At 63.8% G+C, this 40,758-nt stretch carries 36 protein-coding genes and 3 pseudogenes; 18 read left to right on the top strand and 21 right to left on the bottom strand.

Annotated features, from left to right (window positions below; genetic code table 11):
- The first annotated feature begins 72 nt into the window (after positions 1-72).
- From thiC to EOA33_RS00885, 9 genes and pseudogenes are all read left to right on the top strand, one after another.
- Complete coding sequence (gene thiC, locus EOA33_RS00930; protein ID WP_126063809.1) at positions 73-1,908, top strand: phosphomethylpyrimidine synthase ThiC; 1,836 nt, start codon at positions 73-75, stop codon at positions 1,906-1,908.
- On the top strand, positions 1,905-2,906 hold the full coding sequence (gene thiO, locus EOA33_RS00925) for a glycine oxidase ThiO (RefSeq protein ID WP_126057621.1): 1,002 nt from the start codon (positions 1,905-1,907) through the stop codon (positions 2,904-2,906). The genes thiC and thiO overlap by 4 nt, the downstream gene beginning before the upstream one ends.
- A complete protein-coding gene (gene thiS / locus EOA33_RS00920) occupies positions 2,875-3,072 on the top strand; it encodes a sulfur carrier protein ThiS (protein WP_126057620.1) in 198 nt (65 codons plus the stop codon). The genes thiO and thiS overlap by 32 nt, the downstream gene beginning before the upstream one ends.
- Position 3,073: 1 nt before the next feature.
- Complete coding sequence (locus tag EOA33_RS00915) at positions 3,074-3,847, top strand: thiazole synthase (protein WP_126057619.1); 774 nt, start codon at positions 3,074-3,076, stop codon at positions 3,845-3,847.
- Complete coding sequence (locus tag EOA33_RS00910) at positions 3,844-4,449, top strand: thiamine phosphate synthase (RefSeq protein ID WP_126057618.1); 606 nt, start codon at positions 3,844-3,846, stop codon at positions 4,447-4,449. Before EOA33_RS00915 ends, EOA33_RS00910 begins: the two co-directional genes overlap by 4 nt.
- On the top strand, positions 4,440-5,255 hold the full coding sequence (locus EOA33_RS00905) for a hydroxymethylpyrimidine/phosphomethylpyrimidine kinase (RefSeq protein ID WP_126057617.1): 816 nt from the start codon (positions 4,440-4,442) through the stop codon (positions 5,253-5,255). Before EOA33_RS00910 ends, EOA33_RS00905 begins: the two co-directional genes overlap by 10 nt.
- A 627-nt stretch (positions 5,256-5,882) precedes the next feature.
- On the top strand, positions 5,883-6,107 hold the full coding sequence (locus EOA33_RS00895) for a DUF982 domain-containing protein (protein ID WP_245454712.1): 225 nt from the start codon (positions 5,883-5,885) through the stop codon (positions 6,105-6,107).
- A 531-nt stretch (positions 6,108-6,638) separates the two neighbouring features.
- Positions 6,639-7,271 (top strand): Hsp20/alpha crystallin family protein, encoded by a 633-nt coding sequence (locus EOA33_RS00890; protein WP_126057616.1) that lies wholly within the window; start codon positions 6,639-6,641, stop codon positions 7,269-7,271.
- Positions 7,272-7,300: 29 nt separating this feature from the next.
- A pseudogene (locus EOA33_RS00885) lies at positions 7,301-8,083 on the top strand (sensor histidine kinase); the annotation flags it as partial.
- Between the two features lie 298 nt (positions 8,084-8,381).
- Here the strand turns inward: EOA33_RS00885 and EOA33_RS00880 are convergent.
- Positions 8,382-8,664: pseudogene (locus tag EOA33_RS00880) on the bottom strand (transposase); the annotation flags it as partial.
- Positions 8,564-8,776, bottom strand: a complete 213-nt coding sequence (locus EOA33_RS00875; RefSeq protein WP_126057615.1) for a hypothetical protein — start codon at positions 8,774-8,776, stop codon at positions 8,564-8,566. The pseudogene EOA33_RS00880 and the gene EOA33_RS00875, both read right to left, overlap by 101 nt.
- Before the next feature lie 122 nt (positions 8,777-8,898).
- Here EOA33_RS00875 and EOA33_RS38805 point away from each other — a divergent pair.
- A pseudogene (locus tag EOA33_RS38805) lies at positions 8,899-9,412 on the top strand (transposase); the annotation flags it as partial.
- A 314-nt stretch (positions 9,413-9,726) separates the two neighbouring features.
- Here the strand turns inward: EOA33_RS38805 and EOA33_RS00865 are convergent.
- Positions 9,727-12,309 carry an EAL domain-containing protein gene (locus tag EOA33_RS00865; protein ID WP_126057614.1) on the bottom strand — a complete coding sequence of 861 codons (2,583 nt, stop codon included), beginning with the start codon at positions 12,307-12,309 and terminating at the stop codon, positions 9,727-9,729.
- Between the two features lie 422 nt (positions 12,310-12,731).
- Here EOA33_RS00865 and EOA33_RS00860 point away from each other — a divergent pair, with 422 nt between their 5' ends.
- From EOA33_RS00860 to EOA33_RS40150, 3 genes are read left to right on the top strand one after another with little or no spacing between them, the layout of a single operon-like run.
- A complete protein-coding gene (locus EOA33_RS00860; protein WP_245455307.1) occupies positions 12,732-15,203 on the top strand; it encodes a hypothetical protein in 2,472 nt (823 codons plus the stop codon).
- Positions 15,163-16,095 carry a shikimate kinase gene (locus EOA33_RS40155; protein ID WP_245455306.1) on the top strand — a complete coding sequence of 311 codons (933 nt, stop codon included), beginning with the start codon at positions 15,163-15,165 and terminating at the stop codon, positions 16,093-16,095. The genes EOA33_RS00860 and EOA33_RS40155 overlap by 41 nt, the downstream gene beginning before the upstream one ends.
- Positions 15,983-16,525, top strand: coding sequence for a shikimate kinase (locus tag EOA33_RS40150; protein ID WP_306462658.1), 543 nt, complete (start codon positions 15,983-15,985; stop codon positions 16,523-16,525). The genes EOA33_RS40155 and EOA33_RS40150 overlap by 113 nt, the downstream gene beginning before the upstream one ends.
- Before the next feature lie 539 nt (positions 16,526-17,064).
- Here the strand turns inward: EOA33_RS40150 and hutH are convergent.
- From hutH to EOA33_RS40145, 4 genes are all read right to left on the bottom strand, one after another.
- Positions 17,065-18,552, bottom strand: coding sequence for a histidine ammonia-lyase (gene hutH, locus EOA33_RS00855; RefSeq protein ID WP_127404734.1), 1,488 nt, complete (start codon positions 18,550-18,552; stop codon positions 17,065-17,067).
- Between the two features lie 261 nt (positions 18,553-18,813).
- Complete coding sequence (gene recQ / locus EOA33_RS00850) at positions 18,814-20,655, bottom strand: DNA helicase RecQ (protein WP_127404737.1); 1,842 nt, start codon at positions 20,653-20,655, stop codon at positions 18,814-18,816.
- Positions 20,655-20,801, bottom strand: coding sequence for a hypothetical protein (locus EOA33_RS38800; protein ID WP_189347473.1), 147 nt, complete (start codon positions 20,799-20,801; stop codon positions 20,655-20,657). Before EOA33_RS38800 ends, recQ begins: the two co-directional genes overlap by 1 nt.
- Positions 20,798-22,378 (bottom strand): hypothetical protein, encoded by a 1,581-nt coding sequence (locus EOA33_RS40145; protein ID WP_245482189.1) that lies wholly within the window; start codon positions 22,376-22,378, stop codon positions 20,798-20,800. The genes EOA33_RS38800 and EOA33_RS40145 overlap by 4 nt, the downstream gene beginning before the upstream one ends.
- Before the next feature lie 441 nt (positions 22,379-22,819).
- Between EOA33_RS40145 and EOA33_RS00840 the strand changes: the two genes are divergently transcribed.
- Complete coding sequence (locus EOA33_RS00840; protein ID WP_127404733.1) at positions 22,820-23,833, top strand: glycosyltransferase family 9 protein; 1,014 nt, start codon at positions 22,820-22,822, stop codon at positions 23,831-23,833.
- 16 nt (positions 23,834-23,849) lie between these two features.
- Here the strand turns inward: EOA33_RS00840 and EOA33_RS00835 are convergent, their stop codons facing one another.
- The 3 genes from EOA33_RS00835 to EOA33_RS00825 are packed head-to-tail and all read right to left on the bottom strand — an operon-like array spanning position 23,850 to position 25,280.
- Positions 23,850-24,188: a cupin domain-containing protein gene (locus EOA33_RS00835; RefSeq protein WP_126057611.1), complete on the bottom strand. Its 339-nt coding sequence runs from the start codon at positions 24,186-24,188 to the stop codon at positions 23,850-23,852.
- A gap of 10 nt (positions 24,189-24,198) precedes the next feature.
- Positions 24,199-24,978 carry a 2-dehydro-3-deoxy-D-gluconate 5-dehydrogenase KduD gene (gene kduD / locus EOA33_RS00830; protein WP_127404732.1) on the bottom strand — a complete coding sequence of 260 codons (780 nt, stop codon included), beginning with the start codon at positions 24,976-24,978 and terminating at the stop codon, positions 24,199-24,201.
- Positions 24,975-25,280 carry a hypothetical protein gene (locus EOA33_RS00825; protein WP_127404731.1) on the bottom strand — a complete coding sequence of 102 codons (306 nt, stop codon included), beginning with the start codon at positions 25,278-25,280 and terminating at the stop codon, positions 24,975-24,977. Before EOA33_RS00825 ends, kduD begins: the two co-directional genes overlap by 4 nt.
- A 172-nt stretch (positions 25,281-25,452) precedes the next feature.
- On the opposite strand from EOA33_RS00825, the gene EOA33_RS00820 reads away from it, so the two are divergent.
- Positions 25,453-27,012, top strand: a complete 1,560-nt coding sequence (locus tag EOA33_RS00820) for a mannitol dehydrogenase family protein (RefSeq protein ID WP_127404730.1) — start codon at positions 25,453-25,455, stop codon at positions 27,010-27,012.
- Between the two features lie 29 nt (positions 27,013-27,041).
- Here EOA33_RS00820 and lepB read toward each other — a convergent pair whose 3' ends face one another.
- From lepB to EOA33_RS00780, 8 genes are all read right to left on the bottom strand, one after another.
- Positions 27,042-27,788 carry a signal peptidase I gene (gene lepB / locus EOA33_RS00815; protein ID WP_348628205.1) on the bottom strand — a complete coding sequence of 249 codons (747 nt, stop codon included), beginning with the start codon at positions 27,786-27,788 and terminating at the stop codon, positions 27,042-27,044.
- A 325-nt stretch (positions 27,789-28,113) separates the two neighbouring features.
- The gene (locus EOA33_RS00810; protein ID WP_127404729.1) at positions 28,114-28,521 is read right to left on the bottom strand and encodes a F0F1 ATP synthase subunit epsilon; all 408 of its coding nucleotides are present in this window, start codon (positions 28,519-28,521) and stop codon (positions 28,114-28,116) included.
- Between the two features lie 99 nt (positions 28,522-28,620).
- On the bottom strand, positions 28,621-30,201 hold the full coding sequence (gene atpD, locus EOA33_RS00805) for a F0F1 ATP synthase subunit beta (protein ID WP_127404728.1): 1,581 nt from the start codon (positions 30,199-30,201) through the stop codon (positions 28,621-28,623).
- 76 nt (positions 30,202-30,277) lie between these two features.
- Positions 30,278-31,162, bottom strand: a complete 885-nt coding sequence (locus tag EOA33_RS00800) for a F0F1 ATP synthase subunit gamma (protein WP_127404727.1) — start codon at positions 31,160-31,162, stop codon at positions 30,278-30,280.
- Positions 31,163-31,196: 34 nt separating this feature from the next.
- Positions 31,197-32,726 (bottom strand): F0F1 ATP synthase subunit alpha, encoded by a 1,530-nt coding sequence (atpA, locus tag EOA33_RS00795; RefSeq protein ID WP_127404726.1) that lies wholly within the window; start codon positions 32,724-32,726, stop codon positions 31,197-31,199.
- Positions 32,726-33,286: a F0F1 ATP synthase subunit delta gene (locus EOA33_RS00790; RefSeq protein WP_126057604.1), complete on the bottom strand. Its 561-nt coding sequence runs from the start codon at positions 33,284-33,286 to the stop codon at positions 32,726-32,728. Before EOA33_RS00790 ends, atpA begins: the two co-directional genes overlap by 1 nt.
- 246 nt (positions 33,287-33,532) lie before the next feature.
- Positions 33,533-33,928, bottom strand: a complete 396-nt coding sequence (locus tag EOA33_RS00785) for a DUF4345 family protein (RefSeq protein ID WP_126057603.1) — start codon at positions 33,926-33,928, stop codon at positions 33,533-33,535.
- A gap of 93 nt (positions 33,929-34,021) precedes the next feature.
- The gene (locus EOA33_RS00780) at positions 34,022-34,717 is read right to left on the bottom strand and encodes an aspartate/glutamate racemase family protein (protein WP_127404725.1); all 696 of its coding nucleotides are present in this window, start codon (positions 34,715-34,717) and stop codon (positions 34,022-34,024) included.
- 62 nt (positions 34,718-34,779) lie between these two features.
- Between EOA33_RS00780 and EOA33_RS00775 the strand changes: the two genes are divergently transcribed.
- Positions 34,780-35,025: a type II toxin-antitoxin system Phd/YefM family antitoxin gene (locus EOA33_RS00775; protein WP_126057601.1), complete on the top strand. Its 246-nt coding sequence runs from the start codon at positions 34,780-34,782 to the stop codon at positions 35,023-35,025.
- A complete protein-coding gene (locus EOA33_RS00770; protein ID WP_126057600.1) occupies positions 35,022-35,477 on the top strand; it encodes a type II toxin-antitoxin system VapC family toxin in 456 nt (151 codons plus the stop codon). Before EOA33_RS00775 ends, EOA33_RS00770 begins: the two co-directional genes overlap by 4 nt.
- Positions 35,478-35,487: 10 nt before the next feature.
- On the opposite strand, the gene EOA33_RS00765 is transcribed toward EOA33_RS00770, so the two are convergent.
- The gene (locus EOA33_RS00765) at positions 35,488-37,671 is read right to left on the bottom strand and encodes a primosomal protein N' (protein ID WP_126057599.1); all 2,184 of its coding nucleotides are present in this window, start codon (positions 37,669-37,671) and stop codon (positions 35,488-35,490) included.
- An 89-nt stretch (positions 37,672-37,760) separates the two neighbouring features.
- Between EOA33_RS00765 and fsa the strand changes: the two genes are divergently transcribed.
- The gene (fsa, locus tag EOA33_RS00760; RefSeq protein ID WP_126057598.1) at positions 37,761-38,417 is read left to right on the top strand and encodes a fructose-6-phosphate aldolase; all 657 of its coding nucleotides are present in this window, start codon (positions 37,761-37,763) and stop codon (positions 38,415-38,417) included.
- A gap of 177 nt (positions 38,418-38,594) precedes the next feature.
- Here fsa and lptE read toward each other — a convergent pair whose 3' ends face one another.
- Positions 38,595-39,161: an LPS assembly lipoprotein LptE gene (gene lptE / locus EOA33_RS00755; protein ID WP_126057597.1), complete on the bottom strand. Its 567-nt coding sequence runs from the start codon at positions 39,159-39,161 to the stop codon at positions 38,595-38,597.
- Positions 39,148-40,758 (bottom strand): leucine--tRNA ligase (locus tag EOA33_RS00750; protein ID WP_127404724.1); only part of this gene is annotated, 1,611 nt, incomplete at its 5' end. The genes lptE and EOA33_RS00750, both read right to left, overlap by 14 nt.

Below are 40,758 nucleotides of genomic sequence, written 5' to 3'. Positions count from 1 at the left end.
GTCTACAGAAGCGTCTTTTCATCCTTCCGGCACAGAACTGGGTCTCCAATGCATGAGCAAAGGAGCCTCACGATGAATGCCCTCACCCCCGCCGTGTCGACGGGACCACTGCCCGCCTCGCGGAAAATCCACAAGCCCGGCGTCCTCTACCCGCAGATCAGGGTGCCGATGCGCGAGATTTCCGTCCATCCGACGGCCGGCGAACCGCCCGTCACCGTCTACGATCCGTCCGGCCCCTACACCGATCCATCAGTCCAAACCAGCATCGAAAAAGGCCTTGCCCGGCTTCGCCACGAATGGGTCACGGCGCGTTGCGATGTCGAAGCCTATGACGGCCGCCACGTCCGGCCGGAAGACAATGGATTCGCCACCGGCGAGCGCCTGACACCGGAATTTCCGATACGCAATCGGCCGCTCAAGGCCAAGCAGGGCAAGGCGGTGACCCAACTTGCCTATGCGCGCGCCGGCATCATCACGCCAGAAATGGAGTTCGTAGCCATCCGCGAGAATCTCGGCCGCGAGGTGATGCGCGGCAAGCTGCAACGCGACGGCGAAGCCTTCGGCGCGGCGATCCCAGATTTCGTCACACCCGAATTCGTGCGCGACGAGGTGGCGCGCGGACGCGCAATCATTCCCGCCAACATCAATCATCCCGAGAGCGAACCGATGATCATCGGGCGAAATTTCCTGGTGAAGATCAACGCCAACATCGGTAACTCGGCTGTCACATCGTCGATGGCCGAAGAGGTCGAAAAGATGGTGTGGGCGATCCGCTGGGGCGCCGATACGGTGATGGACCTGTCGACCGGCCGCAACATCCACAACATCCGCGACTGGATCGTGCGCAATGCACCGGTGCCGATCGGCACGGTGCCGCTCTATCAGGCGCTCGAAAAGGTCGGCGGCATCGCCGAGGACCTCAACTGGGAGGTCTATCGCGACACGCTGATCGAGCAGGCCGAGCAAGGCGTCGACTATTTCACCATCCACGCCGGCGTGCGGCTGCACTACATACCGCTGACCGTCGACCGGGTCACGGGCATCGTCTCGCGCGGCGGCTCGATCATGGCCAAATGGTGCCTGCACCATCACCGGGAGAGCTTCCTCTACGAGCATTTCGAGGAGATCTGCGACATCGCCAGAGCCTATGACGTTTCCTTCTCGCTCGGCGACGGCCTTCGTCCCGGTTCAATCGCCGATGCGAACGACGCGGCGCAATTCGCCGAACTGGAAACACTTGGAGAACTCACCAAGATTGCCTGGGCAAAGGACTGCCAGGTGATGATCGAAGGCCCGGGCCATGTCCCCATGCACAAGATCAGGCAGAACATGGACAAGCAGCTCGCAGTGTGCGGTGAGGCGCCGTTCTACACGTTGGGGCCGCTGACGACCGACATCGCGCCGGGCTATGACCACATCACCTCAGGGATAGGTGCCGCCATGATAGGCTGGTTCGGCACCGCAATGCTTTGCTACGTCACGCCGAAAGAGCATCTCGGCCTTCCCGACCGCAACGACGTCAAGATTGGGGTGATCACTTACAAGATAGCCGCCCATGCAGCCGATCTGGCGAAGGGCCATCCGGCAGCGAAAACCAGGGATGATGCCCTTTCGCGCGCGCGCTTCGAGTTCCGCTGGGAGGACCAGTTCAACCTGTCGCTCGACCCCGAAACCGCACGGTCCTTCCACGACCAGACCTTGCCCAAGGAGGCGCACAAGCTGGCACATTTCTGTTCGATGTGCGGGCCGAAATTCTGCTCCATGCGCATTTCCCACGACATCCGTGCCGAGGCTCAGAAGGAAGGCATGGCGGCAATGGCGGCAAAATACCGGGAGGGCGGCGATCTCTACATGCCGGCGGACGAGACTGGCGTACCGGTCGTGCCGGAGGCTCCCAAACCATCATGAGGGTGCTCGTCAAAGGGGCCGGCGTTGCCGGCCTCACCGTCGCTTTCGAACTCGCCGCCCGCGGCGCGACGGTCACAGTCGCCGAGATGCGGCATGGCCTTGGCGGCAACGCGTCGTGGTTCGCCGGCGGCATGCTGGCGCCATGGTGCGAGCGCGAAAGCGCGGAGCAGCCGGTGCTGGATCTCGGACGCGACGCTGCCGACTGGTGGGATGCGGTGCTGTCGGGTCAGGTGACACGGGCCGGGACATTGGTCGTGGCCGCGCCGCGTGATGCCGGTGAGCTTGACCGGTTCGCCAGTCGCACGTCAGGGCATAGGCGCGTCGATGAAAACGAAATTGCGCTCCTGGAACCCGACCTCGCCGGCCGCTTCCGGCGTGGATTGCTCTTCCCCAACGAGGCTCACCTCGACCCACGCCAGGCGATGGCGGCACTTCATGACAACCTTGCGACCATGGGTGTCAAATTCCACTTCGGCTGCGACGCCCGGCCTGTTTCGGGTTTCGCCCGTCAGATAGACTGCATGGGAATGGCAGCGGCCGATGACAGGCTGCGCGGTGTTCGCGGCGAAATGCTGATCCTTCGCACGCCTGATGTCTCGCTGTCGCGGCCGGTCCGTTTGCTTCATCCACGCTTTCCGCTTTATGCCGTGCCGCGCACCGATCACCGTTTCATGATCGGAGCGACGATGATTGAAAGCCAGAGCGCCGGACCGGTGACGGCGCGTTCCATGATGGAGCTGCTGGGCGCCGCCCATGCCCTCCATCCGGCCTTTGGTGAGGCCGAGATCGTTGAAACCGGTGTGGGTGTCCGTCCGGCATTTCCCGACAATTTGCCACGCGTCGAAACAGACGGTGAGATCATCGCGATCAACGGTCTTTATCGTCACGGTTTTCTCCTCGCCCCCGCCATGGCGCGCCAGGCTGCCGGCCTGGTTTTCAGTCAAGACAGAACCAAGGAGCATGCTCATGAAACTGATGGTCAACGGCGAGGCGCGTGAGATTGCCGCCACCACGCTGGCCGAGTTGCTTGCCGCGCTCGACTATGAGGGCGATTGGCTCGCCACCGCCGTCAACGGCGACCTCGTGCACAAAGCCAACCGCACGGAGTTCCAGTTGAGCGACGGCGACCGGATCGAAATCCTCTCGCCCATGCAGGGCGGCTAGCATGTTGGAGCTTTATGGAACCGAGCTTTCGTCGCGCCTGCTTCTCGGCACCGCTCAATATCCTTCGCCGGCCATCCTTGCCGATGCAGTCAAGGCGTCGGGCACGTCGGTGGTGACCGTCTCGTTGCGGCGTGAGATGGCGGGCGGTAGAGCCGGCGAACAATTCTGGTCGTTGATCCGCTCGCTGGGCGCCAGAATCCTGCCCAATACCGCCGGCTGCCTCTCCGTCAAGGAAGCCGTCACCACCGCGAAAATGGCGCGCGAGGTCTTCGGCACCAACTGGATCAAGCTCGAAGTGATCGGCAATCACGACACGCTACAGCCGGATGTGTTCGGTCTGGTTGAAGCCGCCCGCATCCTGTGCGAGGACGGCTTTGCGGTATTCCCCTATACCACCGACGATCTCGTTGTCGCCGAGCGGCTGCTGGAAACGGGCTGCAAGGTCCTGATGCCGTGGTGCGCACCGATCGGTTCCGCCTTGGGACCGGTCAACATGACGGCGCTGCGCTCGATGCGCGGATATTTCCCTGGCGTCCCGCTGATTGTGGATGCGGGGCTCGGACGGCCGTCGCACGCGGCCACCGTCATGGAACTCGGCTTTGACGCCGTGCTCCTGAACACAGCGGTCGCCAAGGCGGCATATCCGGTCGGCATGGCGCGTGCTTTCGGTAAGGCGGTCGACGCCGGTCGTGAGGCGTTCAGTTCGGGAATGCTCGAACCGCGCGACGTCGCCGTGCCATCGACACCGATGGTCGGCAGGGCCGTTTTTTCATGAAGCTCGATCCCTTTTATCTGATCGTCGACAGCGCTGCCTGGATCGAACGGCTGGTCCCACTCGGAGTCCGGCTTCTGCAACTGCGCATCAAGACCGTGGATGAGGCTGGGTTGCGCGCGGAGATCCGCACCGCGAAGGCCTTGTGTGCTCGATACCAGTGCCAACTCATCGTCAACGACCACTGGCGCCTGGCAATCGAGGAAGGCTGCGACTTCATACATCTCGGCCAGGAGGATTTGCAGACCGCTGACCTCTTGGCGATACGGGCAGCCGGCGTAAGGCTCGGACTGAGCACACATGATCATCAGGAGCTGGAAACGGCGATGGCCGCCGAGCCTGACTACATAGCGCTTGGACCCATCTATCCGACCATCCTGAAGAAGATGAAATGGGCGCCGCAAGGGGTCGAACGGATCAGCGAATGGAAGCGCCAGGTCGCGCCGTTTCAATTGGTCGCCATTGGTGGCCTCAACCCTGAGCGGCTCGACGGTGTCTTTGCGGCTGGCGCGGACAGCGCGGCGGTGGTGACCGACATCACGCTCAACGACGACCCCGAGGCGCGCACGCGAGAATGGATCGAAAAGACGGACCAATGGCGCTGAGGCGAGAACCACATGTGCTTGTCGTCGGTGGATCGGACTCCAGTGGCGGTGCTGGAATTGCACGCGATATCGAGACGATCTCTGCCATTGGCGTGCGCACCTGTCTCGCCGTCACAGCGCTAACGGTGCAAACGCATGACGCCGTGATCGAAATCTATTATTCGCCACCTAGCCTGGTGGCCAATCAGATGTGCGCCGCGCTGCAGGCCAACGACGTGGCCACAATCAAGATCGGCATGCTGGCGACTGCCAAGATCATTGTTGCCGTTGCCGCAGTGCTGCGCAAATTTCCGCATGTCCCCGCAGTACTCGACCCTGTGCTGGCCTCCACCTCAGGCCGCGCACTTCTGCAAGCAGGCGCTATCGCTGCCATGAAGCGCGATCTTATGCCGCTTTGCTGCATTGTCACGCCCAACCTCCCTGAACTGGCGCTCCTTAGTGGCTCCGAACTGGCAGTGGATGAGGACGGAGCGCTCCAACAAGGAAAAAGACTGCTGGCCGCCGGCCCTCAAGCCCTGCTGATCAAGGGTGGGCATGCGTCGGGAACCCGGTCGACCGATATTCTGTTACGCTCCGGGCACGAACCCATCCGCTTCGATGCACCGCGCCTTGCCACATCGATGCGCGGGACAGGTTGCATGCTGGCCAGCGCGATTGCGGCGCATCTGGCGAAGCCGAAGCCGCTCGAAGACAGCGTGCGCGAAGGCAAGCTGTTTGTCTTGGAGAGGCTTCAGAAATGCCGGCTGAATAACCACAGCGTTCTGCGTCCAGCCAAGCAGACCCATTTTCCAGAATTTTTCCCGTAGCGAGACTAGAGAAGGGGCTACTGCTTCTCTATGCCATCCTCACAACGCGTTGAGTTTCTCACTGCCAATTATGCGACTTTCGAGGTGCAAATAGCGAATATCGAGTTCTTAGTGACAGAAACGACCGGAATTGGTTGCGTGGATCACCAGGTCGCTACCGATTGGGTCAGCGACTCAATAGAACGTCACATCTCTGTCCACACTCGAGCTTATTTGCCGCAAACGCGTCGAGCCCCGCGTCAATCGGTCTTATAATAGTATCCGGGGCAGCTCCAAAGCTGTGGCATCGGCTACCCGCCGGCCGTGGCGCTTGCTGTTCGAGCGTCGGACGCCGCCTGCCATTGAACATCTGATGGGCTATTGGGTGGCGGCGACACACTCATCCAGGTGCAACTGGCTTTTTCAACTCGGGAACCAGCAGAAGCCTTCGCTGCGTCGCAACATTTGGATTATGTCGTACAGCCCGATCTTCCAGAGAAAACAAGACCTAACGTTCGAAACCTGTCACGCAACCAACCACCGAATGAAAGATCCAGCGTGCGATCGCAGGGAGGTAAGAATAACCGGTCTGGCTTTCCTATCGCCGGTCCAGGTTAAGACCAACGACGTCGTCACGACATCAACACAGTGCGCGAAGCGCTCGTATTCCTGAATCAGTGGCCAAAAGCGCGTCGGGGACCGGTATTCAGTTGCGCGGTGAGAAGCAGCAACGCAGCGATCGCCGGACAGATGACACCCGAGCAGGCGCGGCAAGCATTGTGGGATTTGCCAGGATTGCCGGCGTGCTGGCCAAATCTGATTTCGTCGTTGGTGGCGACTGATTTAAAGCTGCAGGAAGATCACCGCCGGTAACGCGTTGGCCCGCTGCTCGCCAAGACGGAAAGAACGCCGCCTTGTGAGTTCCAATAATGGGCGATGCGGGAATTGCACATGTCTGTGCCCATCTGTCCGGCCGAAATGCAAATGGCGTCACTGGCGAAGGTCAGCGAACGCGGCACGCAGGGCTGGATTCTTTTGACTTGCGGCAAGCCGACATAGGTGCTGGCTTGATGTCTCGGTCACTGCGACGTGTCATGCCGATTCATTCGTCAGCTACCATGACGATGCGGCGCGTCGCCTGCGATCAGTTGATCGAACCGCGGTGCAATTCGGGACGCTTCGTCGATCCCGACAGTTGCGCAAAGGGAAGCCAAATCAGCGACTAGAGGCAACGTGGCTACGGATTCGAAGGGACCCCGCTGTTGCCGAAGAGGTGACTGGTGGAATGTCAAAGATCACCTCGTGAAAGGCCATTTGGGGCCACCTAATGATAAAGCCGGATGCCGCTATCGGGTCCTGGCACGGGAATGACGGTCCGGCCCTACGGTGGATCGAGTTCGGTTCATGTCGCTTCGCAAGGAGGATGTGTTCCGGCGTCTGCCCGAACCCCTCTTTCTCGCATTCTGCGAGGTTGCGCGATCGGGCCGCTCGGTCTCTGTGCTGATCGCCCCTCCTGTTGCCATCGATCGATTCCGCTTCCGGTGCGCACGCACGTGTCGCGCGTGGCAATCATGCAAGGTCGTGAATCATAGGAGGATGTACATGCTTTTGTCGGATTTCGGCCGCATCGGGTTCGATCCGTTTGTGGAAATGCGGCGCATGCAACAGGAAGTAAACCAGCGTTTGGCCGGGCTGACCGCCAGCGCCGCTCAGGAGTTTCCGCCGATCAATCTTTGGACTGGCGAGGACAGCGTGGCGGTGGCCGCGGAACTGCCGGGGATATCACCTGACGAAATCGGCCTCACGGTGCGCGAGAACATTCTGACATTGAAGGGAACGCGCGAGCCTCGAACGGAGGACGAGAAATCCGTCTGGCACCGCCGTGAGCGCGCCTATGGGACCTTCTCCCGGACAGTGCAATTGCCATTCCGCGTCGACCCGGAACGGGTCGAGGCGCGTTTCGCCAACGGGCTGCTCGAAGTCGAGTTGCACCGGCCGGAGGCGGATCGGCCGAAGAAGATCCAGATCAAGGGATAGAGGGAGGCAAGCATGGCTCAGGAACGCGGATCGGCCGTCGCACCATGCTGCTCAATGCCCGCAAGGTGCTTTACGACCATAGTTCGGCCATCACCATCCTTCTCGCCTTCAATGACATAACGGCCCGTCGTATCATCGAGCGGGAGAAGGAAGAACTGCTCGGTCGCACCGAAGACCTGCTTCGGCAGAAAGACGTCCTGCTGCGCGAGATGGAGCATCGGGTTGCCAACAGCCTGCAGATCATTGCCTCGATCCTGTTGCTGAAGGCACGCTCGGTGACGTCGGAAGAGACGCGCCAGCATCTCAAGGACGCCCATCAGCGCGTTCTGTCCGTGGCCGAGGTGCAACGCCATCTCCACACCTCCGCCGGCGTCGACGAGATCGATGTCGGCTCTTACCTACCGAAATTGTGCAGCAGCCTCGCCTCGTCGATGGTCGGCGAAGCCCAGCCGATCACGGTCACCGTAATGGCCGAAGGCGGCAGGATAGATTCGCAAAGGGCAGTCAGTCTGGGACTAATTGTCACCGAACTCGTGCTCAACGCCATCAAATATGCTTTCCCCAAGAAGAGAACCGGCGCTCGCATCCAGGTGAGCTACGAGACCGCGGGCAGTGACTGGAAACTGACGGTTTCGGACAATGGCGTCGGCAAGATCGCCAACGACGTACCGGCTACCGGACTTGGAACAGCCATCGTCGAAGCACTGGTGAAACAACTGGAGGCCAGGGTGGAGATTATCAGCGATATTGACGGCACCAGCGTGTCGGTCACCCGGGCGACGTTCACCTCGCGCGTGCCGCGAGCGGCGTAAAAACCGTTACTACGATGCTGCCTTCCGGACATCGCCTGATGTCCAGGGGATCTTCTGCCGCCACGGCCTTGTCCCCGGAGCGCAGGACTGCCAGTCGCATCGCATAAGCCGAAACCTCTCAGTCGGTTGAGGGCGCTTCCGATGGCCAAGATCCGCTTTTTTGGCGTTCAGCCGGTGGGACCAAGCTCTGAAGCTGACGCTGCGCAGGTCTTTGCGTGGATGACTCGGTGCGGTCGGTAAACTCGAAGTGGCGGTTGTGTGCGTCAAGTTCTGCAAAATGGGGCGGCCACGATGCTGGTCATGCGGCTTGGCGTAGAGCGAGCTTCTTGTGCTCGCGCAGGTCGTCAATGTTGATGTAGGGCCTCCATCCAGTTTTCGTTGGTTTCGACAGCCGGCGCCCTGACGAGGCGCAGGCAGCTTTCGGCGTTGGGGAAGATGCGCACGACATAGGTGCGCCGGCGGATTTCCTCATTGAGCCGTTCAAGCATGTTGGTGCTCTTGAGATGCTTGTGATGCTGGCGCGGCAGGCAAAAGAAGGTCAGCGTGCGCTCGATGGTCTCCTCCACCGTCGTCCATCTCGGCCTCGAGCACCTCCTGCATCACCGCACGGATCATTTCGTGAAGTCCGTCCGGGTCTGAAAGCAGAATGTCTTTGACGGCAGCGCTGGCGGTCTTACTTTCAATCTTGGTCATGGTGGCGTTCCTTCGCGGGAATCGGCGACATGAACAATCACCAGATCCCATGGCGACGGATGGATAGCGGCGCGTGCTCTGGCAGAGTGACGCTGCTAACAAACACCCCGCGGAGGAACACCATGCATGTAGTGGCCGACCGATCCGAAACTCTGACTGCTATCCGGACTGGTCTGGGCGCAATCTTCGTATCGCTGGAGCTCAGCCGTTCAACCTGGCTGATCTCGTCGTTGTCGCCAGGTGGCGGCGAGAAGTTGTCGAAACACAGTGTCCCCAGTGGTGATTTATCCGCCTTGTTCCGTCGCTTCGATAGCGTGCGAGAGAAGGCAAGAGCACGCATGGGGCCAGACTTCCCCGTCGTCGCTATCCAGGAAGCCGGGCTCGATGGCTCCTGGATCCATCGGGTTCTGAGCAAGGCGGGGATCGAGAGCTACGTCGTTGATCCCGCTTCTATCGCAGTGTCTCGTCGCAGTCGCCGAGCCAAAACCGATAAGATCGATGGTGAAACGCTCGTCTCTCCTTGCCTTCAAGCGAGGCGAACCGCGCATATGTGCAATGGTCAAAGAGCCAACACCGGAGCAGGAGGATCGCCGGCGTATCTGTCGTGAACGCAAGGTACTGACGACCGAACGGGTATATAAAACGCCGCTCACTCAGAATGGTCTCGTCGCCCGAGCCCAGCGGCCGTAGGCGGGATGTTGGTGCAGCCGTGAAGAGCAGCGACCGAATGTGAGGTTGATCTGCTCGGTTACGAGCAGAGTCCTGCAAGTCGGGTTCAACCTGGATCCCATAATCGATATGACAAGCTAATCCCACTTTGACCGGCGCTCAGCACACCTAATTTCGAGCCGCGCCGACCTACACACCCGCTATCGACATGATCCGAGTGGCGGCCTGAACTAGGCCGGCAAACTCATGTTCGTTGGCACTGTTTTTCGCTTGCATCCCGGTTAGGCGGGGACAGACGCCCTACTGCGACGCCTGCCCGGCTTGTCCGTGTCTCGCTCGCCTGACGTTTCGGGTTCGGTCTCAATGATCTCGCCCGCCACCACGGCGCGGGTCCGCTCCAGCATCGCGGGGATGTCCCGCGCGGGCAGCGGGCGGCTGAGCAGGAAGCCCTGCGCCTCGGTGCAGCCTTCTCTTCGGACCCGTTCCAGCTGCTCCACGGTCTCGACGCCCTCGGCGGTGGTCTGCATCCCGAGGCTGTTGCCGAGGCTCGTGACCGCTCGAATGATGGCGACGGAACTGTCGATATCTCCGGCGTCCGTGATGAAGGATTGATCGATCTTGATCTTGTCGAATGGGAACGAGCGCAGATAGCTCAAGCTCGAATATCCGGTTCCGAAGTCGTCCATCGCGATATGAACGCCGAGCATGTGGATATGTTGCAGCATCGAGAGAGTCGCCTGGCTGTTGGCCAGCAGCACTGTCTCGGTGATCTCAAGCTCAAGCCGGCTGGGGGGCAGTCCCGAGATATCCAATGCCTCGACGATGGTGGAGAGCAAGCGCGCGTTGCGAAATTGCGCCGGGCACAGATTGACGGCGACCTTGATGCTACCGGGCCAGCTTGCCGCGTCGAGACAGGCTTGCTTGATAACCCATTCACCGATCGGGACGATGAGGCCGATGTCCTCGGCCAGCGGGATGAATTCTCCCGGGGATACGATGCCGCGCGTCGGGTGATGCCAGCGCAGCAGCGCCTCGAAGCAGCTGACCTCGCCGCGGTCGAGATTGAGGAGCGGTTGGTAGTAGATTTCGAACTGCTGCCGCACCACCGCTTCGCGCAGGTCGAGTTCGAGAAACCGCCGCGCCTGCATGCGCGCATCCATTTCCGGTTCGAAGAACCTGTAGGTTCCGCGGCCTTCCGCCTTCGCCCGGTAGAGCGCCATGTCGCCGGTCTTGAGAAGTTGGTCGGCGTCAATGCCATCGTCCGGCGCGATCGAGATGCCGATGCTGGCGCTGATCATAACCCCGTGGCCATCGACGACATAAGGTGCGCTCAGCCCATCAATGACCCGTTGGGCAAGAGCTGTCGCCTCGACCGGCTGATCAACCGCGGTTTGAATGATCACGAACTCATCGCCGCCGAGCCTTGCCACGGTGTCGCCTTCACGGGCCACCTGTTTCAGTCTGGCGGCGACCTCCTTCAGCAAGGCGTCGCCAACCGGGTGCCCCAGCGTGTCGTTGACCATCTTGAAATGATCGAGATCGAGGCAGTGGAAAGCAATCTTGCTACCATCACGCCGCATCTCGACCAAAGCCTCCTCGGCGCGTTCGCGGAACAATATGCGATTTGGAAGCTCGGTAAGTCCGTCGTGGCGCGCCATGTATGAAATCTTGGCTTCGCTCCGCCGCAAGTCGGTCACGTCATGGTGAGTGGCAAGCCACCCGCCGCCCGGCAGTGGCTGATGGATGAGGTCGATGGTGCGTCCGTCCCTGAGTTCCACCAGGCTCACCGTCCGCTCTGCGCGATCGATGGTCTCCGTCAGCTGCTGCACATACTTTTCCGGGTCATGGCCGGCATAGAGGCCCGCCGCGATCCGGAACCGCATCAAATCGATCCACGGCGTGCCGGGACGAGTCAGGGGCTCCGGCACATGGTAGAGATCGGCGTAGCTTTGGTTGCACAGAACCAGCCGCCTCTCCGCATCGAACATGCAAAGCCCTACGGGCATATTGGCGGCGGCCGCGGCCAATTGCTGCCGCTCCAGCTCGGCTTCTCGGGCCAAGGCATCGCTGCGCTCCAGGCTGGCCCGGTAGCCGGCAAAGGCCGAGAACAGCACTCCAACCTCGTCCTGCCGATCCCTTTTCAGCGCAATGAGACTCGAACGGCGCTCGCCCTGCGCCAAGCAACGCATCGCCTCGGTCACGGCGAGGATCGGCTTGCTGACATTGTGGCGTATCCAGGCGACAAGCCCACCAAGACACCCGGCGGCAAAAAGAACTGCCAGCCAAGTCAATCTTTGCGCAACGGTGTAGGTCCTGTCCGCCATCACCGCCGCGGCCGTGCTGCGCTCGTTGGTGAGGGCCAGCAGGTCGTCCAATCGCTGCGTGGCGGCGGCAACGGTCGGGAGCGATACCGTCTCGAACTCCTTGACAGCCATTGTTCGCCCTCCTGTTTCGAGGAGCGGGAAAATCGATGTCAGGGAATCTTCGTAGGCCGTCCATAGGTTGACGAACTGGTCGAACAGCTGCTGCTCGGCCAGCGATCCGGCACTCCGGCGATAGGCGCGCCGACCTTGCAGTATTTCGTCGCTTTCCCTCGCCATCTCCTTCTCAATGCCGGCTATCTGCGCAGCCTCGGCAGTGCGCACGCGCAACGTCGCATAGAGCTGGTGTTCCGCGAGGTTGCGCTTCATCTCGCCGACGATCTGGACCTGGGGCAACCAAACGCTGGTGATCTCGCTCGTGACCTTGTTGAGTGATCGCAGTTGCGCGACCCCAAATACTCCCACGGCCACGACGCACAGCAGCGCCAGCCCAAAGCCCAACGAGAGCTTGGTCCCGACGCTAATGTCCTTTAGCCCTCTCATCTAGAAAACTGCAAACGCAAGACCAGTCCTCGTCAAATAGCATCGAGCTTTAGCGAATAGTAAAAGTATTCCTAGTGTCGCGTCTAAGGTATTAATGCTGGCTTAAGACTGCGTAATCCCCTAGAGGATCGACCAAACCACGTTGTAAAAGGCCGGCGGATGAAGCTCACCGATTTCCATATGATCCGATGACGGGCCTACAATGAGATCGAGGTGCTCGCACCTAGTCTTGGAAGCCGCTTGCAGCTTCTTTCACCGCACCGTGGGATCGGCCTTCGATCCCCTTCGAATGTAGCGAGGCCAGCCCATATTATGCACGACGATGGGGCTTTGAGGCTGGCAGTCGAATCTATGATCGGCAGTGTTCATCAGCCGAGGAAGGAGCGCCGCGGCGCGCGCCGAGGCGGTGCGCGAACTCGAGCGTGATCGCCGAGATCGAGGCGAAGGAGCCGCTCGAAGCGCTCGACACCTTCATGGCGCAGAACGCATCGATGATCCAGGCCCAGCATGCAGCCTCCAGCTTCGATGTCCATCGGGTCCTTCAGGCCATGGACCACGAGCCGAGACCGCCGCAAGGCGATGCCGGACTGATGCGGCTGCCGGTGGTCGACATGCAAGGCCGGCCGCTGGCCAGCGAAGCCGAGTTGCGCTATTCCATTTTCCACCGCTTGACCTCGGGCGCGGTGAAGGTGGTGGCGGTGCAGCTAAAGGGAACTCCGACTGGAGCCATGCTGACACGCACGTTCACCGTGGAGGGCGTGCCCTACCGCATGGACCTGTTCGGCGGCAGCAAACTGAAGCCGCCGCAAAAGAGCCTGAACCAGCTTGCCTCTCACCTGCCTTTCACGGCCGCAGAGGCCCCAAGCGGCAAGCTTTTGGCGATCCCCTATGCCGAGACGGCTCCGGGTACGGCCTTTGAGCAGCTGTCGCGGGCCTGGGCGCCGTTCAAGGAAGCCTATTACTATACCCAGCGCCGCGGATTTGCCGCGCCGCCGGGCATCCCCGACATTGGCCCCCATGATTATGCGCTGGAAGGGTGCTTCAAGCTGTCCCTTCTGCCCGACCATCCCGCAGGCGCAGTGCATCCCTTCCGGTTCGAGGGGCGAGACGGCGAGATCGCCTTGCGGCCGCATGACGGCTGCGGCTTCATTAGGGCCTCACTGGCCGAGCGCATGCCGTCCATTGCCCGGGCTCGCCACGACGCTCCCGAGCGGATGCCTGCCTATGCCGATAAAAGGCAATCGGCGGTACCGCCCTCGGCGCTGCAACATTATCCGCGTAGCGTCGAGGTAGCACAGGAGACCCGCGAGAAGGCTCAGGCTTGGCTCGAAACCCATCAAAGCCTCACCGCCGAGGAGCTGTTCCGGACGGTCACGGGCGGGCATATCGAGGGTTCGAGCGCTATCGCCGTGCCGTCCAGCGACGAATGCCTGCATGTGCCGACGGGCAAGAGCAAGACCTTGACCCGTGACGCTGGCGTGCTTGTCGGACGCTCCCCCTATGACAAGCCCAACCTGCGCCCGTTCGCCGCCGACCGGGTCAGGTCGGCGCGCGATGGCGACCGGACCGCGGCGTTCCTGGATCGGTGCGTGGCCTTCCAATATAGCTTCAACTTCGCGCACAGGTCGGGGGCTGGGCTTGCCGCCGACGATCCGACCTTCTTTGCCAAAGGCATCTTGATCGTTGTGCCCGACGAAATGTGGCCGGCGGACTTCGCCGAGCGCGGGGTCGTGATGTCTGCCGAGGACGTAAAGTGCCATTCGTACTGGCTGGAGGAAAAGGACCGGGTCAAGGCCGACACCGCGCTCGAGTGCGTCGGCATCCTGCAGGCGACGGAGGTGTTCGCGCCCGGCTCTTTGGTTGCGGTTCCAAGCGTCGAACAAAAAATGCTCGACGGCGATTTTGATGGCGACACCGTCGTCATCATTGGCGACCAGCCTCGCCTTTACGAGCATGTGCGCCAGTTCGACGCGCAGCTGCAGGCGCGCGGCATCGCCTCGATGAAGCCGCCGAAGTCGCACACGCCGGCCATTGAGAAAAGCGGCTACCAGTTCACCCGGTCCAAGCAGATCCTGTCGGCCACCGGGCTGGTGCTGGAGACCTACAGCTGCCTGCAGCGCAACGTGCTGGCGCAGCCGCTGGAGGCGCAACGCTGGTTTGCCGAGCGTGCCATCTTCGGCACCTACGAGGGCATTCATAATGAGCTCAAGGCCGACATCCGCGCACTGTTGCAGGAAGATCGGCCGGATGGCCAGGCCCTCCATGAGCTCATCGCCAGGGCGAGGGAAGACAGCAAGGCCGCCAGGCATCCGGTGGCCTGCGAACTGGCCGCGTTGTTAGTGGCCGAGCTCCAGGACTGGAACCTGCAGCTCAATAGCGAGCCGGCTCATGAGCAGTCGGAAGTCAAGCTGCATGAAAGCGCCATCAATCTGTTGAGCGTCGGCATCAAGGTCGGCACTGACGCCTACAAGTCCGATACCGGTGCGCGGGTGTTCATGCAAAAAACCACCGAATTGCAGCGGCTCTTGGAGCAGAGGCCGGGCTTCAAGTCGGCGCCATATGTCAAGGCGCAGGCGGCAAAGCTCCACCAGGGCCGGTTCGACGTCGATGGCAGCCTGGCGGATCTGAAGGACAACCCCACGCTGGCGGCATCGGTCATGGAGGCCTCGATCAGACTCGCCGTCGAAAAGCGCATTCTGCTCAGCGCCTTAGCAATCTCGGCCGAAGACGACCGCGCCAGCACGATAACGCTGAGCAGCGAACAGGCCCTTGAGCGGGCCAGGCTCGAAGCCGCCCCCGCCGAAGCGCAAGAAAGCGCGATTACCAAAAATTGTGCATGCGGTTGCCGAGCTTTTGCGGCAGGACGGCATCGAGGTGAAGGTGCCGCATCTTGACCAACGGTCGGGCGGGCAGGTCTGGATAGCCGACGAGTTGACCGGCCAGAGCGTGAGCACGGCGCCGGAGGCCCAACTGGTCACCAATGCCGTGCGCCATGTCTTCGAGATCCCGGACGAGGCTTTTACGCGCGCCTTCAGGAAGGCGGCACTGGCCTTCGAGGAGCGGGACTGCAGCGAGGTCGAGACCACCAACTGGGTCATCAGGATGGACAGGCCGCGGTTACGCGGCGTTCACACGGCGTTCAGAACCGCGCAGAACTATCGCTTCGAGGTCGAGTTCCCTACGCCGGCCAGTTATCGGGCCGAGCTCGCGCACCGCGCGCAGAGCTCACAGCTAGTCCCCATTCCCCGTGGTGCCTGGGAGATATTACACTGGGACTCGTCAGGAGAAAGCAGGTCGAGGGCGGCAGGGACCTCCAGGTCGCCCATCGTCGCAAGACAACAGATTGCGGTCGCTCGCTCGCCGCAAGCCGGCGAGATCCTCGCGGCCCTCGGTACGCGGCCGGTCGTGCTCGTCGGCATGCCGGCGAGCGGCAAGTCGACCATCGGCGCCCAGCTTGCCAAGGAGTTGGGGGTGGAGTTTGTCGACATCGATAAGCATATCGTCGCCGATCACGGCAATCTGATGGAGATGTTCGCCGACCCTGGCCGTGGCGAGGCGCACTTCAGGGACCTGGAGACCAAAGAGCTCGCCAAGCAGCTGGAGAGAGGCCCCATCGTCATCGCAACCGGCGGCGGCTGCTTTGGCAAGGAGTCCAATCAAGCCCTGATTCTTAATAAGGCGAGGTCGATCTGGCTCGACACCCGAGCTGAAAGAGCTCCGCAGGCGCCTCGAGAGGGACACCAGCCGGCCGCTGCTGCAAGGCGCCGACATCGAGCAGAAGGTTGACCAGCTGTACGAAGAGCGCAGTCCGTTCTACCAAAAGGCCGATATCAGGTTGCCCCTCGTCCCGCCCTTTCAAAAAGACAAGAAGGACGCCCGCATTTGCGTGAAGGAACTCTACGCTTTCCTGTGCAGCGACAGAGAAGCCGCTCTGCCCGCTGCCGAGATATCACATGTCTCCGGTGCTTCCGGCACCGCCATCAGCATGTCCCCAACAGCTCAGCGCATGCACGATGATCATCACAACGGCTACGATTGCGGGGGCGGCGTCGTGGAAACCATCCAGGCGCCGGCGGCACTATTGAGTGAAAGGGAACGGCCGCCGCTCCTCGACACCCTCACCGCCGACCCGCAGCCTTTGCTGGCCGGCAATAACGCACGAGCGAATTTAGCGTCTTCCACGAGAAGCAGGGAACGCTCAAGTCGAGGACGATAGCTTAGGCGTCGCAGGTTTGGTGCAGGGTGCGGGTTCGCACCGAATGCTAATAAAAGTGGGAAACGCATGCATAAGTCGTGAGAAGCCTGATGGCCGAGTTGATCCGGCCTGGATGACACAAACGTACAAAGACGAACCGCCGGTGCCGGGTCGCGCGCCAAATCCTGGTGATCGACCGGAAAGGATCAGCTCCGAGTCTAAACGGCATCGTCAACTTAATGAAGCGCGGATACTATGACAGAGTGACCCAATCCACCGCCGCGCCATTGCGTCGGTTTCGACAGATAAGATGGATTGGGCAGGCGAGCTCAAAAGAGCGATTGTAAATCGCAGTTGTAGCAGTGTAACAAACTGCGTAACAAAAAGCGCGAAAAGATTAGCATTTTCAGCAGGATAGGCGTGAAACCGAATCCCTCCCTCTCCGCCAGCCTGCTCGCACTCCGAGCTTCGCGGAACAGCCCGCTCTATCGCGAAGCAGGTTGCCCCTCCGAAGCTTTGGCGCAGGCGGGCGGCTCGGAGCCTCTCCCGATATCTGCTTTTCACTGGCCCACATCGGCCTCGCGGATGAAATCGCGCAGCCTTTCCATGTCCCAGGACAGTGGGCGGTCGTCGCTGTAGTGCGCGACGCGCTGGCGGATGGCGCGATAGATGGCGTCGGTGCCTGGCGCCCGTGCCGCGCGGTCTGACAGGAAATCATGCGCTTGCGCGGCTGCCATGAGTTCGATCGCCAGAATATATTCGGCGTTGTCGATGACCGCCAAGAGCTTGTTGGCCGCCACCGTCGGGTGCGCCAGGAAATCTTCCTGCAAGCCGGATGTGACGCCGCCGTCGGTTGCTGCCGGCGCGGCAAGGCGCCGATTGACGTTGCTTAGCGAAGTGGCGGTGTACTGGGCGATCATGAAGCCCGAATTGCAACCGCCTTCCGCCGCCAGAAATGCCGGCAGATTATTGACCAGCGGATTGACCAGGCGGTCGATGCGACGTTCGCTCATGGCGGCAACCTGCGCCAGCGCAATCGTCAACCCGTCGGCGATCTGCCCGAGCGCGGCCGCGACCGGATGCGCCTGCGAAAACACCCGCGGGTCATCGAGCGAGCCGGATACGATGGGATTGTCGGTTACCGAAGCCAGTTCACGATCGACCAGTTGCGCGGAACGCTCCAGCACCTCACGCGCCGCGCCATGCACATGCGGCACCGCGCGGAGGCTGAGGGCGTCTTGCGTGCGACTGCCATGCGCAGCCGCGATCAGCCCGCTGCCGTCGAGCAGGCGCCGCAATGAAGCGCCAACCGACTGGATGCCGGGCGAAGGCCGCATGGCAAGCACATCTTCGTCGAAGGCCGCCATCTGCCCGCCGGCGGCCTCCAGCGTGAGCGCCGCGGCGGCATCGGCCCAACCCAATAGACGCTCGGCGCGAGCCACCGCGATGCTTGTCAGGCCGGTTGCGCACGCCGTGCCGTTGACGAGGCTCAAACCTTCCTTGGCGCCCAGCACCAGCGGCTCGAGGCCGATCTCGGCCAAAGCCTCGCGACCGTTCATCCTGCGCCCGGCGACCCTTGCCATGCCCTCGCCGATCAGCACCAGCGCTATATGGGCATTGTGCGTGAGATATCCGGCGGATCCCCGAGAAGGAACTTCCGGAATGCAGCCGCGCTCGAGGAAGGTGAGCAGATTGCGGACGATCTCAGGCCGCACGCCCGAATGGCCATGCGCGAAGTTTGCCACCTGCACGGCGATGATGGCGCGGATGCCGCGTTCGGGCGCCAGTTCGCCGACGCCGCAAGCGTGGCTGAGAATGATGTTGCGCGAGAGCTTCTCCTGGAGGGCCGGCGCCACCACCTGGCTCGAAAGCGCCCCGACGCCCGTATTCACACCATAGGCGCGGATGCCCTTTTCGACGAGGCTTGCCACGATGCGGTTCGCATGCGCGATGCGATCCCAGGCGGCCGGCGCCAACGCCAGCTTTTCGCCGTCTCCCACGCGCGCGATGTCGCGCCAATTTGCGGCATTGTCGATGATTATCGTCATTCGTGCATTCCACTTGGGGCTGACAGCCCTCAAAACCTGCGCTGGTTCCTCCAGCAGCGTCGTACCTAGAGCTTTTCCGGCACAGCCTTTGTCGGAATTTCGCCGCGGCGGGGGAAAAATTCAGCGGAACGTGGCTCCTGCCGATCGGCGTTCGGCAACTGCCGGCCGGAATGCGCGGTTGCGATCGCCGGACGTGGTCTGGGCAGACAGGGCGTCCGCGGCCCGGGAGTTTGTCCCTCGGTCTCGGCGGTTGCGCCTGACCTAGACCGCGCGATGCCCCGCGATAGCTTCGAGAAAGACCTCGCCGAACTCCCTCAGCTTGGCCTCGCCGACGCCGTTCACCTCGGCGAAGGCGTCGAGGTCGCGCGGGCGGCGGTCGGCCATGTCGATCAGCGTGCGGTCGGAGAAGACGACATAGGCCGGCACCTGGCGTTCTTTAGCCAGGCGCAGCCTCAGCGTCTTGAGCGTGGCGAGTAGCGCGGCATCCACGCCTTCCATGTCCGCTCCGCCACCCTCGGCGGAGCGCGCCTTGCCGCGCATGGAGCGGTGCCGGGTCTCGACGCGATACTCGAACGAGCCCTCGCCGCGACCGAGCACATGGCCGCTGTCGGAGATGGCGATACCGCCATGGCCGGCCGGATCGGGCACGAGAAACCCGCCTGCGACGAGCTGGCGGATCAGCGACAGCCACGCAGGCCGCTTGTGCGCCATGCCGCTGCCGAAGCTGGCAAGCCTTTGGTGGCTCCTGGCCAGCACCTTCTCGGTCTCATGGCCGAGCAGGATGTCGATGACATGGGCGGCGCCGAAACGTTCGCCGCTCTGGGCGACGGCGGCAAGGATCAACCGCGCCTCGGCGCTGCCGTCGGCGCGCGGCACCTGCTCGAGGCAGTTGTCGCAATTGCCGCACGGCTCGGCCAGTTCGCCGAAATAGCCGAGCAGCACCTGGCGCCGGCACTGCGCCGTCTCGCAATAGCCGATCAGCGTGTCGAGCCGGCCATGCGAGCGGCGCTTGTGCTCGGGCGCCGCATCTTCATCGTCGATGAACATGCGGCGCGTGCGGATGTCGCCGAGGCCGAACAGCATATGCGCCTCTGCCGGCCGGCCGTCACGGCCGGCGCGGCCGATCTCCTGGTAATAGGCTTCCAGGCTGCTGGGCAGGTCGGTGTGGACGACATAGGCGACGTCGGGCTTGTCGATGCCCATGCCGAAGGCGATGGTGGCCACCATGACGACGCCGGAGAGCGTCATGAAGGCGTTTTGATTCGCTTCACGCGCGTCCTTGCTCATGCCGGCATGATAGGCGAGCGCGGTGACGCCGTTCTTCTCGAGGAAGGCCGCCACCTCCTCCGTCTTCTTGCGCGACAGGCAATAGACGATGCCGCTGCGCCCTGGATGGCGTTCGATGAAGCGCAGCAACTGGCGCTTGCTGTCCTGCTTGGCCTCGATGGCAAGCTTGATGTTCGGCCGGTCGAAGCCCAGCACCAGGGTCTCGACGCGCCCGGAGAACAGCCGGGCTTCGATGTCGGCGCGAGTCCCTTCGTCCGCCGTCGCCGTCAGCGCGATGACGGGCACATCCGGGAAGATGCCGCCGAGCCGCGACAGGTCTTCATATTCGCGCCGGAACGCTGGCCCCCATTGCGAAATGCAATGCGCCTCGTCGATGGCGATCAGGCGGACGTCGAGCCTGGCCAGCGCATCGAGCATGCGCTCGGTCATCAGCCGCTCCGGCGCGAGATAGAGCAGCCGCGTCTGGCCCGACGCGACACGGCGCCAGGCGGCGACATTGGCCTCGCGGTCGAGCGAGGAATTGATCGTGTCGGCGGCCACACCCGCCAGACGCAGCGCCGCGACCTGGTCCTGCATCAGCGCCACCAGCGGCGACACGACGATGGTGAGCCCGCCCAGCACCAGCGCCGGGACCTGGTAGCAGAGCGATTTGCCGGCGCCGGTCGGCATCACCGCCAGCACATGGCGGCCGTTGAGCAGCGCTTCCATCACAGCGGCCTGGCCGGGGCGAAAATCGTCGTAGCCGAACACGTCCTTGAGGACGCGATGCTTGGCATCCCGTGCATCCGCCGGGACGCTCGCCGCCGATCTATGCATCACCCGATGGTCCCCGGTTTGGTCGAGGCGATGGTCTTAAAGGCAAGATCGCCCGAGCGCCACCCGCCGCGTGTTCCGCCTGCGTTCTGGTCGGCTGCCAGCGGGCGGATCATGCGCCGCTGCAGGCGCTCGATGACGCGACTCACTGTCCACGTTCGCCCTTTCCGGCGTTCAGATCTGACGGCAACTCATAACCGAATTCGCGGCAGAACATCTCGACGCGGGTGAGGAAGGCCGGCGGCAGACCCTGGAGATAGGTCCTGAGCGCCTCATTGCGTTCCCATTTCCGCAACGAGGTGGCGCGGATCGGATTATCCGCATCGGCGCTGAAGCGGATCGCCGGCGCGAGGCCGAACGCGCCGGAGATCCTCGCCTGCGCGGCATCCGGCTCGGCAATCAGATCCTCATAGCGCAGGTAGAGGATCTTGCGCGCCGGCTGGGCCTCGCGCAACCGGTTCAAGCCGGCATACTCCGCCCCCCAGCGTTCGGTCGTGACATGAAAGGGGCGCAGATGCACCGTCTGCGGATGCGCGCTGGTCAGCACGTCGAAAGGATGGCGCACACAATAGATCAGGCCGATGCCGGCGGGCAGTTGCCATAGCTGCTCGTGGCTTTGGGCAGTGCGCTTGACGACGAGACTGGCATGCGGGCGTTTCAGTTCGAGCAGCTTTGGAAAGGGCGATTCGAATTCATGGACATAGGTGTCGTCGAAACAGCCCATCAGCCGGCGGGCGAGCGTGGTTCCGCTGCGCGCGCAGCCGGCTATGAATATCCGCCTGGGCTGCTTGGTCCGGATCCCGAGGCGTCGAAGCCGTTCCGACAGCGGCGAGGCCACCCGGCGAATGGTTCTGGCAAGCCGGTCCGCCATCCGCTCCGGCATCGAATGGATTTCGGCCAGCGCTATGCCGCTCTCGCCGGCGGCGGCATAGAGCAGCCATGTCCGGCCGTCCTCCTCGAAGATCGCCGGATCGCGCAAGGCGTTTTCCCGGCCTCTTGCCAGCCCCGTCCGGCTGCGCCGGACAGGCTCGCCATTGCCTTCGAATCCACATGACGGCCGCAGCAGTTCGGTCTTGCCCCGCACCTTCCAGCGTTGCCAGTCCGGCGCGAGGTCGACGGTCCCGTGGAGGATCCGCTCCGGCGCATCGCCCCGGCGCGTGTAGTAGACCCTGAGCCGCTCGCCGCATGTCTGCACGGCGACATGCCTGGGGGAGAGACGGCGGCCCGAGGCAGGCAACAACACGGGGCCCGGCTCGAAGCCCGAAAGCCCGTCGCTGGAGCGCGACAGCGTGACGGTGCCGGTGCCGAAAAGCCCGTACCACCAGCCACCGTGGCGGAAGATCCGCGCATAGGATGGCCCGAGCGGCTCCGGACGGGGCTCGAAATGGATGCCGTCGGGCGAGGTTGCAGCAAAACTCGTCTGGCGACGGCCGCCGGCCTCGGTCGGTCCGTGAAAATACATGACCAGGCGGCGGCTCTGATCATCGACATGCACGTCCGGCGAAGCGATGTGCTCTCGCAGGAACGGGCATTGTTCGAGCGACAGCGCCCCGCCGGGATGGACCCGCCACGGACCCTGCGGCGAATCCGCGTAGGCGAGCCGGATATACGTGCCCGTGTGGTGGGCGAAATAGAGATAGTAGGCGCCGAGCCGGCCCGGCAGCCAGTCGGGTACCCTGATCAGCGACGGGCCGTTGATGTTGTCGCCATCGTCGCCCGGCAGCATGCCCGGCGTGATGATGGGCCCATGTCGCCGAACCGCCAGAACGACGCGAGTCCCGGGCTGACAAGCCTCTTTCCGGCCTTCGTTCAAGCTTTGCCTCTCCGCCCACGAACATGGTCAGATACGTGCATTTTCAGGTGCCTGCAAATGGCCTGGCTTATCCACAGGCGGGAGCGTCGCCGTGAACCTCATTCGAGCCCGCGTTAAACCTATCTTCACCATGTTGCGGCACCGTCCCAGTCCTGCGGTGATGTTTTGAGTACCGCGGCGCCACACGCGCCCAGGCAACATACCCGCGCCTCCCCGGAGGCGCGGGTTTTCTGTTTCCGTGCGCGGCAGATCGCCTTTGACTCCCCAGGACGGCTTCAGTATCAGCGGCCGGACCAGAGCGCGCCTCGATCGAGGCCACCCATTTCCGCCCTGAGTCACGGATTCCGCACTGGCATGGGTTCGACCGCACCGCTGCTGATCTTCTACGCCCGCAACGATGCCCTCGGCGACGGATTGCTGAGGCTGCCGGCACTGCGGGCCGCAAGAACGGCCTTCCCGCAGAGCCACATCGTCTATGGCACAATGGGCAACTCCTCGCTCACCGGTGTCTTGCGGAAGCACGTCGCTTCCCTCATCGACGATTTCAGGGCGGTGACGCCGCTTTCGGCTGTCCTCGCCGAGTTCAAGCCGCGCGGCGGGCAAACGACGCTCGTCGATTTCCGCACCGGCGTGCCCGGCCTGCTGGTGACCGGATTGCAGCTCATCGGCCGCGGCGTTCGCTACGAGCCCAATTTTGCCGGCTATATGCTGTCCTGGCGTGCGGGCGTCAGATGGACGCTGCGTCCCGAACACAATGCCTGGCGCTACCATCGGCTGGTGGAGCGGCTGGCCGGCAGGCATCTGCCATTCGACCACAGGCTGGACGTTCCGAAGGCTGCCCGCGCCATGGCGCGTCAGTTGCGCGGCGCGGACCAGCGTCCGCTCATCCTTCTTGGCGGCAACGCCAAGGGCAACAAGTTCATGAGCGACGCTCAGGTCGCCGCCGTCGCCGGCAACCTCATCGATGCCGGCTGCCGGGTGCTCTATCTGGTCACCCCGGGCAGCGGACCGAGCCCGCAGACCCTTGCCGCGAAGGAACCCCGTCTTCAACTGGTCGGCCCGGAGCTTGGGCTCGATGCCGAAGCATTCAGCGACCTGCTGCTTGCGCTCGGCGAAATGGCGGCCGCCTATGTCGGCATGGAAGGCGGTCTGGGGCATCTGTTCGCCACCGTCATGACCCCGGCGGTGATCATCAACAATGGCGCTAACATGGAACGTTGGCGGCCGCTGTCGAACACCGTCGAGGTGGTCACCGCGCCTAGGCGCGGGCGATCGGCGAAAGTCTCCGATACGCCGGCCGAGGCGATTATCGAAGCCACCCATCGCTTGCTCGCCGCGAGCCGACGCGACCACGCCTTGCCGCGCTAGATTACGGTCAGAAAAATCAGCCGAGGAAATCGGCTCGGTGCGGCGTGAAGCTGTCGACCAGGCGCCCGGCCTCCAGCGCCCTGACGCCGTGCGGCATATTGGACGGAACGATGAAGCTGCCGCCGGCTTCCAGAACTTCGGTCCGGCCGTCGACGGTCACCTCGAAGCGGCCTTCGGCGACGTAGCTCGCCTGCACATGCGGATGCGAATGCAGCGCGCCGACGCCACCCTTGTCGAAGCCGAACTCGACCATCATCAGCTCGTCCGTGTGGAGGAGCACGCGCCGGCGGTTGCCGTCCGGCGTCGGCGTCCATGCAGCCTCGCCGGCATGCGAGAATATCTTCGTCACGGTCATCTCGCCTCTCTCAGCGCGCCAGCCAGCCGCCATCCACCGGCACCACGGCGCCATGCATATAGTCGGACGCCGGCGCCAGCAGGAACACGGCCGCGTCGCCAATGTCTTCCGGCCGGCCCCAGCGGCCGGCCGGGATGCGCGCCATGATCGAGGCGCGGCGATCGGGATCGGCGCGCAGCGCCTCGGTATTGTTGGTCTCGATATAGCCCGGCGCGATGGCGTTGACGTTGATGCCCTTCTGCGCCCACTCGCAGGCGAGCAACCGGGTGATGCCGAGCACGCCGTGCTTCGAGGCCGTGTAGGAGGCGACGCGGATGCCGCCCTGGAAGCTCAGCACCGAAGCGATGTTGACGATCTTGCCGCGCCGTCCGGGTTCGGCAAGCACATGCCGGGCAAAGCCTTGGCTGAGCATGAACACCGTCTTCAGATTGACGTCGATGACGTCGTCCCAGTCGGCCTCGGTCAACTCGACCGCATCGGCTCGCCTTATGATACCTGCATTGTTGACCAGGCCGTCGAGCGGTCCGCTGTCGCGCCAGACCCGATCGAGCATCGCCTGCGCGGCGGTCGAGTCGGCAAGGTCGCAGCGCACCGCCTCGATGCTCCCGCCGGCCGCCTCTATCCTTTCGGCGGTCTCATCCATCGCCGAGCGGCCGACGCCGATCACCGCGCCGCCGGCACGCGCGACCGACACCGCGATACCCTGGCCGATGCCGGTGTTGGCGCCGGTGACCAGGACGCGTTTGCCGGCAAGGCTGAAGGCGGAAAGGTCGGGCTCTGTCCTGCTCATGATGTCCAACACCTGTCTGTCATCGATGGCGCCGTGCCTTCGTGATCGCGCCCAACCCGATAGGCCTTCTTGGCGAGCGCATAGGCAAGTTCGCCTGCCAACTCATGCGCCTCGACCTCGCACAGCCGGTGCTCGGCGACGAGTCGCGCCAGGAAGGCACAACACATTCTAGAGCCGATCGGTAAGGCCGTGCGGGCTGACGGCAGCTTTTCCACGCCGGCATATGGCGCGCGGCCCAGCGAGCGCGCATTCGCTTCCGACGGGAACAGCAGATCCGGATCGGTCAGCGCGATCGTGGACATAACGGCTCCTCCAGGAGGGAGTACCGGTATGGTCGGACAGGAGTGATGTCAACGCGAACGGCGTTCCTGAGCCTGCTTGCGGCAGCGGGGAACAGATGATACCCCGCATCGGATCCATCGCACGGGACATCAAAATGCCGCTCCGCCGAAACCTCTCAGCGTGTTTGGTGCCATGACCCACGGCCGCCTCTCCGATGGGACGCTGCGGTCCTTGCCAAATCAGGTTTCGGTTCCAGCCTATGATCGGGACGACATCGCGCCGGGCATTGTCCATCTCGGCGTCGGCGCCTTCCACCGCGCCCATCAGGCCGCCTATGTCGACGACTGCCTGGCGGCGGGAGAGCGTGACTGGGGCATTGTCGGCGTCTCGCTGCGCAGCGCCGACACGCGCGATGCGCTGGCGCCACAGGACGGGCTCTACGCGCTGGCGATCCGCGACAGCGGCGGCGAGAGCCTGCGCGTCATCGGCTCGATCCAGTCGATGCTGGTGGCGCCCGAGGACCCAGGCGCGGTGCTGGCGGCGCTTATCGACCCGCGCACCCGCATCGTCACGCTGACCATCACCGAAAAGGCCTATCTGAGGGCAGCCGACGGCCGGCTCGACGAAACCCACCCCGACATCGTCCACGATCTGGCCAATCCGGGATCGCCGCGCACGGCGCATGGTTTCCTCACGGAAGCGCTGGCGCGCCGCCGCGCCGCCGGCACGCCGCCCTTCACCGTGCTTTGCTGCGACAACCTGCCGGCCAACGGCGCCACGCTGCACCGGCTGCTGGCCGAATTCGCGATGCTGCGCGATGCAGGACTCGCCCGACAGGGCGATGTCCAGCTCGCCCGACAGGGCGATGTCCAGCTCGCCCCACCGGGCGATGCCCCTCTTGCCAGCCATGTTGCAAACGAAGTGGCCTTCCCATCGAGCATGGTCGACCGCATCGTGCCGGCGACCACCGATGCCGACCGGGCACGCATCGCGGTCGAGCTCGGCGTCGAGGATGCCTGGCCGGTGATGACCGAGCCGTTCTGCCAATGGGTCGTCGAGGACGATTTTCCGGCCGGCAGGCCGGCCTGGGAAAAATTCGGCGTCACCATGGTCGCCGATGTCGGCCCCTTCGAGGACATGAAGCTGAGACTGCTCAACGGCGCGCATTCGGGCATCGCCTATCTCGGCCTGCTCAGCGGCCACGCGACCGTCGACCGCGCCTTCGCCGATCCGGCGATCCGGCAGTTCGTCGATCGCCTGTGGGCCGAGGCCATTTCGACGCTGCCCGAGGACGCCGGGCTCGACACCAGCGCCTACACGGCGGAACTCGCCCAACGTTTTTCGAACACCGCGCTTGCCCATCGTACCGCGCAGATCGCCAATGACGGCAGCCAGAAACTGCCGCAGCGCATCGTGGCGTCAGTCTTGGAGTGCCTGGAAGCCGGCACCGAAATGGTCCATCTCACCCTGGTGGTGGCCGCCTGGATCGCCGCCTGCGCGGCGCGCGGCAAGGCCTTGCCGGAAGCCCGTTTCACGGATCCGCTCGACGCGGCGCTGACGGAACTTCTGAGCCAGCAACTGCCGGCAAACGAAACGGTGACGGCGGTGTTCGATCTCGCTGGCTTTGCCAGGGACCACGCCGAGCGCCAGACATTGATTGAACTCGTGGCTGTCCATCTCGTCCACCTGCGCCGGGACGGCCCCACCCTGGCCTTCGCCGCGCTTGGCATAGAGGGCGAACGGCAAGAATAGACTTGCAGTTCCACCCACGGATGGCTCGCCTATTCCACAGCCGAGCCATCCAGTGTTTGCCGGGACGAATAGCCGGTGCCCTTTGAATTCCAGAACAGCCGCGCTGCTCTGCCGACGAGGTTTTCGTAAGGGACGAATCCGACGGTGAATCGACTGTCGGAAGCATTGTCCCGATTGTCGCCAAGCACGAAATAGTGGCCCTCGGGCACCTCGAACACGCGCGTGTTGTCGCCAATCGAATTGTCCGTCAGGTCGAGAACGAAATGGCTGACCCCGCCTGGCAAGGTCTCGCGCTGAAGCCTGGCCGGCTGCGACATCTCCTCGTACGGGAACGTGCCGGCATCCTCGAGACCAACGGGCACATCGTTGATGTGGAGCGCGCCGTTGACCATCTGGATCTTCTCGCCCGGCAAGCCGACGATCCGCTGGATATAGTCGATGCTTGGGTCGGACGGGAATTTGAAGACCACCACATCCCCACGCTTGGGTTCCGCGCCTAGCACACGTCCTTCGATTGGCAGCAAATTGAACGGCACGCTGTAGCGGCTGTAGCCGTAGGCGAATTTGGAGACGAAGAGATAGTCGCCTTCCTGCAGTGTCGGCACCATGCTGCCGGAGGGAATCGAAAACGGCTGGAACAGGAACGATCGGATCAGCAAGGCCGGCACCGACGAGGTGAGCAGGACGAGCACCAGCACCGAAAGCCCGTGCGCATACCATTTGTCCGGCTTGAAGCGATGCGCGAAGGGCACGACGAGCGCCATCCACAGGATCATCAACACGAACCCTGAGAAATTGGCCAGCCCGGCAAGATCGGCGCCCGGCAGCACCGGAAACCCGATATAGACAGTCGCGACGCCGAGGGCGCTGAACACAATCAGGACGGCAAGCGCCAGCCTTCCGGCGCCGATCCAGAGAAACCCGCCGAACGGCCCGCCAAAGGCCGACACCAGCGCCGTCGACCACCTGGATCGCGGCGCTATTTCTGGCTGGTCTGATTGCTGCGTCATCGGCCCCCCCCCACGCAAAGGCAGCCGGACTGTCCACCAAACAAAAAAGCGGGGCAAGCCCGCTTTTGCAATCTCCGGTGGAAGCCTGATCTCAGGCCGGCAGGATGGCGCCTTCCAGCGTGGTGAGCTGGCTAAGGAATTGCTCTGCCTTGCTGCGGCCCTGGTCGTCCTTGGCGTCGGCGACGTCTTCCTTCGCCTCCTGGATGCGGCGTGCCACATCCGCGCGATCGATGTCGCCGACCGCCACCGCCGACTCGGCAAGCAGCGTGCAGCCGGAAGGCACGATGTCGGCGAAGCCGCCGAACACCACATAGCGTTCTTCCTTGCCCGCAACCGTCTTCACCGTGACGACGCCCGGCTTGATCGTGGTCATGACCGGCGCGTGCAGCGCCATCACGGTCATCTCGCCTTCGGCGCCGGGGATGACGACGGATTCGACCTGCTCGGAAACGAGCAGGCGCTCCGGCGAGACCAGTTCGAACTTGAAAGCTTCAGCCATGATCAAATTAGCGAGTAGGGAATAGCGAGTAGCGAGTAGTAAGAACAAATCCGCCGCGCTGGTATTCCTATTCGCTACTCCCTATTCGCTATTCGCTTCTTATGCCGCTTCAGCCGCCAGGCGCTGGGCCTTCTCGACCGCTTCCTCGATGCCGCCGACCATGTAGAAGGCGGCTTCCGGCAGGTGGTCGTAGTCGCCGGCGCAGAGGCCCTTGAAGCCCTTGATGGTGTCGGCGAGGTCGACCAGCTTGCCCGGCGAGCCGGTGAACACTTCGGCGACGAAGAACGGTTGCGACAGGAAGCGCTCGATCTTGCGGGCGCGGGCAACGGTCTGCTTGTCCTCTTCCGACAGCTCATCCATGCCCAGAATGGCGATGATGTCCTGCAGCGACTTGTAGCGCTGGAGGATCGACTGCACCTGGCGCGCCACCTGGTAGTGCTCCTCGCCGACGACCATCGGATCGAGCATGCGCGAGGTGGAGTCGAGCGGATCGACGGCCGGGTAGATGCCCTTTTCCGAGATCGCACGGTTGAGCACGGTGGTGGCGTCCAAGTGGGCGAACGAGGTCGCCGGCGCCGGGTCGGTCAGGTCGTCGGCCGGCACGTAGATCGCCTGGACCGAGGTGATCGAGCCCTTGGTCGTCGTCGTGATGCGCTCCTGCAGCGCGCCCATGTCGGTGGCGAGCGTCGGCTGGTAGCCCACGGCCGAAGGGATACGGCCGAGCAGCGCCGACACTTCCGAGCCCGCCTGCGTGAAGCGGAAGATGTTGTCGACAAAGAACAGCACGTCCTGGCCCTGGTCGCGGAAATATTCGGCGACGGTGAGACCGGTCAGGCCGACGCGGGCGCGCGCGCCCGGCGGCTCGTTCATCTGGCCATAGACGAGAGCGGCCTTGGAGCCAGCGCCGCCGCCCTTCTTGTTGACGCCCGATTCGATGAACTCGTGATAGAGGTCGTTGCCTTCGCGGGTGCGCTCGCCGACGCCGGCGAACACCGAGAAGCCGCCATGCGCCTTGGCGACGTTGTTGATCAGTTCCTGGATCAGCACCGTCTTGCCGACGCCGGCGCCGCCGAACAGGCCGATCTTGCCGCCGCGGGCGTAAGGAGCGAGCAGGTCGAGAACCTTGATGCCGGTGACCAGGATCTGCGCTTCAGTCGACTGGTCGACATAGGCCGGAGCCGGCTGGTGGATGGCGCGCTGTTCGACACCGTCGACCGTGCCTTCCTCGTCGACAGGCTCGCCGATGACGTTGATGATGCGACCGAGCAGGCCGGGGCCGACCGGCACCGAGATCGGCGCGCCGGTGTCATAGACTTCCTGGCCGCGGACCAGGCCTTCGGTGGAGTCCATGGCGATGCAGCGCACGGTGTTCTCGCCGAGATGCTGAGCGACTTCGAGCACGAGGCGGTTGCCGACATTGGAGGTTTCCAGCGCGTTCAGGATCGCCGGCAGGTGGTCGGCGAACTGCACGTCGACGACGGCGCCGATGACCTGGCGGACCTTGCCGACGGCGCCGGTCTTCTTGACGGCGACGCTCGCCGCCTTGGCCGGCGCGGCCTTTGCCGGTGCCGCCGCCTTCTTGGCTGGAGCGGCCTTCGCGGCCGCTGCCGGAGCCTGTGCCGCCGCCTTGGGGGCCGGTGCCGCCTTGGCGGCGGTCTTCGGGGTAGCTGCTTTCGCCATCGTCTTTGCCCTTTTTCGTCTTTCTGTTTCTCGCGATTTCCGCATGGAGGTCAGCGACCTCCACATGGGCACGCGACTAGAGCGCCTCGGCGCCCGAAATGATTTCGATCAATTCCTTGGTGATCTGCGCCTGCCGCTGGCGGTTGTAGGTGATCGACAGCTTGTTGATCATGTCGCCGGCGTTGCGCGTCGCATTGTCCATGGCGCTCATCTTGGCGCCCATCTCGCCGGCTGCGTTTTCGAGCAGCGCGCGGAAGATCTGGACCGAGATGTTGCGCGGAATGAGATCGGAGAGGATTTCGCCCGGCTCCGGCTCATATTCGTAGACGGCGTTGGCGCCGTTGGTCGCCTCGGCGGTGGCCGAAGCGGCGGCCGCCGGGATGATCTGCTGCGCCGTCGGGATCTGGCTGATCACCGACTTGAACTGCGAATAGAACAGCGTGCAGATGTCGAAGCCGCCCTCGTTGAAGAGGTGGATGACCTTCTTGGCGATCGCGTCGGCATTGGCAAAGCCAAGCGTGCGCACTTCGCGAAGGTCGACGCGGTCGATGATCAGCGAGGCATAGTCGCGGCGCAGTATGTCGTAGCCCTTCTTGCCGACGCAGATGATCTTGACTTGCTTGCCGTCGGCCAGGAGCTTGCGGATGTGGTCGCGGGCGAGGCGGGCGATCTGCGAATTGAAGCCGCCGCACAGGCCGCGCTCGGCCGTGCAGACGACGAGCAGATGCACGTCGTCCCTGCCGGTGCCGGTCATCAGCGCCGGCGCATCGCCACCGCCGCCGATCGCCTGGGTGATGTTGGCCAGCACCGCGCCCATCCGCTCGGAATAGGGACGCGCTGCTTCCGCCGCTTCCTGCGCGCGGCGCAGCTTCGCCGCGGCGACCATCTGCATCGCCTTGGTGATCTTCTGCGTCGCCTTGACCGAGGCGATACGGTTACGAAGGTCTTTTAATGAAGGCATGCTTCAAACCTGATCCCGTCCGTCCGGCTTCTTCTTAGGCGAAGGTCTTGGCGAAGGCGTCGATCTCGGCCTTCAGCTTGGCGCGCAGATCGTCCGACAGCGCCTTCTCCTTGCGGATGGCGTCGAGCACGTCCTTGCCGGCCGAGCGCATGTGGCTGAGCAGGCCATGCTCGAACTTGCCGACCTGGTTCAACGCCAGCTTGTCGAGGTAGCCGTTGACGCCGGCGAAGATCACCGCGACCTGCTCTTCGGTCTTGAGCGGCGAGAACTGCGGCTGCTTGAGGAGCTCGGTCAGGCGCGAGCCGCGGTTGAGCAAGCGCTGCGTGGCGGCGTCGAGGTCGGAGCCGAACTGCGCGAAGGCCGCCATTTCGCGGTACTGCGCGAGCTCGCCCTTGATCGAGCCGGCAACCTGCTTCATCGCCTTGATCTGCGCCGACGAGCCGACGCGCGACACCGACAGGCCGACGTTGACCGCCGGACGGATGCCCTGGAAGAACAGGTTGGTCTCAAGGAAGATCTGGCCATCGGTGATCGAGATCACGTTGGTCGGAATGTAGGCCGACACGTCGTTGGCCTGCGTCTCGATGACCGGCAGCGCGGTCAGCGAGCCGTTGCCGTTGTCATCATTGAGCTTGGCGGCGCGCTCAAGCAGGCGCGAGTGCAGGTAGAAGACGTCGCCCGGATAGGCTTCGCGGCCCGGCGGGCGGCGCAGCAGCAGCGACATCTGGCGGTAGGCGACTGCCTGCTTCGACAGGTCGTCGTAGCTGATGAGGGCATGCATGCCGTTGTCGCGGAAATACTCGCCCATCGTGCAGCCGGCGAACGGCGCCAGGAACTGCATCGGCGCCGGGTCGGACGCGGTTGCGGCGATGATGATCGAGTAGTCGAGTGCGCCGCGCTCTTCCAGCACCTTCACGAACTGCGCGACGGTCGAGCGCTTCTGGCCGACGGCGACGTAGACGCAGTAGAGTTTCTCCGCCTCGGGGCCGTTGTCGTGCACCGACTTCTGGTTCAGCATCGTGTCGAGGATGATCGCGGTCTTGCCGGTCTGACGATCGCCGATGACCAGCTCGCGCTGGCCGCGGCCGACCGGGATCAGCGCGTCGATGGCCTTAAGGCCGGTCGACATCGGCTCGTGCACCGACTTGCGCGGAATGATGCCGGGCGCCTTGACGTCGACGCGCTTGCGTTCGGTCGCCTTGATCGGGCCCTTGCCGTCGATCGGATTGCCGAGCGCGTCGACGACGCGGCCGAGCAGGCCGGGGCCGACCGGAACGTCGACGATGGCGCCGGTGCGCTTGACGGTGTCGCCTTCCTTGATGTCGCGGTCGTTGCCGAAGATGACGACGCCGACATTGTCGGCTTCGAGGTTGAGCGCCATGCCGCGGATGCCGCCCGGGAATTCGACCATTTCGCCGGCCTGGACATTGTCGAGGCCATAGACGCGGGCGATGCCGTCACCGACGGACAACACCTGGCCGACTTCGGAGACCTCGGCCTCCTTGCCGAAATTCTTGATCTGGTCTTTCAGAATTGCGGAAATTTCCGCGGCGCGGATGTCCATCAGCCGACCTCTTTCAGTGCAAGCTTGAGCGAATTGAGTTTGGTTTTGAGCGACGTATCGATCTGGCGCGAGCCCATCTTGACCACCAGCCCGCCGAGGAGCGACGGGTCGACGGTGACCGTGATGGCCACGTCCTTGCCGGCAACGCCCTTCAGCGCCGCCTTCAGTTCGGTCTCCTGCGCCGCCGTCAGCGCATGCGCCGAGGTGACCTCGGCCGAAGCCTCGCCACGATGATCGGCGGCGATGCGGCGGAAAGCCTTGATCATGCCGGGCACGGCGAACAGGCGGCGGTTCTTGGCGACGACGCGCAGGAAATTGCCGGCGAGCCCGCCGAGCTTTGCCTTGGCGACGATCGCGGCGATCGCCTTGGCCTGATCCTCGCTGGAGAACACCGGGCTGTTGATCAGCCGGGAAAGATCGGCGCTGCCTTCAAGCAGCGCCTCGAAACTGGTGAGGTCGGCCTCGACCTGGGCGACCGAATTTGCCTGCAGCGCGAGTTCGAACAGCGAACCCGCATAGCGTTCTGCGACAGCTGAGATTGGCGATGACGATTGAGCCACGGACCGTCTTTTCTCTTGTCTGACAGGCCGCAGATTGTTGGCGCGAGCGAGAACTCTGGCTAAATCTTTGACCTTACTGCATTTTTCCAAGCACGGAGGCGCGGCTTCCGCTATCCCCGGCCGAAAGTCGATTGCCGTCTAGCACAGGCCTTTTAAGACCGCAATGCGTCGTCCGGCATGGTTTTCAGGCACTTTTGTCGCATCCGGCGGTAGAGCCCGGCCGCAAGCGGCGGATTAGTCGGTGATTCAGGGCAAAAAGCCGAAAGCAAAGGCCAGCGGCAACGCCGCCAGCACCAGTTCAACCACGATGGAAGCCCAATTGAAAGGGGTGTTGGCGCCGTCCGACATCATCGACAGCAAACGGCCGAAAGCGGTGAACAGCCAGGAGAAGCCGAGCGCCATGTAAAGCAGCGGCTGCGCGAGCAGGATGCAGCACAGGCTGACGCCGAGATAGAAGCCCGACATGCGGCCGCGCCCCTCGGCGATCGCCGCCGCCTTCTCCGGCCTGGCCTGCAGCCTGAGGATCCTGAAAGCGAGGTTCGGCGCCAGGAACAGCAACAGGCCGATGAGCAAGGTCGCCACGGCGCTCGACCATGCCAGCCACTCGCCCTGGCTCATCGGCCACGGAAACGCAAATTCCATCTTGCCCCCTCGTAAATGCCTGTTTGAAAACCGGGGCATTCTAGCGGAGGAAAAGCCGCGCGCCAGATGGCGCCGGAACTTTAGGAAGGCGTATCAAGACAGGGCGAATGCGACCGCCGCCTCGGCGTGCAGGCGCGTGGTGTCGAACACCGGAATGTCGAAGTCCGCCTGGCCGATCAGCATGGTGATCTCGGTGCAGCCCATGATGACGCCGTCGATGTTCTCATCGCGCCGCAGGCGGCCAACTTCCTCGACATAGGCCGCATGCGATTCGGATTTGACGATGCCTTGGCAGAGTTCGTCATAGATCACCCGGTGTACCATGCCGCGGCCGGCCTGGCCGGGCACCACCGGGTGCAGGCCATACTTCTCGGCAAGCCGGCCCTTGTAGAAATCCTGCTCCATGGTGAAGCGCGTGGCGAGCAGCGCCGGCCGCCTGACGCCGGCATCCCTGACCGCGACCGCCGTAGCATCGGCGATGTGGATCAGGGGGATCGACACCGCCGCCTGCACCTCGTCCGCCAGCCTGTGCATGGTGTTGGTGCAGACCACCAGGCCCTCGGCGCCGCCCGCCTCCAGCTTGCGCGCGGCCTCGACGAGCAGCACGCCCGCGCCCTGCCAGTCGCCGGCATGCTGGCGCTCGGCGATCTCGGCGAAGTCGAACGACCATAAGAGCAGCTTCGCCGAATGCAGCCCACCGAGCCGCTCGCGCACGATCTCGTTGAGCAGGCGATAGTAGATGGCGGTCGATTCCCAGCTCATGCCGCCGATGAGGCCGAGGGTTTTCACGGTGGCTGTTCCTTTCCAGCAATTCCTATATTATGACCACATGAGACTACAAGGAGGCAGTTATGAAGACGATGCAGGTTCGGGAGGCCAAGGCAGGTTTCTCAGCGCTCGTCGAGGCCGCCGAGAATGGTGAGCCTACCGTCATCACAAAGCATGGCAAACCAACGGCCATGGTTGTCCCGATTGAAGAGGGGCAGAAGCTCTATCCGCAAAACAGCCAGCAGGACTTCGTGGATTTCCTGCTTCATTACCCCGGCGGCATCGAGTTTGAGCGAAACGAATCGCCGTCCCGGGACGTCGAGTTTTGACTGGCTATCTGCTGGATACGTCGTTCCTGTCGGCCTTTGAACCTGACCGTGCTCCCCTTCCCTCGCACGTTCAGACATGGGTTGCCGAACAGCGGGCGCGCGGCTCATGGCATATGTCTTCCATTGTCGTTCTGGAGGTGGAAAAGGGCATTGCGAAGCTGAAGCGATCTGGCGCGAATTCGAAGGCGGCACGTATTGGCGAATGGTTCGAACGGCTGCTGGCGGAATTCGACCAGCGCATTCTGCCAGTCGACACGGCAATCGCGAGGGAAGCCGGCAAATTGGAGGATGCCGCTCTCGCCAGAGGCTTTAACCCGGGCTTGGCGGACATCCTGATCGCCGCGACCGCTCGTTTGAATGGCCTCTCAGTCTTGACGGCCAATGTCCGGCATTTTGCGGTTCTGGATGTACCCTACCTGGACCCCTTCGCTGAGACTGGTCCACGGGAGTAGTTTCGTAATCTCACAAAAAGCTCTGCGGATCGATATCGACCTGCACCCGAACCGAGCCGCGCAATTTCGGCCCTTCGGCCAGCATGGCGCGGATGAAGCCCTGCATGTCGGCGCGCCGCTCGCCCTGGATCAGCAGGCGGAAGCGGTGGCGCCCGCCGAGCAGTGACAACGGCGCCTCGGCCGGGCCCAGCACGAACAGGTCCGCCGCCTGCGGCGCGGTGCGGCGCAGGCCGCGCGCATGCGCCTCCGCTTCGGCCCGCGTCGCGGCGCTGACGATGACGCCGGCGAGCCGGCCGAAGGGCGGCAGCGCCGCCCGCTCGCGCTCGGCGATCTCGCGCTCGTAAAAGGCCTCGGCGTCACCGGAGACGATGGCCCGCATCACCGGATGGTCCGGCTGGTAGGTCTGCAGCAGACCGAGGCTCTTCTTGCCGGTGCGGCCGGCGCGGCCCGTCACCTGGCTGAGCAGCTGGAAGGTGCGCTCGGCGGCGCGCGGATCGCCATTGGCGAGGCCGAGATCGGCGTCGACCACGCCGACCAGTGTCATATTGGGAAAATTGTGGCCCTTGGCGACGAGTTGCGTGCCGATGACGATGTCGGCCTCGCCATTGGCGATGGCTTCCAACTCGAGCCGCAGCCGGCGCACGCCACCCATCAGGTCCGACGACAAGACGATGGTGCGGGCGTCCGGAAAATGCGTCACCACCTCCTCGGCGATGCGCTCGACGCCGGGACCGCAGGCGACGAGATGGTCGAGCGTGCCGCATTCCGGGCAGGACTCCGGCCGCCGCTCATTGTGCCCACAATGGTGGCAGACGAGCTGGCCGCGGAAGCGGTGCTCGACCAGCCAGGCCGAGCAGACCGGACAGCCGAAGCGATGGCCGCACACACGGCAAAGCGTCAGCGGCGCATAGCCGCGCCGGTTGAGGAACAGCAGCGACTGTTCTTTTTTCCCTAGCGTGCGCTCCATTTGCTCGAGCAGGACGGCCGACAGGAAACCGCCGCGCGCCGGCGGCGCCCGTCGCATGTCGATCGACTTCAAGTCGGGCAGCGCCGCCTCGGCAAAGCGCGACGAAAGCACTGCCCGATGATAGCGGCCCTGGCTGGCATTGACCCGGCTTTCGACCGACGGCGTCGCCGAGGCGAGCACGATCGGGAAGCCGCCTATGTGGCCGCGCACCACCGCCATGTCGCGCGCATTGTAGAAGACGCGGTCCTCTTGCTTGTAGGCGGGGTCGTGCTCTTCGTCGACGACGATCAGGCCGAGCTCCGGGAACGGCAGGAACAGCGCCGAGCGCGCCCCGGCAACAACGCGCACGCCGCCTTCCGCCACCTGCCGCCAGACTTTTTCGCGCATTCTCGGCGGCAGGTCCGAGTGCCATTCCGCCGGCTTGGCGCCGAAACGGTCCTGGAAGCGTTCCAGGAAGGCGTGCGTCAGCGCGATTTCCGGCAGCAGGATCAGCACCTGCTTGCCCTGGTCGAGCGCCGCCGCCACCGCCTCGAAATAGACTTCCGTCTTGCCGGATCCGGTGACGCCGTCGAGCAGGGTGACGCCAAAGGCGTTCGCCGCGACGCCGGCGCGCAGCATGGCCGCCGCGTCCTCCTGGTCGGGCATCAGCGTCGGCTGCGCATAGGCCGGATCAGGCGCTGCCACCACCGGCCGCGGCGGGATCATCACCGTCTCGAACACGCCTTGCGCCCGCAAGCCGTCGATGACCGCCGACGATACGCCGGCCGCATGCGCCAGGCCCGAGCGCGTCCAGGCAAGGCCGCCCTCGGCCGTCTCCAGCACGCGCGCCCTCGCCTCGGTCATCCGGTCGGGTCTAGCCAGGGTGAGCTGCAGGCCTTCGATCCAGGGCTCCGGGTCGAAGGCCTCCGGCGCACGCAGCAGCATGCGCGCCACCATGCCCGGGGCCGACAGCGTGTACTGCGCGATCCAGTCGACGAAGCGGCGCATCGCGCGGTCGATCGGCGGGCAATCGAAGACCAGCTCGATCGGCCGCAATTTCCTTGCGTCGACCGTTTCGACGGCGCCGTCCCAGACGATGCCGGCGACCTGGCGGGGGCCCAGCGGCACGCGCACGATCGAGCCCGGCACCACGCGCATGCCGGCCGGCACCGCATAGGTGTAGGGCCGCTCGGCCGGCATCGGCACCAGCACCGGCGCGGCGGCGACAAAGGGCGAATCTTCCATCATGAGGCGTGACCTTGCCCCGACTTTGGTCTAGAGCAAAGGCCGACCCCCAAGCTGCATGTCATGCACATGAAAATCTTCAGGAGACCGCGATGAAATTTTTTGTCGACACCGCCGATATCAAGGAAATCCGCGAGCTGAACGATCTGGGGCTGCTCGATGGCGTCACCACCAATCCCTCGCTGATCCTGAAATCGGGCGGCAAGATTGCCGAGGTCACCAAGCAGATCTGCGACATCGTCGAAGGTCCGGTCTCGGCCGAGGTCGTGGCGACCGAATACCAGCAGATGATGGCCGAGGCGGAGGTACTGGCCAAGATCGCCCCCAATGTCTGCATCAAGGTGCCGCTGACACTCGACGGGCTGAAGGCCTGCAAGACGATCCGCACCGAGATGAAGCGCATGGTCAACGTCACGCTCTGCTTCTCCGCCAACCAGGCGCTGCTCGCCGCCAAGGCCGGCGCCTCCTTCATCTCGCCCTTCGTCGGCCGCATCGACGACACCGGCTCGGACGGCATGGAGCTGATCCAGGAGATCAGGCAGATCTACGACAATTACGACTTCCAGACCGAGATCCTGACCGCCTCGGTGCGCACTGTGAACCACGTCAAGCAGGCGGCGCTGATCGGCGCCGACGTCATCACCGCGCCGCCGGCGACGCTGAAGGCGCTGGTCAGCCATCCGCTGACCGACAAGGGCCTCGCCGCCTTCCTCGCCGACTGGGCCAAGACCGGCCAGAAAATCGGCTGATCTCGTCAGGTAAGAAAAAAGGCCGGGCGACCGGCCTTTTTTGGTGAATGCATACTTGTGCGCTTGGGTGTGTTGAGAGTCAGGTCAAGCCACGCCGAGAACGGTGGTTTCCGAGAGCCAGAGCGGAGCGTACTTGAAGGCAGGCCGGCCTCACCTGAATATCAATACGCCTCAGGCCTACTTGCCGTGCTTGATCAAGTCCTGCGCGACGGCGAGCCTGAGCAGGTCCGCCAGCTCGCGCGCTGCGCGGTTCTCGGCATCGATCTGCGCCCGGTAAGATGCATATTCCTGACGCGGCCGGTCGAAGGATGACGGCACCGAGCGCTTGCCCGTGGCGATGACCGTGCCGGTGGTGTCCCGCAGTACATAATTCGCGGTCAATGTCACCGTGCCGGCCGTCGGTTCGTCCTCGTCGGTCTGGATCTGCACCAGGGCCGCCGATTCGACCAGCTCGGTGACGCCGAGATCGAGCGTATAGGCAGGCGTAGCCGGTTCGCCGGCGCCCTGGCCGAGCGCGAAGATCAGATTATTGCGCACCTGCTGGGCATAGCGGGTCTTGACCGGCTTGACCGAGATCGACGCCAGTTCGGCGGCGGCGCCGACAGTCGAGCCGGCGGTAAGCGGCGCGTTCGAATAGAGCGGCCTGACGGTGCAGGCCGACACCAATGCCAGCGAGGCGACCAGGCCGTACAGCGCGGTGCGGCGGAGCGAGCGCGTCGTCTTTCCGAAATCAGGCAACGACATTGACGATCCTCTGCGGCACGATGATCACCTTGCGGGGCGCCTTACCTTCCAGCGCTTTCTGCACGAAGTCGAGGGCCAGCACCGCTTTTTCGACCGCACCTTGGTCCGCGTCGCGGGCAATTGTCAAATCCCCGCGCTTCTTGCCGTTGACCTGCACCGGCAGCACGATCTCGTTGTCGACGACGAGCGCCGGATCGAAGACCGGCCATGGCCGTTCGGCGACCATTTCGGTGCCGCCCAGCGTCTCCCAGCACTCCTCGGCCAGATGCGGCATGACCGGCGCTATCAGATGCACTAGGATCTCCACCGCCTCGCGGCAGGCGCCTTTCAGCGCCGCATCGGCCTTGCCTTCTGCCGCCTCGTTGAGCGGCGTGGTCAATGCATTGGCCAGCTCGTAGATGCGGGCTATGGCGCGGTTGAAGCCGAGCTTCTCGATATCCTCGCCGACCGCCTTGAGGATTTTGTGCGCGGCCTTGGAGACAGCGCCCGCCTCGCCCTCCCGCGCCGCCTCTGGCTTGACGCCGGCCAGCGATTCGGCCGCGATCGACACCAGGCGCCAGATGCGCTGGACGAAGCGATGCGCGCCGGCGGCGCCGTCGTCGGTCCATTCGACGTCGCGCTCGGGCGGCGAATCCGACAGCATGAACCAGCGCGCGGTATCGGCGCCGTAGCCGTCGGTGATCTCTTCCGGGCTCACCGTGTTCTTCTTCGACTTCGACATCTTCTCAAGCGGGCCGATGACGGCCTCCTCGCCGGTGGCGATGTCGACGGCGCGGCGCTTGCCGCCATCGTCCTCGAGCCTGACTTCGCTCGGCGACAGCCAGCGTCCGTTGTTGGACGGGCCGCCGACACGGTAGGTCTCATGCACCACCATGCCTTGCGTGAACAGGCCCTTGAACGGCTCGGCGAGATCGAGATGGCCGGTCTCGCGCATGGCGCGGGTGAAGAAGCGCGAATAGAGCAAGTGCAGGATCGCGTGCTCGATGCCGCCAATATATTGGTCGACCGCCAGCCACTCATTGGCCGCCTTCGGGTCGGTCGGATCGTTGGCCCAGGGCGCGGTGAAGCGCGCGAAATACCAGGACGAATCGACGAACGTGTCCATCGTGTCCGTCTCGCGCCGCGCCGGCTTGCCGCATTGCGGGCAATTGACGTGCCGCCAGGTGGGGTGGCGATCGAGCGGGTTGCCCGGCCGGTCGAACTCGATGTCGTCGGGCAGCTTGACCGGCAGGTCGGCCTTCGGCACCGGCACCACCCCGCAATCCTCGCAATGGATCATCGGGATCGGGCAGCCCCAATAGCGCTGGCGCGAAATGCCCCAGTCGCGCAGGCGGAAGTTCACCTTGCGCTCGGCCATCGGCCGGTTACCGATTGTCTTCTTTTCCAGAAGCCTGGCCACCTCGTCGAAGGCCTTCTCCGGCTTCATGCCGTCGAGGAAGCGCGAATTGATCATCACGCCGTCGTCGACATAGGCCTCCTCGATGATCTGGAAGGTCTTGGCGTCGCCGCCTTCCGGCATCACCACCGGGATCACCGGCAGGCCGTATTTGTTGGCGAAGTCGAGGTCGCGCTGGTCGCCGGACGGGCAGCCGAAGAT

It is taken from the genome of Mesorhizobium sp. M4A.F.Ca.ET.050.02.1.1, from assembly GCF_003997725.1.
Classification (GTDB): domain Bacteria; phylum Pseudomonadota; class Alphaproteobacteria; order Rhizobiales; family Rhizobiaceae; genus Mesorhizobium.
The sequence above is the reverse complement of the archived record's forward strand: the minus strand, read 5'-3'. Positions and strand labels throughout refer to the sequence as shown.

Excerpts from the sequence above, each read along its gene's own strand:
- recQ (WP_127404737.1), bottom strand. The coding sequence starts at position 20,655 with ATGCATAGATCGGCGGCGAGCGTCCCGGCGGATGCACGGGATGCCAAG.
- atpD (WP_127404728.1), bottom strand. The coding sequence starts at position 30,201 with ATGGCGAAAGCAGCTACCCCGAAGACCGCCGCCAAGGCGGCACCGGCC.
- fsa (WP_126057598.1), top strand. The coding sequence starts at position 37,761 with ATGAAATTTTTTGTCGACACCGCCGATATCAAGGAAATCCGCGAGCTG.
- kduD (WP_127404732.1), bottom strand. The coding sequence starts at position 24,978 with ATGAGCAGGACAGAGCCCGACCTTTCCGCCTTCAGCCTTGCCGGCAAA.
- thiC (WP_126063809.1), top strand. The coding sequence starts at position 73 with ATGAATGCCCTCACCCCCGCCGTGTCGACGGGACCACTGCCCGCCTCG.
- thiS (WP_126057620.1), top strand. The coding sequence starts at position 2,875 with ATGAAACTGATGGTCAACGGCGAGGCGCGTGAGATTGCCGCCACCACG.
- EOA33_RS00875 (WP_126057615.1), bottom strand. The coding sequence starts at position 8,776 with ATGACCAAGATTGAAAGTAAGACCGCCAGCGCTGCCGTCAAAGACATT.
- EOA33_RS00840 (WP_127404733.1), top strand. The coding sequence starts at position 22,820 with ATGGGTTCGACCGCACCGCTGCTGATCTTCTACGCCCGCAACGATGCC.
- lptE (WP_126057597.1), bottom strand. The coding sequence starts at position 39,161 with ATGTCGTTGCCTGATTTCGGAAAGACGACGCGCTCGCTCCGCCGCACC.
- EOA33_RS00905 (WP_126057617.1), top strand. The coding sequence starts at position 4,440 with ATGGCGCTGAGGCGAGAACCACATGTGCTTGTCGTCGGTGGATCGGAC.
- EOA33_RS00800 (WP_127404727.1), bottom strand. The coding sequence starts at position 31,162 with ATGCCTTCATTAAAAGACCTTCGTAACCGTATCGCCTCGGTCAAGGCG.
- EOA33_RS00785 (WP_126057603.1), bottom strand. The coding sequence starts at position 33,928 with ATGGAATTTGCGTTTCCGTGGCCGATGAGCCAGGGCGAGTGGCTGGCA.
- EOA33_RS00890 (WP_126057616.1), top strand. The coding sequence starts at position 6,639 with ATGTCGCTTCGCAAGGAGGATGTGTTCCGGCGTCTGCCCGAACCCCTC.
- lepB (WP_348628205.1), bottom strand. The coding sequence starts at position 27,788 with ATGATCCTGTGGATGGCGCTCGTCGTGCCCTTCGCGCATCGCTTCAAG.
- EOA33_RS00915 (WP_126057619.1), top strand. The coding sequence starts at position 3,074 with ATGTTGGAGCTTTATGGAACCGAGCTTTCGTCGCGCCTGCTTCTCGGC.
- EOA33_RS00765 (WP_126057599.1), bottom strand. The coding sequence starts at position 37,671 with ATGATGGAAGATTCGCCCTTTGTCGCCGCCGCGCCGGTGCTGGTGCCG.
- EOA33_RS00825 (WP_127404731.1), bottom strand. The coding sequence starts at position 25,280 with ATGTCCACGATCGCGCTGACCGATCCGGATCTGCTGTTCCCGTCGGAA.
- EOA33_RS00775 (WP_126057601.1), top strand. The coding sequence starts at position 34,780 with ATGAAGACGATGCAGGTTCGGGAGGCCAAGGCAGGTTTCTCAGCGCTC.
- EOA33_RS00910 (WP_126057618.1), top strand. The coding sequence starts at position 3,844 with ATGAAGCTCGATCCCTTTTATCTGATCGTCGACAGCGCTGCCTGGATC.
- EOA33_RS00820 (WP_127404730.1), top strand. The coding sequence starts at position 25,453 with ATGACCCACGGCCGCCTCTCCGATGGGACGCTGCGGTCCTTGCCAAAT.
- atpA (WP_127404726.1), bottom strand. The coding sequence starts at position 32,726 with ATGGACATCCGCGCCGCGGAAATTTCCGCAATTCTGAAAGACCAGATC.
- thiO (WP_126057621.1), top strand. The coding sequence starts at position 1,905 with ATGAGGGTGCTCGTCAAAGGGGCCGGCGTTGCCGGCCTCACCGTCGCT.
- EOA33_RS00810 (WP_127404729.1), bottom strand. The coding sequence starts at position 28,521 with ATGGCTGAAGCTTTCAAGTTCGAACTGGTCTCGCCGGAGCGCCTGCTC.
- hutH (WP_127404734.1), bottom strand. The coding sequence starts at position 18,552 with ATGACGATAATCATCGACAATGCCGCAAATTGGCGCGACATCGCGCGC.
- EOA33_RS00865 (WP_126057614.1), bottom strand. The coding sequence starts at position 12,309 with ATGAGAGGGCTAAAGGACATTAGCGTCGGGACCAAGCTCTCGTTGGGC.
- EOA33_RS40145 (WP_245482189.1), bottom strand. The coding sequence starts at position 22,378 with ATGCTGCCGGGCGACGATGGCGACAACATCAACGGCCCGTCGCTGATC.
- EOA33_RS00835 (WP_126057611.1), bottom strand. The coding sequence starts at position 24,188 with ATGACCGTGACGAAGATATTCTCGCATGCCGGCGAGGCTGCATGGACG.